This window comes from Arthrobacter rhombi (assembly GCF_039526245.1).
Lineage (GTDB): Bacteria > Actinomycetota > Actinomycetes > Actinomycetales > Micrococcaceae > Arthrobacter_H > Arthrobacter_H rhombi.
This window is the reverse complement of record NZ_BAAAIV010000003.1, coordinates 209,602-265,568: the sequence shown is the minus strand read 5'-3', so window position 1 is coordinate 265,568 and position 55,967 is coordinate 209,602. Positions and strand designations below refer to the sequence as shown.

The 55,967-nt window shown below is 66.9% G+C and carries 55 protein-coding genes and 3 tRNA genes (1 of these 58 running past the window's edge); 29 read left to right on the top strand and 29 right to left on the bottom strand.

The window, feature by feature from the left end:
* The 5 genes from ABD088_RS02280 to ABD088_RS02260 form a co-directional block, all read right to left on the bottom strand.
* Positions 1-1,088, bottom strand: partial view of an acetate/propionate family kinase gene (locus ABD088_RS02280; RefSeq protein WP_343899803.1) — the 5' portion only. The gene continues 43 nt to the left of window position 1, outside the view; only the first 1,088 of its 1,131 coding nucleotides appear in the window; its start codon is at positions 1,086-1,088; its stop codon lies beyond the left edge, outside the window.
* Between the two features lie 11 nt (positions 1,089-1,099).
* The gene (gene pta / locus ABD088_RS02275; protein WP_343899802.1) at positions 1,100-3,172 is read right to left on the bottom strand and encodes a phosphate acetyltransferase; all 2,073 of its coding nucleotides are present in this window, start codon (positions 3,170-3,172) and stop codon (positions 1,100-1,102) included.
* A 103-nt stretch (positions 3,173-3,275) separates the two neighbouring features.
* A complete protein-coding gene (locus ABD088_RS02270; RefSeq protein WP_343899800.1) occupies positions 3,276-4,010 on the bottom strand; it encodes an ABC transporter ATP-binding protein in 735 nt (244 codons plus the stop codon).
* A gap of 65 nt (positions 4,011-4,075) precedes the next feature.
* Positions 4,076-5,200 carry an ABC transporter permease gene (locus ABD088_RS02265; protein ID WP_343899799.1) on the bottom strand — a complete coding sequence of 375 codons (1,125 nt, stop codon included), beginning with the start codon at positions 5,198-5,200 and terminating at the stop codon, positions 4,076-4,078.
* 130 nt (positions 5,201-5,330) lie between these two features.
* Positions 5,331-6,749 (bottom strand): amino acid permease, encoded by a 1,419-nt coding sequence (locus ABD088_RS02260; RefSeq protein ID WP_343899797.1) that lies wholly within the window; start codon positions 6,747-6,749, stop codon positions 5,331-5,333.
* A gap of 130 nt (positions 6,750-6,879) precedes the next feature.
* Here ABD088_RS02260 and ABD088_RS02255 point away from each other — a divergent pair, with 130 nt between their 5' ends.
* Genes ABD088_RS02255 through ABD088_RS02240 form a run of 4 tightly spaced genes read left to right on the top strand, consistent with a single transcriptional unit; the run spans position 6,880 to position 9,296 of the window.
* On the top strand, positions 6,880-7,188 hold the full coding sequence (locus ABD088_RS02255; protein ID WP_343899796.1) for a thiamine-binding protein: 309 nt from the start codon (positions 6,880-6,882) through the stop codon (positions 7,186-7,188).
* 3 nt (positions 7,189-7,191) lie between these two features.
* Entirely contained in the window at positions 7,192-7,866 is a 675-nt protein-coding gene (locus ABD088_RS02250) for an O-methyltransferase (protein WP_343899795.1), read from the top strand.
* A 34-nt stretch (positions 7,867-7,900) separates the two neighbouring features.
* Positions 7,901-8,419, top strand: a complete 519-nt coding sequence (locus tag ABD088_RS02245) for a GNAT family N-acetyltransferase (protein WP_343899794.1) — start codon at positions 7,901-7,903, stop codon at positions 8,417-8,419.
* Positions 8,412-9,296, top strand: coding sequence for a spermidine synthase (locus tag ABD088_RS02240; RefSeq protein ID WP_343899793.1), 885 nt, complete (start codon positions 8,412-8,414; stop codon positions 9,294-9,296). Before ABD088_RS02245 ends, ABD088_RS02240 begins: the two co-directional genes overlap by 8 nt.
* Here the strand turns inward: ABD088_RS02240 and ABD088_RS02235 are convergent.
* On the bottom strand, positions 9,284-9,778 hold the full coding sequence (locus ABD088_RS02235; RefSeq protein ID WP_343899792.1) for an NUDIX domain-containing protein: 495 nt from the start codon (positions 9,776-9,778) through the stop codon (positions 9,284-9,286). The two genes, ABD088_RS02240 and ABD088_RS02235, sit on opposite strands and share 13 nt — an antisense overlap.
* Before the next feature lie 27 nt (positions 9,779-9,805).
* Positions 9,806-11,248, bottom strand: coding sequence for an NCS2 family permease (locus ABD088_RS02230; RefSeq protein WP_343899791.1), 1,443 nt, complete (start codon positions 11,246-11,248; stop codon positions 9,806-9,808).
* Between the two features lie 125 nt (positions 11,249-11,373).
* Between ABD088_RS02230 and ABD088_RS02225 the strand changes: the two genes are divergently transcribed.
* The gene (locus ABD088_RS02225) at positions 11,374-12,339 is read left to right on the top strand and encodes a universal stress protein (RefSeq protein WP_343899790.1); all 966 of its coding nucleotides are present in this window, start codon (positions 11,374-11,376) and stop codon (positions 12,337-12,339) included.
* A 91-nt stretch (positions 12,340-12,430) separates the two neighbouring features.
* On the opposite strand, the gene ABD088_RS02220 is transcribed toward ABD088_RS02225, so the two are convergent.
* Both ABD088_RS02220 and ABD088_RS02215 read right to left on the bottom strand, forming a co-directional pair.
* Entirely contained in the window at positions 12,431-14,161 is a 1,731-nt protein-coding gene (locus ABD088_RS02220) for a C40 family peptidase (protein ID WP_343899788.1), read from the bottom strand.
* 284 nt (positions 14,162-14,445) lie between these two features.
* A complete protein-coding gene (locus ABD088_RS02215) occupies positions 14,446-14,817 on the bottom strand; it encodes a metallopeptidase family protein (protein ID WP_343899786.1) in 372 nt (123 codons plus the stop codon).
* A 116-nt stretch (positions 14,818-14,933) separates the two neighbouring features.
* Between ABD088_RS02215 and ABD088_RS02210 the strand changes: the two genes are divergently transcribed.
* From ABD088_RS02210 to ABD088_RS02175, 8 genes are all read left to right on the top strand, one after another.
* A tRNA-Glu gene (locus ABD088_RS02210) sits at positions 14,934-15,006 on the top strand.
* Positions 15,007-15,087: 81 nt separating this feature from the next.
* Positions 15,088-15,161, top strand: a tRNA-Asp gene (locus ABD088_RS02205).
* Between the two features lie 52 nt (positions 15,162-15,213).
* Positions 15,214-15,289: transfer RNA gene (locus ABD088_RS02200), tRNA-Phe, on the top strand.
* Between the two features lie 105 nt (positions 15,290-15,394).
* On the top strand, positions 15,395-15,904 hold the full coding sequence (locus ABD088_RS02195) for an Asp23/Gls24 family envelope stress response protein (protein WP_343899785.1): 510 nt from the start codon (positions 15,395-15,397) through the stop codon (positions 15,902-15,904).
* Positions 15,901-16,092 carry a hypothetical protein gene (locus ABD088_RS02190; RefSeq protein ID WP_343899784.1) on the top strand — a complete coding sequence of 64 codons (192 nt, stop codon included), beginning with the start codon at positions 15,901-15,903 and terminating at the stop codon, positions 16,090-16,092. Before ABD088_RS02195 ends, ABD088_RS02190 begins: the two co-directional genes overlap by 4 nt.
* Positions 16,093-16,142: 50 nt before the next feature.
* Complete coding sequence (locus tag ABD088_RS02185; RefSeq protein WP_343899782.1) at positions 16,143-16,457, top strand: hypothetical protein; 315 nt, start codon at positions 16,143-16,145, stop codon at positions 16,455-16,457.
* The gene (locus ABD088_RS02180) at positions 16,454-17,032 is read left to right on the top strand and encodes an Asp23/Gls24 family envelope stress response protein (protein ID WP_343899780.1); all 579 of its coding nucleotides are present in this window, start codon (positions 16,454-16,456) and stop codon (positions 17,030-17,032) included. Before ABD088_RS02185 ends, ABD088_RS02180 begins: the two co-directional genes overlap by 4 nt.
* The gene (locus tag ABD088_RS02175; protein ID WP_343899779.1) at positions 17,029-17,643 is read left to right on the top strand and encodes a hypothetical protein; all 615 of its coding nucleotides are present in this window, start codon (positions 17,029-17,031) and stop codon (positions 17,641-17,643) included. Before ABD088_RS02180 ends, ABD088_RS02175 begins: the two co-directional genes overlap by 4 nt.
* A 1-nt stretch (position 17,644) precedes the next feature.
* Here ABD088_RS02175 and ABD088_RS02170 read toward each other — a convergent pair whose 3' ends face one another.
* From ABD088_RS02170 to ABD088_RS02140, 7 genes are all read right to left on the bottom strand, one after another.
* The gene (locus ABD088_RS02170; protein WP_343899778.1) at positions 17,645-19,354 is read right to left on the bottom strand and encodes a glycoside hydrolase family 13 protein; all 1,710 of its coding nucleotides are present in this window, start codon (positions 19,352-19,354) and stop codon (positions 17,645-17,647) included.
* Between the two features lie 183 nt (positions 19,355-19,537).
* Positions 19,538-20,890, bottom strand: coding sequence for a hypothetical protein (locus ABD088_RS02165; RefSeq protein ID WP_343899777.1), 1,353 nt, complete (start codon positions 20,888-20,890; stop codon positions 19,538-19,540).
* Positions 20,887-21,444 (bottom strand): hypothetical protein, encoded by a 558-nt coding sequence (locus ABD088_RS02160; RefSeq protein ID WP_343899776.1) that lies wholly within the window; start codon positions 21,442-21,444, stop codon positions 20,887-20,889. The genes ABD088_RS02165 and ABD088_RS02160 overlap by 4 nt, the downstream gene beginning before the upstream one ends.
* Positions 21,445-21,483: 39 nt before the next feature.
* Positions 21,484-23,094 (bottom strand): hypothetical protein, encoded by a 1,611-nt coding sequence (locus tag ABD088_RS02155; protein WP_343899775.1) that lies wholly within the window; start codon positions 23,092-23,094, stop codon positions 21,484-21,486.
* Positions 23,091-23,546, bottom strand: a complete 456-nt coding sequence (locus ABD088_RS02150; protein WP_343899774.1) for a hypothetical protein — start codon at positions 23,544-23,546, stop codon at positions 23,091-23,093. The genes ABD088_RS02155 and ABD088_RS02150 overlap by 4 nt, the downstream gene beginning before the upstream one ends.
* 86 nt (positions 23,547-23,632) lie before the next feature.
* Positions 23,633-24,484: a DUF8083 family protein gene (locus tag ABD088_RS02145; protein WP_343899773.1), complete on the bottom strand. Its 852-nt coding sequence runs from the start codon at positions 24,482-24,484 to the stop codon at positions 23,633-23,635.
* Positions 24,485-25,288, bottom strand: a complete 804-nt coding sequence (locus tag ABD088_RS02140; RefSeq protein ID WP_343899772.1) for an exodeoxyribonuclease III — start codon at positions 25,286-25,288, stop codon at positions 24,485-24,487.
* A gap of 111 nt (positions 25,289-25,399) precedes the next feature.
* Here ABD088_RS02140 and ABD088_RS02135 point away from each other — a divergent pair, with 111 nt between their 5' ends.
* The 5 genes from ABD088_RS02135 (at position 25,400) to mmsB (ending at position 29,746) form a co-directional block, all read left to right on the top strand.
* Entirely contained in the window at positions 25,400-25,768 is a 369-nt protein-coding gene (locus tag ABD088_RS02135) for a GntR family transcriptional regulator (RefSeq protein WP_343899770.1), read from the top strand.
* Between the two features lie 11 nt (positions 25,769-25,779).
* On the top strand, positions 25,780-26,721 hold the full coding sequence (locus ABD088_RS02130) for an ATP-binding cassette domain-containing protein (RefSeq protein WP_343899768.1): 942 nt from the start codon (positions 25,780-25,782) through the stop codon (positions 26,719-26,721).
* Positions 26,718-27,494 (top strand): hypothetical protein, encoded by a 777-nt coding sequence (locus ABD088_RS02125; RefSeq protein ID WP_343899767.1) that lies wholly within the window; start codon positions 26,718-26,720, stop codon positions 27,492-27,494. Before ABD088_RS02130 ends, ABD088_RS02125 begins: the two co-directional genes overlap by 4 nt.
* Positions 27,495-27,740: 246 nt before the next feature.
* Positions 27,741-28,832 carry an enoyl-CoA hydratase/isomerase family protein gene (locus ABD088_RS02120; protein ID WP_343899766.1) on the top strand — a complete coding sequence of 364 codons (1,092 nt, stop codon included), beginning with the start codon at positions 27,741-27,743 and terminating at the stop codon, positions 28,830-28,832.
* A complete protein-coding gene (mmsB, locus tag ABD088_RS02115) occupies positions 28,832-29,746 on the top strand; it encodes a 3-hydroxyisobutyrate dehydrogenase (RefSeq protein WP_343899764.1) in 915 nt (304 codons plus the stop codon). The genes ABD088_RS02120 and mmsB overlap by 1 nt, the downstream gene beginning before the upstream one ends.
* A gap of 21 nt (positions 29,747-29,767) precedes the next feature.
* On the opposite strand, the gene ABD088_RS02110 is transcribed toward mmsB, so the two are convergent.
* The 3 genes from ABD088_RS02110 to nadE all read right to left on the bottom strand — a co-directional run bounded on the left by ABD088_RS02110 (position 29,768) and on the right by nadE (position 32,953).
* The gene (locus ABD088_RS02110; RefSeq protein ID WP_343899762.1) at positions 29,768-30,286 is read right to left on the bottom strand and encodes a MarR family winged helix-turn-helix transcriptional regulator; all 519 of its coding nucleotides are present in this window, start codon (positions 30,284-30,286) and stop codon (positions 29,768-29,770) included.
* On the bottom strand, positions 30,283-32,019 hold the full coding sequence (locus tag ABD088_RS02105; RefSeq protein ID WP_343899761.1) for an AMP-binding protein: 1,737 nt from the start codon (positions 32,017-32,019) through the stop codon (positions 30,283-30,285). Before ABD088_RS02105 ends, ABD088_RS02110 begins: the two co-directional genes overlap by 4 nt.
* 100 nt (positions 32,020-32,119) lie before the next feature.
* Entirely contained in the window at positions 32,120-32,953 is an 834-nt protein-coding gene (nadE, locus tag ABD088_RS02100) for an ammonia-dependent NAD(+) synthetase (RefSeq protein ID WP_343899760.1), read from the bottom strand.
* 120 nt (positions 32,954-33,073) lie between these two features.
* Between nadE and ABD088_RS02095 the strand changes: the two genes are divergently transcribed.
* Positions 33,074-34,048, top strand: coding sequence for a phosphodiesterase (locus ABD088_RS02095; RefSeq protein WP_343899759.1), 975 nt, complete (start codon positions 33,074-33,076; stop codon positions 34,046-34,048).
* Here ABD088_RS02095 and ABD088_RS02090 read toward each other — a convergent pair.
* Positions 33,972-35,639, bottom strand: coding sequence for a stealth family protein (locus ABD088_RS02090; RefSeq protein ID WP_343899758.1), 1,668 nt, complete (start codon positions 35,637-35,639; stop codon positions 33,972-33,974). The genes ABD088_RS02095 and ABD088_RS02090 overlap by 77 nt on opposite strands.
* Complete coding sequence (locus tag ABD088_RS02085; protein WP_343899757.1) at positions 35,636-36,079, bottom strand: MarR family winged helix-turn-helix transcriptional regulator; 444 nt, start codon at positions 36,077-36,079, stop codon at positions 35,636-35,638. Before ABD088_RS02085 ends, ABD088_RS02090 begins: the two co-directional genes overlap by 4 nt.
* 85 nt (positions 36,080-36,164) lie before the next feature.
* Between ABD088_RS02085 and pyrE the strand changes: the two genes are divergently transcribed.
* Positions 36,165-36,725: an orotate phosphoribosyltransferase gene (gene pyrE, locus ABD088_RS02080; protein WP_343899755.1), complete on the top strand. Its 561-nt coding sequence runs from the start codon at positions 36,165-36,167 to the stop codon at positions 36,723-36,725.
* Here pyrE and ABD088_RS02075 read toward each other — a convergent pair.
* The 4 genes from ABD088_RS02075 to ABD088_RS02060 form a co-directional block, all read right to left on the bottom strand.
* Positions 36,722-37,756, bottom strand: coding sequence for a mechanosensitive ion channel family protein (locus ABD088_RS02075; protein WP_343899754.1), 1,035 nt, complete (start codon positions 37,754-37,756; stop codon positions 36,722-36,724). The two genes, pyrE and ABD088_RS02075, sit on opposite strands and share 4 nt — an antisense overlap.
* Before the next feature lie 150 nt (positions 37,757-37,906).
* Positions 37,907-39,196, bottom strand: coding sequence for a TRAP transporter large permease (locus ABD088_RS02070; RefSeq protein WP_343899753.1), 1,290 nt, complete (start codon positions 39,194-39,196; stop codon positions 37,907-37,909).
* A gap of 1 nt (position 39,197) precedes the next feature.
* Positions 39,198-39,704, bottom strand: coding sequence for a TRAP transporter small permease (locus ABD088_RS02065; protein ID WP_343899752.1), 507 nt, complete (start codon positions 39,702-39,704; stop codon positions 39,198-39,200).
* Positions 39,701-40,711, bottom strand: coding sequence for a TRAP transporter substrate-binding protein (locus ABD088_RS02060; protein ID WP_343899751.1), 1,011 nt, complete (start codon positions 40,709-40,711; stop codon positions 39,701-39,703). Before ABD088_RS02060 ends, ABD088_RS02065 begins: the two co-directional genes overlap by 4 nt.
* 179 nt (positions 40,712-40,890) lie before the next feature.
* Here ABD088_RS02060 and ABD088_RS02055 point away from each other — a divergent pair, with 179 nt between their 5' ends.
* From ABD088_RS02055 to ABD088_RS02035, 5 genes are read left to right on the top strand one after another with little or no spacing between them, the layout of a single operon-like run.
* On the top strand, positions 40,891-41,907 hold the full coding sequence (locus ABD088_RS02055; RefSeq protein WP_343899750.1) for a LacI family DNA-binding transcriptional regulator: 1,017 nt from the start codon (positions 40,891-40,893) through the stop codon (positions 41,905-41,907).
* A 54-nt stretch (positions 41,908-41,961) separates the two neighbouring features.
* The gene (gene uxaC / locus ABD088_RS02050) at positions 41,962-43,371 is read left to right on the top strand and encodes a glucuronate isomerase (protein ID WP_343899749.1); all 1,410 of its coding nucleotides are present in this window, start codon (positions 41,962-41,964) and stop codon (positions 43,369-43,371) included.
* The gene (locus ABD088_RS02045) at positions 43,368-44,816 is read left to right on the top strand and encodes a mannitol dehydrogenase family protein (protein WP_343899748.1); all 1,449 of its coding nucleotides are present in this window, start codon (positions 43,368-43,370) and stop codon (positions 44,814-44,816) included. Before uxaC ends, ABD088_RS02045 begins: the two co-directional genes overlap by 4 nt.
* A gap of 27 nt (positions 44,817-44,843) precedes the next feature.
* On the top strand, positions 44,844-46,073 hold the full coding sequence (gene manD / locus ABD088_RS02040) for a D-mannonate dehydratase ManD (protein WP_343899747.1): 1,230 nt from the start codon (positions 44,844-44,846) through the stop codon (positions 46,071-46,073).
* Positions 46,070-46,624 carry a gluconokinase gene (locus ABD088_RS02035; RefSeq protein WP_343899745.1) on the top strand — a complete coding sequence of 185 codons (555 nt, stop codon included), beginning with the start codon at positions 46,070-46,072 and terminating at the stop codon, positions 46,622-46,624. The genes manD and ABD088_RS02035 overlap by 4 nt, the downstream gene beginning before the upstream one ends.
* On the opposite strand, the gene ABD088_RS02030 is transcribed toward ABD088_RS02035, so the two are convergent.
* The 3 genes from ABD088_RS02030 to ABD088_RS02020 form a co-directional block, all read right to left on the bottom strand.
* The gene (locus ABD088_RS02030) at positions 46,615-47,406 is read right to left on the bottom strand and encodes an HAD-IIA family hydrolase (protein WP_343899743.1); all 792 of its coding nucleotides are present in this window, start codon (positions 47,404-47,406) and stop codon (positions 46,615-46,617) included. The genes ABD088_RS02035 and ABD088_RS02030 overlap by 10 nt on opposite strands.
* Positions 47,407-47,462: 56 nt before the next feature.
* Complete coding sequence (locus ABD088_RS02025; RefSeq protein ID WP_343899742.1) at positions 47,463-48,509, bottom strand: magnesium and cobalt transport protein CorA; 1,047 nt, start codon at positions 48,507-48,509, stop codon at positions 47,463-47,465.
* A gap of 66 nt (positions 48,510-48,575) precedes the next feature.
* Positions 48,576-49,769 (bottom strand): TerC family protein, encoded by a 1,194-nt coding sequence (locus ABD088_RS02020; RefSeq protein ID WP_343899741.1) that lies wholly within the window; start codon positions 49,767-49,769, stop codon positions 48,576-48,578.
* Between the two features lie 191 nt (positions 49,770-49,960).
* On the opposite strand from ABD088_RS02020, the gene ABD088_RS02015 reads away from it, so the two are divergent.
* Complete coding sequence (locus ABD088_RS02015; protein ID WP_372710722.1) at positions 49,961-50,653, top strand: TrmH family RNA methyltransferase; 693 nt, start codon at positions 49,961-49,963, stop codon at positions 50,651-50,653.
* 87 nt (positions 50,654-50,740) lie between these two features.
* Here ABD088_RS02015 and ABD088_RS02010 read toward each other — a convergent pair whose 3' ends face one another.
* A complete protein-coding gene (locus ABD088_RS02010; RefSeq protein WP_343899850.1) occupies positions 50,741-52,768 on the bottom strand; it encodes a PhoX family protein in 2,028 nt (675 codons plus the stop codon).
* A 266-nt stretch (positions 52,769-53,034) separates the two neighbouring features.
* On the opposite strand from ABD088_RS02010, the gene ABD088_RS02005 reads away from it, so the two are divergent.
* The 3 genes from ABD088_RS02005 to ABD088_RS01995 all read left to right on the top strand — a co-directional run bounded on the left by ABD088_RS02005 (position 53,035) and on the right by ABD088_RS01995 (position 55,933).
* Entirely contained in the window at positions 53,035-54,390 is a 1,356-nt protein-coding gene (locus ABD088_RS02005) for a lipase family protein (RefSeq protein ID WP_343899740.1), read from the top strand.
* Between the two features lie 95 nt (positions 54,391-54,485).
* Positions 54,486-55,508, top strand: coding sequence for a class II fructose-bisphosphate aldolase (fbaA, locus tag ABD088_RS02000; RefSeq protein ID WP_343899739.1), 1,023 nt, complete (start codon positions 54,486-54,488; stop codon positions 55,506-55,508).
* Between the two features lie 2 nt (positions 55,509-55,510).
* Positions 55,511-55,933, top strand: coding sequence for a DUF3151 domain-containing protein (locus tag ABD088_RS01995; protein WP_343899737.1), 423 nt, complete (start codon positions 55,511-55,513; stop codon positions 55,931-55,933).
* The last annotated feature ends 34 nt before the right edge of the window (positions 55,934-55,967 follow it).

The window sequence follows — 55,967 nt, the reverse complement described above, 5'->3', positions numbered from 1 at the left end:
GACTCCTCATCGGTCGGCACCACCAGGACGGGGATCGACGATTCCGGAGTCGAGATGATGCGGGGTTCCTTGCTGCGCTCGACGTTGGACATCTCATCGAGCGTGACGCCCAAGGCGCCGAGGCCGTCGACCACGCGCTTGCGGAACGGCCAGGAGTTCTCCCCGATGCCGGCGGTGAACACGATGGCCTGCGCCCCGCCGACGGCCACGTGGTAGCCGCCGATGTACTTCTGCAACCGGTAGGAGGCGACCTCCAAAGCCAGCTCGGCGCCGTCGTGCCCCTCGGCAGCAGCCTCGACGACCGAGCGCATGTCGTTGTCGCCGGAGAGGCCCTTCAGGCCCGAATCCTTGTTGAGGATGCGGTCCATCTCCTCGGCAGTGTATTCGCCGCGGATGACCAGCTGGGTGACGATCGAGGCGTCCAGATCCCCGGATCGGGTGCCCATGACCAGTCCCTCAAGCGGGGTGTAGCCCATGGAGGTGTCGACGCTCTTGCCGTCGCGGATGGCGGTGACCGAGGCGCCGTTGCCCAGGTGGGCGATGACCGCGCGGAAGCGGTCGCGCTCGATGCCCAGCAGTTCGGCCGCGCGGCCGGCGACGTGATCGTGGCTGGTGCCGTGGAACCCGTACCTGCGCACGCCGTGCTTCTTGTACAGGTCGTCCGGGACCGCGTAGCGCCAGGCGTATTCGGGCATGGTGCGGTGGAAGGCGGTGTCGAAGACGGCCACCTGGGGCAGCTTGGGCCACTTCTCCAGCAGGGCGCGGATGCCCAGGGCCGCCGCGGGGTTGTGCAGGGGCGCCAGCGGGGCGAGGCGTTCGATGGCGCGGACGATCTCGTGGGTGATCAGGACCGGGGTGGTGAAGCGCTCGCCACCGTGGACGACCCGGTGGCCGACCGCTTCGATCTGCCGGTCGCCCAGGACGCGGTGCAGGTGCCCTTCCACGGTTTCCAGGGCCGCCGCGTGGTCGGGGACCTCGGCCTCGCCGATCCGTTCGACCAGGCCGGAGAGCAGGACCTCCTCGGTGGTGGTCTCGCGGACCTGGTATTTCAGCGACGATGATCCCGAATTGATGACGAGTACGAGCATGCGGGGGACTCCTAGTCTTCCTGGGCCTGGATGGCGGTGATGGCGACGGTGTTGACGATGTCATCCACCGTGCAGCCGCGGGAGAGGTCGTTGACCGGCTTGTTCAGGCCCTGCAGCACGGGGCCGACGGCGACCGCGCCGGCGGATTGCTGGACTGCCTTGTAGGTGTTGTTGCCGGTGTTCAGGTCGGGGAAGATGAACACCGTCGCCTGCCCGGCGACCGAGGAGCCCGGCAGCTTGGAGGCGCCGATGGACGCGTCCACCGCGGCGTCGTACTGGATGGGTCCGTCCACTGCCAGTTCCGGGTCGCGTTCGCGCACCAGCTCGGTGGCGGCACGGACATCGTCGACCGAGCCGCCGGAGCCGGACGTGCCGGTCGAGTAGGAGAGCATCGCGACGCGGGGGGCGACGCCGAACTGCCGTGCCGTCTGGGCCGAGGCAACGGCGATGTCGGCGAGCTGGGCGGAATCCGGTTCCGGGTTCACCGCGCAGTCCCCGTAGACCAGCACGCGGTCCTCCATGAGCATCAGGAAGACCGAGGAGACGACGGCGACGCCGGGCCGGGTCTTGATGAACTCCAACGAGGGGCGGATGGTGTTCGCGGTGGTGTGGGCGGCGCCGGAGACCATGCCGTCGACGTGGCCCAGGTGCACCATCATGGTCGCGAAATAGGAGCGGTCCAGCAGGCGTTCCCGGGCGGCTTCGAGCGTGACGCCCTTGTGGGCGCGCAGCTTCGCGTATTCCGCGGCGAAGCCCTCCAGCAGGTCGCTGCGGGCTGGATCGGTGATGGGGATGCCGCCCAGGTCGATGCCGTGGGCAGCTGCCAGTTCGCGGACCTGATGGGTGTTGCCCAGGATGACCAGGTCGCAGATGTCGCGGCGGTTGATGATCTCGGCGGCCCGCAGGATGCGCAGGTCCTCGCCCTCCGGCAGCACGATCCGCTGCCGGGAGGACCGGGCCCGTTCGACGAGCTGGTGCAGGAAGCGCAGCGGCGTCATGGTTTCCGGTGCGGGCAGCGAGAGCCGGGCCAGCAGTTCGTCTTCGTCGACGTCGCGGTACCAGGCGCCCAACGCCGCCGCCGTCTTGCGCGGCTGCGTGGCGGTCAGCGTGCCGGAGACCTCCCAGACGCGGTGGGCGGTGGAGTAGGTGTCCTCCGGGACGGTGAAGACGGGGAAGGGGGCGGCGGCCAGCAGGGGCAGGACGGTGTCCTCGATGGGCCGGGGTCCGGTGAGCAGCAGGGCAGCGGTGGTGGGGAAGCCCGGCGTCCGGGAGGTGGCGACCGCGGTGGCCATGACATCGGAACGGTCCGCCGGGGCGATGACCAGCGAGTCGTCGCGGTAGCGCTCCAGCAGGTAGCCCACGTTCATGGCGGCCACCAGCACGTGCCGCACGTCGCGGTCCAACTCCGGGGCCCCGGCCACCAGTTGGGCTCCGAGCGCTGAACTGACCTCCCCCACGGTGGGCCGGACGATCTCGTCGATCTCCGGGAGCACGTACACCTTGCGGTGTTGCAGGCCGGGGCGGACGGATTCGCGGATCTGTTCGGCCAGATCCGGGTCCGCCCGGTTGACGATCATGGAGAGCAGGGAGACGTTTTCCTCGTAGTAGCCCTTGCGGGCCACGTCGACGGCGTCAACGGCCTCGCTGACGGCATGCCCGGCGGCGTTGACCACGCCGACCACATGGCAGCCGAGGTGGTTGGCCAACTGGGCGTTCAGTCCGAACTCCAGTGCTGCATCGTGGTCCGAGAGATCGGTGCCCTCGACGATGACCACGTCCACGTCCTGGGCGATCCGGCTGTAGGCCTCCAGGGAACGGGAGTGGATCTCGTCGATCCTGCCGGCCACGATCAGCTCACGCGACTGGGCGCGGGTCATGGCGACCCCCACGTGCGCATCGTCGAGCTTGAAGAGATCCCGGATCAGCGCAACGGCAGGGTCGGTATCCACATCGGGTCCATCGGTGATGGGGCGGAAGAACCCGATCCGGTCCGCGTGACGGTGCAGGAGGTCGGCCAGCCCCAGGGTGACCAGCGATTTGCCGCTGGCCGGGGTGGACGCACTGACGTAGATGCCGCGGGCCATGGATCTCCTTCGAAGCGGGACGCTGTTCCGCATCCATCCTGCCACGCAGGCAGGCGGGCCGCCGAGGATGCCTGTCACATCCTGGGCGGTCCGTACCAGGGGTTCACGCGTTGGCTGGCACCGGTGCCGTCAGGTGGCCATCGCGCATGGTGGCGACGGCGTCGGTCAACGGGACGAACTCGGTGTCGTGGGTGACCATGACGGTGCCGACCTGGAACTCGTCGGTGACCCGGCGCAGCAGCCGCACGATCGAATCGGAACGGTCGTGGTCCAGGGCGGCGGTGGGCTCGTCGACCAGCAGCACCGTGGGGTCCCCCATCAGGGCGCGGGCGATGTTCACGCGCTGGCGTTGGCCGCCGGAGAGCTGGTGCGGCCGCTTGCCGGCAGCGGAACCGAGGCCGACCATGTCCAGGAGTCCGTCGGCCTTGGTCCGCGCCTCCTTGAGGGACTTGCCGCGCAGGTGGTCCACGATGATGAGTTGCTCGGTGGCGGTCAACGAGGCCAGCAGGTTCGGCTGCTGGAAGATGATCCCGATCTTCTCGCGGCGCAGCGTGGTGAGGTCCTTGTCGGCCAGGCCGGTGGCATCGACGCCGTCGATCAGGACCACGCCGTGGGTGGGGCGCACCAGCGTGGCGGCGGTGGCCAGCAGGCTGGACTTGCCCGAACCCGAGGGGCCGACGAGGGAGACCATCTGGCCGGGCTCCACGGTGAGGTCGACGGAGTCCAGGGCCTTGACGATGCCGTCGCCATCCGGGTATTCGAGGGTCACGTTGACCAGGCTCAGCGCGGAGGCGTTGCGGGTGCCAGTGGAGGTGGTGGAGTTGGACGGGGTGGTCATGGTGGTGTCCTTCGTGCAGAGCAGGGGTGGGGGAGGCGTGCCGATGCGGGAAGCGGGCGGGCCCGTTAGTTCCCGCCGAGGGCGATCAGGGCGTCGACCTGGGTGGTGCGGCGGACGGCGACTGCGGATCCGGCCAGTCCCAGGACGATGATGCCGATGATGGGCAACAGCGTGGTTTGCAGGTTCACCAGGAACGGTGCCGCCTGCGAGGCGAAGAAACCGCCGACGATGCCGACCGCGCCGCCGACCCCGGCTCCGACGAGCAGGACGATGGCCGCCTGGGTGATGGCGTCGCGCAGGATGTAGCTTCCGGATCCGCCCAGCGCCTTCAACACGGCGATGTCGCGGGTGCGTTGGACGGTCCATACGGTGAGGAAGGCGACGATGACCAGCGCTGAGATGCCGTACAGGAAGGCCTGCATCATCAGCAGCGAACCGTTTTCGCTCTTGTAGGAGCCCAGGGCCTGGAAGGATCCGGTGCGTGAGGTGCTCACGGTGTGGGCTGCCTGGTTGGCTGCCGCCTCATCGACCGTGGCGCCGTCCTGGTAGGTGATCGCTGCGACGGTGCCGACCTGGTGGGGGTCGGAGAGGTGGGCGACCTGGGACCAGGTGGGAAGTGCTGTCCAGACGACGCTGGTGTGCGAGTACCACTGGTCGGCGACGATCTTCCCGACGGTCAGTTCGGTTCCGCCGAGGGTCACCGTGTCGCCGGTGCTGACGGACAGGTCCTCTGCCGCCGTCGTGCTCAGGACCACGGTCTTGTCGTCCACCGGGCCGGGGGCGAGCTGGCCGGCGGGGTCGACCCCGAAGACCGCCACATTGGTGGTGCCACCGGCGTGGTCGGCGTCCCCGGCCTGGAGGCGGGTCTGGCTGATGCCCAGGGCCTCGGCGCGCGCCACGCCGTCCTGCCGGGACCAGTCGCTGACCTGTCCGGCGGTGATGGAGCTTTCGGTGAAGGATTCCTTCGGGTCCGCCGTGCCGGTCGCGCCGAACGCGATGGTGTCCACGGGCTGGGTGGTGCCGTCCTCGTGGACGGCGCCCAGCTGGGAAATGGATGAGGTCGACTGGTCGCCCAGGCCGGCGGTCAGCCCGGAGAGCATGACCAGCAGCAGGGTGATCAGGGCGACGACGCCGCCCATGAGGGCAAACCTGCCCTGGGCGAAGCGGATATCTCGAATGGCAAGGAACACGGTGACTTCTTTCGGGTGAAAACACGAGCCGTTTGGCTCCTGTATCCACCTTCCCGCGATGCCGGATCCGCTCCATCAACCGATCGGTTGATCCTCGGGGTGGGGGCCGTCACGCCCGCCCCCACCGCCGTCAGGGCGTGTTGTTGGCTGTCTCCAGGTCGATCTTCCGGCGGCCGTCGGCGCCCACGAACTGGTAGGCGATGAGGAGCAGGACAATCCACACGATGCCGACGACGAGCGCGGTCCTCCCGGATTCGCTGAAACCGAGGATGACGACGATGAATGCCATGAAGGCCAGCCCCAGGTAGCTCAGCACCGGCCAGAAGGGCATCACGTACTTGCCCGGCTTCTGCCCGGCTGCCCGGAGTTCCAGGCGCATCCGGTGGTGGGCCAGCAGGATGACTCCCCAGGTGAACACCGTGGCGAACGTGGCGATGGACGCCACGATGAGGAACAGCTGGTCGGGGATCCAGAAGTAGAGGCCCAGGCCGACCAGCAGGCAGGTGGCGACGACCCCGACCGGCCAGATGGGGATCCCGTTGCGCGAGACCCGGCCGAAGGCGGCCGGTGCCTGGCCCTGCTCGGCGAGTCCGTACATGGTGCGGGTGGCGGCGTAGAAGATCGAGTTCATGGCAGACAACGCCGCGGTGAGGACCACCGCGTTGATGATGTGCTCTGCGGCGGGGATGCCCAGCCCGGCGAAGACCTGCACGAAGGGACTGCCCTCGGAGCCGATCTCGTTCCAGGGGAACATGCACAGCATGACGCCCAGCGAGAGCACGTAGAAGATCAGGATGCGCATCGGCACCGTGTTCACTGCCTTCGGGATGGCGGTGGCAGGGTCGCCGGTCTCCCCGGCCGTCATGCCCAGGGTCTCGATGCCACCAAAGGAGAAGACCACGATGCCCAGGCTCATGACGATCCCCCAGACGCCGAACGGCGCGAACCCGCCGTGGTCCACGAGGTTGTGGAATCCGGGCTGGTATCCGCCGACGGTGACGCCGAAGACGATGAGATACAGGCCACCGGCGATCATCGCGATGATGGTGACGATCTTGATGAGCGTGAACCAGAATTCGAGCTCGCCGAAGACGCTGACGCGCAGCAGGTTCAACCCGCCGATGAGCAGCATGGCCGCGAGCATCCAGATCCAACCGGGCGCGTTGGGGTACCACATGCCCATGTACTGGCCGACGGCGGTCATGTCGGCGATCGCCACGACGATCATCTCGAAGGCGAACGTCCAGCCGGCGAGGAACCCGACCCGCGGGTGGATGTAACGGTTGGCGTATTGGGCGAAGGAACCGGCAACCGGGTGCCGGACGGCCAGTTCGCCCAGGGCGCGCATGACCGTGAAGACCACGCAGCCGGCAACGATGTAGGCCAGCAGGACCGCGGGACCAGCAGCCTGGATCGTTTCGGCCGACCCGTAGAACAGTCCGGTGCCGATCGCTGATCCCAGCGCGATGAAGCGGATATGGCGCAGCGAGAGCTTGCGGTTGAGCGAGCCGTCGGTTTTCGGCGCTGTTTTCGTGGTCGTTGCGTTCATGGTCCTGCCTGGGTCGCGGCGTGTGGGATGGCCCACGGTGTCGGCGAGCCGCATCTACTCTGGCATAGCGTGTGCGATCCAACACAATTGCGGTGGTGACAAGCGCGGGTCCGGGTGGCACGCTGAAGGCATGATCGTTGCCTTCTCTGTTTCCACCAACATGCCCAACACCGATGGTTCCGTCCACGATGCCGTGGCCGCCGCCGTAAAGGTGGTCCGTGAATCCGGGCTGCCGAACAGCACCTCGTCCATGTTCACCGAGATCGAGGGCGACTGGGATGAGGTGATGGACGTGGTGAAGCGCGCCACCGAAGCCGTCGCCGCGTTCGGCAACCGCGTCTCGCTGGTCCTGAAGGCCGACATCCGGCCCGGACACACCGGCGAACTGACCGGCAAGGTCGACCGCCTGCAAAAGGCGCTGGAACGGCTGGGGGAGTAGGCCATGGGCGCCGAACCAGCCGACGTCGACGACTACCTGCGCGCGACGGTGGTCGACGAACCGCAGGCCTTCGCCGCGGGCCGTGAGGCAGCGCACGCCGCCGGCTTGCCGCAGATCGAGGTCAGCGCCGGCCAGGGGAAGCTGCTGAAGCTGCTCGTCGGCGTCTCCGGGGCCCGCCGCGTGCTGGAAATCGGCACGCTGGGCGGTTACAGCACCAGCTGGCTGGCCGACGGCGTCGGCCCCGACGGGCACGTGACCACCTGCGAATTCGAGCCACACCACGCCGACGTCGCCCGCAGGAACCTCGACGCAGCCGGCGTGGGGGACCGCGTGGACATCCGGATCGGGGCAGCCCGCGACACGCTCGCCGCCTTGCGCCAGGACGAGGTGGAACCCTTCGACCTGGTGTTCATCGACGCCGACAAGGAGAACAACCCCCACTACGTGCTCGAAGCGCTGGAACTGACCCACCCCGGCTCGATCATCATCGTGGACAACGTCGTGCGCGACGGGGCCGTCCTGCACACAGGAGACGCCTCCACCGTGGAGGGCCGGGCCACCAACGGGACCCGCGAGGTCCTGGACATCCTCGGCGGTGACCCCCGCCTCGACGCCACGGCACTGCAGACCACCGGCTCCAAGGGCTGGGACGGGTTCGCGCTCGCCGTCGTGCGCTGAGCGAACCGGTCCCACACCCCAGTACGCTGGTGGGGTGAGCACCACCGACTACACCATCCGCCAGGCGACCGCCGAGGACATCGACGCCACGCTGGCCATGAAACTGGCCGCCTGGCGCGAAGCCTACGGCGACCAGCGCCCCGCCTCCTTCTTCGAGCTGCAGGAATCACGCCACGAACGCCAGGTCGACTGGTGGACCCGCGGGCTCGCTGCCGGCGCGGAACTCTGGATCGCCACCGACCCGGACGGCCGGATCGTCGGCTGTGCCGGCGGCGCACCGGTCCTCGATGAGGACGCCGCCACCGGAGCCACCGCCGAACTGCAGATGCTCTACGTCCTCTCCGAGGCCTACGGCACCGGACTGGGCGAACGGCTGATGCGCGCCGCCATCGGCAACCTCCCGGCGGCCCTGTGGGTTCTCGAGCACAACCCCCGTGCCCAGGCGTTCTACCGCAAGCACGGCTTCGACTTCGACGGCACCCGCGAACTGCTGGCCGACGAGTGGGAGGGCCTGTACGAGCTGCGCATGGTCCGGCCGGGCCCCCGTGGCTAAATCCCGCTCCCGCACATCCGCCGCGCCGGCCGCCGCCACCGAGTCCGGGCCGGTGGTCGGGGATTATCCGATCGACACCGGCACCGCCACGCTCGAACGCGACCCCTATGACGACGACGGCTGGATCCTCAAGGTCAACGGCGTCCCCTCATCGCATGTGGACCTCGCCGACCCACGCCGTCTGGACTTCGAGTACATGCGCTGGATGGCCGCCCTGGTCACCGCGCGCTTTCCCCCCGGGCACGACGGCGCAGCCGGGCGCCTGCGCGCCCTGCACCTGGGCGGGGGAGCCTGCTCGATGGCCCGCTGGGCCACGGCCACCTACCCCGGTGCCCGCCAGGTCGTCGTCGAACTCGACGGCCGGTTGGCCGAACTGGTCAGGGGCTGGTTCGACCTGCCGCGCGCACCGCTGCTGCGCCTGCGCACCGGCGAGGCAGGAGAGGTCCTGCGCTCCCTGACCGACGACACCCGGGACCTGCTCATCCGGGACGTCTTCGCCGGGGACAAGACCCCCGCGGACCTGACCACCGTGGACTTCACCCGCGAGGCGGCCCGCGTCCTGGCCGGGGACGGGCTGTACATCGTGAACTGCGGGGACACCCCGAAACTGGAAACGGCACGCCGGGAGGCTGCCACCATCGGCACCGTCTTCGCCCACACGGCGATCGTGGCCGACCCGGCGATGCTCAAGGGCCGGCGCTACGGGAACATGGTCATCGCCGGCTCGAACGCCCCCATCCCGGCGGGACCGGGCATGCTGCGCGAGCTGCTCGGCGGTGCGGTGCCCGCCCAGCACTGGGACGACGCCCGCGTCCGTTCCTTCGCCGGAACCGCCTCGGTGATCGGGGACGGGCCGGCAACGCCTCAGCAGGCCTGAAAGCTGCCCGTGCGCACATACTCGCGGTAGAGCCCCAGCACCCGTGCCGCCGCGCGGCTCATCGGCTGTGGCGGATCATCGAGTCGGTGGAAGCCGAGCTCGGTGACCTCGGAGGCCTCGGCCTCCAGCGACCCGGCAGCGTGCGGCCAGACGAAGCACAGGGCGAAGGCATGCACCCGGTCCCCGTTGGGGTATTCCAACTCGTGGTCTACGGGATCGGACAGCGTCGCGAACGGGATGAGTGCGGACGGGGCGGCCGCCAGGCCCGTCTCCTCGGCCAGTTCGGCCACCGCCACCGCCCGGAAATCCTGGCCCGGTTCGGCCCCGCCGCCCGGGAATTCCCAGTCCCCGGTGTCGACCCGGCGCTGGAAGAGGGCCCGGCCGTCGTCGTCCAGGGCAATGACCTGGGCGCCGGGCAGCAGCAGCAGCTGCGGGCCCACGAGCTGGCGTAGCCGCCACAGATATGAACCAACATGTCCCATGCGGCCACTGTAGCCGCGTCGGCGGGGCTAGGCGCCGACGGCCTGCTCGATGATCCCGATGCCGAAGAACAGCACGAACGCCGCGGCAACGACCCACATCAGCGGGTGGATCTCCTTCGCCCGGCCCTGGACGGACCGCACGAAGACGTAGGCGACGAAGCCCGCGCCGATGCCGTTGGCGATCGAGTACGTGAAGGGCATGAGGATGAAGGTCAGGAAGGCCGGTAGGGCGACGCCCCAGTCGGTCCAGTCGATCTTGGTGATCTGGGTGATCATCATGAACCCGACCACCACCAGCGCCGGTGCGACGGCCTCGAACGGCACCAGGTGGATCAGCGGGGTGAGGAACATGGCGGCGATGAACAGCAGGCCGGTCACGATGGACGCCAGCCCGGTGCGCGCACCCTCGCCGATGCCCGCCCCCGATTCGACGTAGATCTGGCTGGAGGACGCCGAGGCGCCGCCGCCGGCGATGGCACCGAGCGAGTCGACCAGCAGGACCCGGTCGACGTCGTAGATGTTCCCGTTCTCGTCGACGTTTCCGGCTTCGTTGGCCAGCCCGACCATGGTGCCCATGGCGTCGAAGAAGATCGACAGGAGGATGACGAAGGCCAGCAGCAGTGCCGACGTCGTGCCCAGGTGCTGGAAGGGGCCCACCACGTTGGCCTGGCCGATCAGGGACAGGTCGGGGGCGGCCCAATCGGGCATCGACGGGACCACCAGGGACCAGCCCTGGGGGTGGGCCCCGGCGCCGTCGAAGGACGGGCCGATGTGGAAGACGGCCTCGAGGATGTTGGCCAGCACGGAGGCGACGACGATGCCGATGAGGATCGCGCCCTTCACCTTGCGGATCACCAGGCCCATCGTCAGCAGCAGGCCGACGACGAACACCAGGGTCGGCCAGCCGACCAGTTCGCCGTCGAAGCCGAGCCCGACGGGCACGGTGGTCCCGGCGGCGTCGGGGATCCGGCGCACGAACCCGGCGTTGACCAGGCCGATCAGGGCGATGAACATGCCGATGCCGACCACGATCGCGGTCTTCAGGCTCTGCGGCACGGCGTTGAACACCGCGGTCCGGAAACCGGTGAGCACCAGCACCAGCATGGTCACACCGGAAATGACCACCAGGCCCATGACATCGGGCCAGGTCAGGCCCGGGTTGGTGGCGACGGTGACGGCCACGAACGCGTTCACTCCCAGCCCAGTGGCCATGGCGAACGGGTGCTTCGCCCACGCTCCCATGAGGATGGTCAGCACGCCGGCAACCAGCGCTGTCGCCGCGGCCACGCGTGCCGCACCGAGTTCGCCGCCGGTGGAGTCGGCTCCGGAGAGGATCAGCGGGTTGAGCACCACGATGTAGCTCATGGCGAAGAAGGTGGCCAGGCCGCCCCGGATCTCCCGTGAGTAGGTGGAGCCACGTTCGGTGATCTTGAAGTAGCGGTCGAGGGTGCCGAGCCCGTTTTTAGCCATGGGCAGAATCCTAGTGGGCGCCGGTGGGTTCAAACGAGCCGGAAGTGGGTAGTGTGAGGAAGAAGACCACCACGGTGGGAACTAGCCGGAAGACACCACGCCCCGACTGCCAAGGAGTGACCGACATGAGCGAAGCCAGAGTTCCACAGGAGGCCACGGCGGCGGACGGCATCGTCGTCGGCGTCGACGGCTCGGATCCGGCGCTGTGTGCCCTGGATTGGGCAGCTGCCGAGGCACGACGACGGGGTGTCCCGTTGAACATCGTCACCTCCTACACGATCCCCGTCTTCGCCGCGTCCAGCATGGATGCCGGGTACGCCACCCTGGATGACCAGGTCATCCGCGACGGCGCCCAGGAGGTCCTCGACGCGGCCCGGGAGCGGATTGGCGACATCGGCGTGGACGTGCGCCTGCGCATCGAATCGGGCGACCCGTCCGGCGTGCTGATGGAACTCAGCGAGGAGGCCGACCTCGTCGTGGTCGGCACGCGTGGCCGCGGCGGCTTCGTGGGCCGGCTGCTCGGATCGGTCAGCAGCGCCCTGCCCGCCCATGCCAAGTGCCCCACCGTCGTCGTGCCCCTCTGTGTATCGAAGCGGGCCGCCGGGGATCCTGCCGTGCGCGACGTGGTCGTGGTCGGCGTCGACGGTTCCGACCGGGCGCGGCGTGCCGTGCTGGTGGCCGCCGAACAGGCCTCGGCGCGCGGTATCCCGCTGCGCATCGTCTGCGCACTTCCGCCGGTCAGCGGATCGCTGGCCTGGATGCCCGCCACCGTCGACCAGGAGGCGCTGACCATCGATGTCCGCCGCCAGCTCACGGTGGGCTCGCGCTGGCTGGCCAGCCACTTCCCCGATCTGGCCATCGAGACCGAGGTCATCGAGGGGGCACCGATCGAGGTCCTCATCGAGGAATCAGCCAAGGCCACCCTCATGGTCACCGGTTCGCGGGGGCGCGGCGGGTTCGCCGGCATGCTGTTGGGTTCGACCTCGCAGGGCGTCCTGCACCACTCCAAGGGGCCGGTGCTCGTGGTGCCGGACTCCCCGGACCCACGGTTGGATGACCGCTCCGATTTCGACGACGCCGACGGGGCCTGAGCCTCCTCCTGCGGCCGTCGCCGGAGGGCATCACCACGAAAAGGCCCCCTTCCTCGCGGAAGGGGGCCCTTTCAGCTGGTGGGCGTTGCGGCTAGTACCGGACGCCGTAGGAGTACATGTTGTTGACCCAGCTCAACGGGGTCGTGGAGATCCCTGCGCTCGGGTTGCGGGCCTGGACGACCTGCCCGTTCCCCAGGTAGAGGGCGACGTGGTAGAACGAGGATCCGCCGTTGCTGGTGGAGAACACCAGGTCGCCGCGCTGGAGCTGGCTCAGGGGCACCTTGGTTCCGGCGGCGAAGTACTGCTGGGACGAGGTCCGCGGCAGCGAGATGCCGCTCTGGGCAAAGGCCGCGCGCACGAAGCTGGAGCAGTCGTAGGCGTCGGGGCCGTTGCCGCCGTACACGTAGTAGTTGCTGTCATCGGCCGCCGTGGCCAGGGCCCAGGCGATCGCCGATTCCTTGGAGGAGCCGGCCGACGGGCGGGAGGCCTCCTCGGCTGCCTTCTTTTTGGCGGCTTCGGCTGCGGCTTCCTTGGCGCGTTGCCGCTGGGCGGCTGCCGCGGCGGCTCGTGCGTCGGCCCGCTGCTGGGCCGCTGCGTCTGCGCGCCGTTGTGCGGCGCGTTCGGCGGCTGCGTCCTGGTTCCGTTCCTCTGCTGCCCGGGCGGCTGCCGCGACGGCCTTCTTCTGTGCCGCGGCTTCCGCCCGTGCCTGCTCCCGGGCCCGGTCGGCGGAGTCGTCCGTGGTCGGCTTCGGGGCGGCTGCGGCTGCCGGCTGCACCTCGGCGGCGGGGGTTGGCCGGGCGCTCGGCGCCTTGGCTGCCACGATCGCCGGGCGTTCCTGCTGGGGCTTCGGCCGGCTGGCCGGGGCCAGTGAGGTGGAGGCCGCTACAGCCTCGGGGACGGCCGCCGGAGCGGCGGCAACGGGAGCCTTGTCCTTCGGCTTCTCCGCGGCCGGTTCGGCGGGCTGTGCCGCCAGCTCGGCCTTCAGGCGGTCCTCGCGCTGCTGGTTTTCCAGTGCGGCGACCCGCTTGGCCTCGGCCGCCCGCTGGGTGTCCTGCAGGTAGGCGAGCTGCCCGATGAGTTCGTCGCGGAGCTTCTTCTGCTCGTCGACCCGGGTCGCATAGGTGGAGCGGGTCTGCTGGGCCGCGGTGAGTGCGTTTTCGTTGGCGTCGGCCGCGTCCGTGGCGGCCGATTCGGCGTCGGCCGCGTAGTTCTGCCAGTCGGCCCACAGTGACGCCGCCTGCTGGGCAGTGGTCAGGGTGGCGGAGCGGTTGGCGGCCAGCGTTTGCATGGTGGCTGCCTTGTAGAGGACATCGTTGTGCTCGGAGGCATTGAGCATCGAGCTGACGCCCGGGTTGATGCCGCCATTGCGGTACAGGTCGCCAGCGAGCTGGCCGACCTGCTTCTTCACGGCGTCGTAGTACTGGGTGGCCTTGTCTGCTTCGGCCCGCGCGGTGGTGGCTGCGGCGTTGCGTTCGGCCAGGACGCCGGTGGTCGTCTCGTAGGCATCCTGGTCATTGAGGGCAGCGGCCTCGGCGGCAGCCAGGTCATCGTTGGAGTCCAGGATGAGTCCCTCGAGGGAGGACACCATGGACTTGAGGGCCGCCGGGTCCTTCTTCGCGGCAGTCACTTCGGCGCGCGTCGGCAGGCTGGGGGTAGCGGGGGCCGCGGGTACGGCCGCGGGGAACGGGGTGCCGAACGCGGTGGTCCCGATGGTCGAGTCGATGGTGGCCGGAGCGGCAGATGCCGCGGCTCCGGAAATAAGCGTTCCGCCGATTAATGCAAGTGTGCACGTCGCGACGCCTAGAAGTTGCCCCTTGGCCATACTGAGTCCTCACTGCGAATGATGAACCAAACCGGATCAGAAAAAGCCGGGGAAACCAGCGTGTCGGATCACGATTCAGTTACTGCTTCACATGAGAATAGACGACGATATGTAACAGTGGCAACACGCGTCACTCCCACATCGTGAATAACATCTGTGTCATTTTGGCGTGCTTTTTCCTGCGTTTCGGGCATCCAGCCGCGGGTTGGCGCGGTCCAGGGTTTCTGCCCAGGGGCCGCGTGGTGGTGCCGGCCGGGGGTTCAAAGATTTCGGAAGGGTGACGGTCACCCCCACCCCAGGCGGTGCAACGTGTCGTCGTCGATACCGAAATGATGCGCGATCTCGTGGACGACGGTGATCTGGACTTCGGCAATGACCTCTTCGCGTGAACCGCAGGCGGCCAGTGTGTCCTCCTGGAAGATGATGATGCGGTCCGGCAGCGCCCCGGCGCCCCACCCGTCGTCGCGTTCGGTGAGGGGCACCCCCTCATAGAGTCCGAGCAGTGAAGTGCGCGGGTCCTCGCCCGGCTGTGGTTCGTAGCGGTCCTCGATGAAGACCGCGACGTTGTCCATCATGTCCAGGAGTGGTGGGGGGATGTTTCCGAGCGCGTCGGAGACGGCGGCCTCGAACTCGTCGGGGGTCATGGTGTGGCTCATGAAGGGGACTCTATCCGGGCTCACTCCCCGGGCCCCGGACACGGTTTTGCGCAGGCCATCCGGTGCCTTATAGTTGATGAGGTCGCTGCGGGACACTTGTGTTCAGCAGCCGTCCGGCCCCCATCGTCTAGCGGCCTAGGACACCGCCCTTTCACGGCGGCGGCACGGGTTCGAATCCCGTTGGGGGTACTGCAGGTCCTGATTTCGCTGGAGCGAATATCTCTGGTAAAGTTTTGGACTTGTGAAGCGAGGGTAAAACCTTGTGAACTAGGCCCTGTAGCGCAGCTGGTTAGCGCGCCGCCCTGTCACGGCGGAGGTCGCGGGTTCAAGTCCCGTCAGGGTCGCTTTGGTTTTCCGTCGCACGGAAGATCACGGTGATCATCCTAGATGATGCCAGGCTCTGTAGCTCAGTTGGTAGAGCGTTCGACTGAAAATCGAAAGGTCACCGGATCGACGCCGGTCGGAGCCACCAGCTAAAACCCCTCGGTAATCCCGGGGGGTTTTCTGCATCTGTGGAGGTCAGCCACGGAGCGGTAGGGTGGATCACAGACCGCGCTCCCAAGGAAAGGCCCCCACCATGGACCAGTCAGGGCACACACCCGCGCAACCGGCAGTGACGCCGGCGACGGGGTCCACGTCGATTTCCGACACCGCTGTCGCCAAGGTCGCCGCAACCGCTGCGCGATCCGTGGCCGGAGTGCAGTTCCTGGGCGTTGGCTCCAGCCGCGCCTTGGGTGCGCTGCGCGGGGCCGTCGGAGCCGGCGAAGGGACATCGGGGGTCTCCGCGGAGGTCGGGCAGCGCGAGGTCGCCGTCGACATCGTCCTGACAGCGGCGTACGGCATGCCGCTGCAGCAGATCGCCGACGGAGTCCGTGCCGCCGTCTATACCGCGGTCGAACAGCTCACCGGTTTGGCAGTCATCGAAGTCAATGTCGAGATCGGCGACGTACACGTTCCCGAAGTACCCGCCGGCCCGGCTCAGGCCGCGCCGGCCCCGGCGCTGCCGGAACCGCCCCAGCGCGCGCCATCCCCTCCTTCCGCCGAGTCCGCTGGCGGGTCCACCCTCGATCACGCGGAGCAACCATGAACCCCACATTCCTCGGATTGGCCGTCGCCGCAGTACTCGGCTGGGCGGCCCTGTCGCACGGCTTCGGCGGCTTCCTGCTGATGGCCATCTTCCTCGCCGTTGGGGCCTGCGTGGGCCGGATCATGGACGGCCGGCTCGACCTGCGGACGGTCCGGGACGCCCTGACCGGCAGGCGTTCATCGTCGTGAGCGCACCGATCCACGAGCCCGGGCCACGAACCCTGGCAGGCCATACGCGCGTGAGCACCCAGGCATTGACGAGCTCGGCGCGGATCATCGCCGCCGAGGTCTTCGACGTGCAGCCGTCGGATATCCGGGTCTCGCTCAACGACGAGTACGGCGCCCTGGCGCTGGGATTGAGCCTGCCGATGCCGATTTCCGCGCTGGTTTACGGGCGTACCGAGGCCGTTGATCCGCGGGGATCGGTCCTGGCCCGCGCCCGCGACGCCCGATCGGATGTACGGGAACGCTTCATCACGTTGACCGGATCGCATATCAGCCGCGTCGATGTCCGGGTGACCGGTGTGGTCCTGCGCCGAAGGAGGATGGCATGAACGACGACGAACGCCGCAAGCTCCAGTCGCACGAATTGCACAGTGCCCGGTCCACGGCCTCGATCATCGCCGCCGTGCTGGTCACTGCCATCTGCCTCTACTTCATGTTCGAGGCGGCACTGAAGTCACTCGGGCAGGACGTCTGGATCCGCTCTCCCGGCCAGTGGGGCAATTGGCTGACCGGGTTGCCGGATACCGCCAATCCGCTGGTCCTGGCCGCAGGTTCACTGGTTCTGTTGGCGCTGGGCATCTTCTTCCTGCTCCACGGCATCCTCCCGGGGCGTCGCGCACGGCACGCCATCCCCAATGACCGGGCGATCGTCATCGTCGATGACGGGGTGCTGGCATCCACGCTGGCGCGCCGTGCGCGGACGGAGGCCGGGGTGTCCCCGGAACAGGTCGTGGTGATCGTCAGCCGCAACCACGTCGACGTGCAGCTGCGGCCCACCTCGGGCATCGGCATCGATGCCGCCGTCGTCCACGGGGCCATCGAGGACGAATTGCGGGTCAACCGGATCGAACCGGTGCCCGATGTACGGGTGCAGGTTTCCGAGACCGGGGTGGTTGGACAATGAACAGGACCCCTCGCGTCACGAACAGGATCGTCCTGACGGTCCTGGGACTCGTCCTGTCCGGGCTGGGGCTGCACGGGCTGCTGCTGGTCGCAGTTCCCGCGTACGCCCAAGGCTGGCGCGGGTTCGCCGATCAAGTGGGAACCGGGTTTGCCGATCTGCTCGACGCGACCACGCTGGAGGGCCAACGGGACTCGTGGTTGTGGATCGTCATCTCCGTGGTGATGATCGCGTTGATCCTGCTGATGATCTGGTGGGTTGCCGTCCAGGGGCAGGGCAAGACCGGCATCTTCGTCCGGGAGTTCCGCGAGGAGGACACCCGCGGAATCGTCGAGTTGTCTGCGGCCGTTCCCGAGCAGGCGTTCAAGGCAGCGCTGGCGGGACGAGCGGACCTGGTCACGGTGTCCGTCACGTCCTGGACCTCGCCGCAACAGGAGGCAGGGCTGCGGATCAAGGTGCAACCCCGACTGGGGGCTGCACCGCACCGCATCGCCGAGGACCTCGCCGATCTCGTCGTCGACATGGACGGGATGCTGGGCGCCGGCGGCCCGGTGGTCATCCACCTGGCCACCGGCGCCCGGACCCGCATGTCACGCGCCGAGCGCGTGCGCTGAACTAGGCGCGGGGCAGAAGCCAGAGCGCGGCATCCGGGGCCAGCAGGCCCTGGCTGGTGACCGCGTCGACGCTGCTGGGCTGGACGATCTCCAGATGGTCCGGGACCACCACCGGTTCGGTGCCCATGTTGGCCAGTATCTGCAGTTCCCCGTTGGTGTAGGCCAGCACGCCCTGCGCGGGGTCGTTCTGCGGCGCCCACTCCAGGCGCCCGCGTCCGAGCTCGCGTTCCGCGCGCAGCGCCAGCATCGAGCGGTAGAGCTCGAAAGCCGATCCGGCCACGCCCACTTGCTGGTCGGCCGCGTACCGCGAATAGCTTTCCGGCTGGGGCAACCAGGGGCTGGCGCCAGCGGTGGCCGGGGCATCGCCGTCGTCCACTGTTCGGGAGAATCCGAGTCCCGGGGTTCCGGCGGCCCACGGCAGGGGGATGCGGCAGCCGTCGCGGCCGCGCTCGACCCCGTTGGTCCGGAAGAAGCTCGGGTCCTGGCGGTACTCGTCCGGCAGGGTGGTGTGCTCGGGGAGCGTCAGCTCGTCGCCCTGGTAGATGTAGGAGGAACCCGGCAGGGCCAGCATGACCATGGCGGCGGCGCGGCCACGCGCGGCGCCGAGCGCCTCATCGGGCTGTTCGTCCTGTGCGGCGATGCCCTTGGGGAACGTCGTGGGGTCGGCGAGTCCGAAGCGCGAGCAGTGGCGGACGGTGTCGTGGTTGGAGAGCACCCACGTGGGAGGCGCGCCGACGGCGGCAGCTGCGGCCAGGGTCTCGGTGACGTTCTCGACGATGTTCTGCGCGTTCCAACCGGCCAACAGGAACCCGAAGTTGAAGGCCTGCTGCATTTCCCCGGCCCGGACATAGCGGAAGATGCGTTCCATGGGCTCGACCCACGCCTCGGCGACCATCATCCGGTCGCCGTCGTATTCGGCCAGTACCGCGTTCCACTCCTCGTAGATCGCGTGCACGCCCTCCTGGTCGAAGTAGGGCGGGGTTTCCTTGACGGCCGGCTGTTCGGTGCCCTGCACCATGCTGACCTTTTCCGACCAGTCCGGCAGGCCCTCGGCCTTGATCATGCCGTGGGCGACATCGACGCGGAACCCGTCGACCCCTCGATCGAGCCAGAAGCGCAGCACATCACGCATCTCGGCGTGGACGTCGTCGTTGTCCCAGTTCAGGTCCGGCTGCTTCACGTCGAAGAGATGCAGGTACCACTGGCCGGGAGTGCCGTCGGCGTTCACCGTGCGCGTCCAGGCCGGGCCGCCGAAGAGCGACTGCCAGTTGTTCGGCTCCTGGTCGCCGTTGGCGCCCTTCCCGTCGCGGAAGATGTACCGGTCGCGCTCGGCGGACTCGGGGGCAGCTGCGAGGGCTTCCTGGAACCACACGTGCTCATCCGAGGTGTGGTTGGGCACGAGGTCCACGATGATCCGGATGTCCTGCGCGTGGGCGCGGGCGAGCATGTCGTCGAAATCGTCGAGGGTGCCGAACAGGGGATCGATCTGCCGGTAGTCGGCGACGTCGTAGCCGGCATCGGCCTGCGGTGACTTGTAGAACGGCGAGAGCCAGACGGCGTCGACACCCAGGTTCTTCAGGTAGTCGAGTTTGGAGGCCACACCCCGCAGATCACCCATGCCGTCGGCGTCCGCGTCGGCGAACGAGCGCGGATACACCTGGTAGATGACAGCATCCTGCCACCAGGGGATGTGCTGGGCGTGCTGGGGCATGGGGACTCCTCGGGGGACGTGGAACGGGCCGTTGTCTCAGTGAGACATGATCGGCACCAGCCTAGTGCAAGCGTTTGCCCCCGAGGGCCGACAAGTCGAGCAGCGCGTCGTTCCGTCTGCGCGTCCCCGCCATCTGGGCCGCAGGACCTATTTCATGTGTCGAGTGGAAAGCCCGGACATGGCCTAGAGCATGACGGGATTCCGTCCGAAAACCGTGGCTTGGATGCGGTCCTCAATCTGCAGGAATACCGATATCGATGCTACTGGGGCGAAGAAAGCTGCCTCATCCTCGTGGAAGAGGCGTTGGTGCCCAGTCGACCCTCCGTTGAAATAGGTGATGTCCTCCGGCTCTGAATCGACGCCGGTGCTCGTCAGGGTCCACGAGAACCACGGCTCGGTCCACAGGCCACGCATCGCTTCGTTCGCCCCCTCTGGGGGAGTCTTGTCGCCGCGCCATCCGCGTGCCAGATCATCGAGGGGGAGCGGGTCGGGCTGTAGCTGGAGGTTCCACGCTGGTTGTAGGCCAACCCAACGCGACATCAGGGTCGAGAGCATGGTCAAGGGGACCAACTTGAGGTTGAAGTGTTCATTCGAGGGTCGCGGGATGGGTTCACCGTCTAGATGGCGGTGATATCCGGGCTCGACGAGTAGGAGTGCGGTGGGCCCATATGTCCAGGCTTGGAACCAGCAATCTCCGCCGGTGTCGAAGCCGGTGATGCGGTACGAGGACTGCGGATCGGTCAAATGGGCGCCAACTGTCTCGCCCACGTCGGTGAGTCTGGTTCCCTCGACGAGCTCGAGTTCCTCGAGCTCTTTGAGTTGCTCGGCGTGTTCCGACTTATTCAATGCTCCGAGGCGAAGGCCATCAGAGAGCGCGATAAGGGTGTCGATGGTCCGACCATGTACCCAGACGCCGTCGAATTCGAACGGTTGGGCGCCAGCGAGACCAGCTATTTTCTCGACGTCGTGCCCAAACGCTGCCGAAGCCACGGGGTCCAGTGCGCCCGACGGCATGGCGGCCGGCTCACTCGCACCGTGGTGTTCCAGCTCTTGCTGGTTCAACTGCACGGTGGCAGCAATGTGGCTGAGTAGTGGTCCAATGGTCTGCCAGTGGTTCACGGCGGAAGTCGCGGTCACCTGCACGGCAAGGCCTGCTTCGATGAACAAGAATTCCGTGCTCATCAAGCTCAGGCCGCGGCTGGGGGAAAGCTGCGTGTAGGCGACGGAACGTCCGCTCAAGGCCTCGGCAGAAGTCAGCTCCACTCCGGCCTCCAGCCCCGGGGTACGGGTCCATCCGCGGATGTCGACGAACTGTGGGGCCGCAGTTCCCTCGGTGACCCCATCGACGACTCGAGCCATGAAATCGGCGATGCTGCCGTCGAAGGGGTTCGTGGTGACCACGATGGTGGGGGCGAAGGATTCCCCGGGTGATGGCAGGTAGGCCAGCAACTCGTACTCGGATCGTTCCGGACCAACCGTCCACTCCGGGGGCAGATCCAGGCTGATGGTTCCTGTCCGACCTCTTGCGATGGTCATGCGTGACGATCCTCCTCGTGGTTGGAAGTGTCCGGGCTACTGGTTCCAGACTGACTGCTCAGGACGGCCGCGCACCGTTCGATGTCCTTGAGCTTCTTGGTTTTTGATTTCGAATCCCGTTGTTGGTCTACGGCGCTGATTTCACTCTCGGTCCACGGATTCGTCTGGCGCGTGCCACCGGCCTTTCCCCACCTGCGGTACCAGCGGGGGCTCAGCCATAAGGGCCACCAAAAGAAGGAGAGGATCACGAAAGCCCAAGGAACGAAGAAGAAGTCCCAAATCCTTTGGCGGAGTTCTTCCCATCCGAGTAGTTCGGCGGGCAAGGAGAGCGCAGCGATCCACAGGGAGACGGCGACGGCAGCGAACATGAATGGCCAGACGTTGCGCGCCGAGATCTGGAAAGGGATGCCGGGCGAGAGAACCCAACTGCGCCATCTTCCGTTGAGCGCCCTCCGTGCGATGGCCGTTGGCACCCAACAGAGCGAGAGGATGACAATGACGAAGACCCAGTAGAACGGGTCGTACAGCAAGTAAGCGTGGTTGTCGTCAAACATCGTCGATTCCTTCCGGTGCTAGATGTCCACTCGAGCCTACTAGCCCCATCCGAAGACTTTGCCCACTACACCCTTGACGACCGTCTTGCCAGCGTCGGCAACGCCAGCACCGACGTTCTTGCCAATATTCTTCACGGCGTCCTTCGTGTCCTCCAGCGCTTTGGTGGCACCGCCCTGGCGCCAGTCGTTCATGAATTCCCCGACGCCCTTGCCGATCTTTCCGCCGACCCATTCCCCGGCCAGCCCGCCGACGAATCCGCCTACGGCAGCACCGACGCCGGGGATGGGGATCAGCGCCTGCCCTGCGGCGGCGCCAATGGCGCGCCCCGCGACTCCGCCAGCGACCTTCCCGACGGTTTCTGCGGTGCCCTCCACGGCGGCCGATTTGCCGGCTTCCTTGCGAAGGTCAGCCATCGAGGCATCCGGATTAGCGCGCTGGGCTTCCTCGAGGTTGCGTGTATAGGAATCCACGTAGGTCGAACCCACGTCGATGATCCCCCCGGCGGGGCCTGCCAATTTGCCGATCTTGCTCTTGCCGAGCTTGTCCAGACCCTTTTTTGCTTTATCGAACTTCTTTAGGGTGTCATCGAGTTTCCCTGACTTGCGCCACCCTGTCAGGTAGCCGCTAACTTTCGTTTTCCCATGGCTATTGGAATCCCACCCGATACGGCGGTGGTTCTTGTTCTCGAAGCTGCGTCGGTTCTGGCCGATCGTGTTGGAGAGCTTATTTCGAACGCCTGCGGGCAGCATCATGAGCAGGCCGGGACGGGCGATGATATCTCCCCATGCCTTGGCATCATCGGTAAACTTGAGGTATTTGCTGTCCATCAAATTGACGAGTGCTTTTTTGTTCCGGTTGAAGAAGTTTTCAGCGTCCCCGCCGAGCTTCCCGTCAATGAGGAATTTCTTCAGCGTTGGATTGCCGTCGAAGGCGAACTCCGAGAGGGACTTTTCCTTGATATCCCAAGAGAACCCGATGCGCCCGCGCTTGTTGACGTCAAGGCTGGCCGCCCGGTCGACGTTCGTGTTGACCATGTTGTAGGAGTTCTTGAAAGCGCCAATCGTCTTGGCGGTCTTGTCTGCAGCGTTGGCGTATGGGTCCACCGCCACCGGGTTGGCTGCCTTGATTGCATCAACGCACGTTGTGACGTAGCCGTCGTAGTCGGTTTTGGCAGTTTTCAGCAACCCCATGAGGCGGTTGAATTCTGCTGTAGTTCGGGTGGTGGGGAGCGTCTCGCCATCGTCCTGCGCAGTGGCCTTCTGCTCATCGGAGTAGGTAGTCGCCGGTAGGGCGTTGAGGTTTTCGACATCCGTCTTGAGAGTTGAATAGCGGGTCTTGAACGACTCGAGGCTTTCCGCGAAAGCATCGGTTGCGGCCGTAACATCGTTGATGCCCAGCACTACGGCCTCGGCGAGTGGAAGGATTTCCTTGACGAAGGCGTTGTTCACGGTTGCATCGTGCGGGTAGGTCGCGGCCTCCGCGAGCTTGTTCCACTGGGTGGTCGTATGGGTATACGTCGTATCAATTTTGGTGCCCGTGGCCTTGAAGGTCTTCCCAGAGGAGCGGATCTCTTCTGCACTGGGCAGCTTTTCGGGCAGGTAATTCGTGAAGTTGATGAACGAGACTGTCACGCCTTCAGGTGTACTCACCAGTCATGCCCTCCGTCTTCTGAGTTGTTGCTGTTATTGCCGCCATGCGAGTTTTCCGCGGAGGTGGAAGAAGAGGAGGACGAGGGTACATTCGGGTCGTACGCCGGGGTGTCGTCAATTCGTTCAGTGGCCTTCGTGATGTTATCGCGTCTAGTCTTGTTGGCGGAATCTTCCATGTCACCGTCGGCTTCGACGAAGGTGGAGATGATCGTATCCGCAGCGTTCAACAAGTTCTTGCCGTGATTGATGAGAGTCGCGGTCCACGGCTTCAGGAACCCTGAGAAGTTCTCCTTGAGGGCGTCGTTGATCTTGCTTTCCTCCACGGCATCGGCAAGTCCCTCGCCGGCTTCTTCGATCAGCCCTTCGTGGCCGTATAGGTCGTCGAATTCACCGCGGGCACCGGAGACTGCGCCTCGGGCCGACGCGACATCAATATTGTATTTGGTCATCATCTACCTCCTCGATAAAAGAGCCTAGATGACCGCAAGAGTTCGCGCGATGGGGAGAACTCCCCATGGGCGCTTCGAAGGAGCTGCGATCAGTTCGCGCGCGCCAGCTGGCGAACTTTCAACCAGCGGGTTGTCAGGCGGCGGTAGGCAGCGGCTGCGCCGAGCATGTCCTGCTCGGCTAGTGACTCGATGCCGAGCTTGAGGTCCTGGGACGACTCGTCGGGCCAAACGCGTTCGGCCACGGGGCCGTAGTCCAGCTCGATGATTGAGTCTTCGTGGAAGAGGCCGATCCACTCGCCGAGTGAGGTGAGTTCGTCCAGGATGTCGAGCTCGGGGGCGTGGATGGCCAACGAGGCCGCCGCGAACCGGGCCCGTTCCATGACCTGTACCGCCGGTGCGCTCAATCTGACCGTGAGCAGGCGGGTTCCGTCCTCCTCGATCTCGCAATGGTCCTCCTCTGTCAGGAGGACGAACCATCCCATGGGGATGCCCCAGGTGGCGCTGCGCGTGTGCAGCGAGGCCACGGCCTCGGCGAAGGCCTCGTGCCCGATCCGTTCGGCGTTCGCACTCCGGGAGGCGTCGGGGACGAGCAGTTCGAGCAGCGCCGGGCGCATGGTGGAATCGAGCTGCTCGGCGGCCAGGGTCGAGCGCGTGGGCAGCTGGTCCGGGCAGTAATAGGGGGCGGTCAGGCCATCGGCGCCCGGGTAGTGCAGCTCACGGTAGCGTTCGGCCTGCTCGTGGGGGAAGGGGTCGGTGATGCCGCGGGTGAGGCGACCGAGGGTATCCTCCGCCGAGCGTTCCTCGAATTCCGTCCTGCCCATACCGCGCTGCGCGGAAATGGCCAGCTGGGCATCGTCGTCGTACGCGCGCAGCGGTTCGAAGACGCGCAGGTACGACGTCGGCGGTAGCCGGCGGCGTGCGCTGGTTCCGCGTGAGGCCATCTAGCCGAGCTCCACGACCACAGGCGCGTGGTCGGAGGCGCCCTTGCCCTTGCGTTCCTCGCGGTCGATCCACGCCGTCTCGACACGTGCGGCAAGCGCTGGCGAGGCCAGCGTGAAGTCGATGCGCATGCCCTCCTTCTTCGGGAAGCGCAATTGCGTGTAGTCCCAGTAGGTGTAGACGCCGGGGCCGGGGGTGTGGGGGCGGACGACGTCGGCGAACCCTGCGTCGACGAAATCCTGGAAGGCCGCACGCTCGGGAGCGGAGACGTGGGTCATCTCGTTTTCGACGAAGAAGTCGATGTCCCAGACATCCTCATCGCGGGGGGCGATGTTCCAATCGCCCATCAGGGCGATCTGCGCCGTGGGGTCTTCGGCGAGCCAGCCGGCGGCATTTTCGCGCAGCTGGTCCAGCCACTGGAGTTTGTAGGGCATGTGTTCGTCCTGCAGGCCGCGTCCATTGGGGACGTAGAGGCTCCAGATGCGTACTCCGCCGCAGGTGGCGCCGATGGCGCGGGCTTCCTGGACGGGATCCTTTCCGCCCTTGCCGAAGGCCGGCTGTTCGGCAAAGGTGCGCTCGACATCCTCGAGCCCGACGCGGGAGGCGATGGCGACGCCATTCCACTGGCTGAAGCCGAAGTGGGCGACCTCGTAGTCATTGTTCTCGAATAGTTCCCAGGGGAAGTTCTCGTCCTTGCACTTCGTCTCCTGGATCGCCAGGACGTCGACGTCGGTACGGCGCAGCCAGTCTTCCACGCGGTCGGCGCGGGCTCGGAGGGAGTTCACGTTCCAGGTTGCAATCTTCACGTCCCCAACCTATCAACCCGCGGGCGGCCGGTGGCGAGCCCTTGACGGGAGACCGCCAGGGTGCTCTAGTTAGTTACATGAGTAATGAACCAATGAAGGTCGGTGAAAGCCGTGGATGATTCGAAACCGATCTTCATTCAACTGGCAGAGGAGATCGAGGGGCGCATCCTCGATGGCACCTATCCGGAGGAAACGCAGGTTCCCTCGACGAATGAATTCGCGGCGTTCATGCGCATCAATCCGGCGACCGCCGGAAAGGGACTGAATCGGCTGGTCGATGCGGGAGTCCTGTACAAACGAAGGGGAATCGGGATGTTTGTTGCCACCGGCGCGCGCGCCACCCTCACAGCGACACGGCGTGAGGCCTTCGGAGACCAGTTTGTGAACCCGTTGCTGCATGAGGCGGACCGTCTCGGCATCGACGCCGACGAACTCATTGCGATGATTGGCCAACGCGCCGTCTTCGCTGGACAAGCTTGAGGCAGGACGAGATGAACTTCGCAATCGAAACCCGGTCGCTGACCAAGAAATACGGCACCACCACAGTGCTCGATGACCTCACGATCGGCATCGAGAAGAACACCATTTGCGGGCTGTTGGGCCGCAATGGCGCCGGCAAGACCACGCTGATGTCGATCCTGGCAGGGCAGGAACTCAAGACCTCTGGACAAGCCAGGGTCCTCGGGGACGATCCGTTCGAGAACGCGCAGGTGCTCGCGCAATTGAGCTTCGCGCGGGAGAACCAGAAGTACCCGGAGGAGTTCAAGGTCGCACACGTGCTGCGGGCCGCCGTCTGGTTCTATGCCGGTTGGGACGCCGATCTCGCCCGACGCCTGGTCGGTGAATTCCGCCTGCCCCTGAAGACGCCGATCAAGAAACTTTCGCGGGGACAACTCTCCGCCGTGGCGATTGTCGTCGGGCTCGCCTCCCGGGCGCCCGTGACCTTCTTCGACGAGCCGTACCTGGGCCTGGACGCCACTGCCCGCGGTATCTTCTATGACCTGCTGCTTGAGGACTACATGGAGCACCCGCGCACCATTCTCATGTCGACGCACCTCATCGACGAGGCCGCCAACCTGCTGGAGCACGTCGTCGTCCTCCAGGACGGGCGGAAGGTGCTGGATTCCTCTGTCGAGGAGGCCACAGGTTCCGCCTTCACGCTGTCCGGGACGGCCGGGGCCGTGGAAGCCGCCGTAGGTGATCGACACATCCTGCGCAGCCAGGCCCTGGGCGGTCTGCGGTCGGTCACCCTCGCCGGAGCTCCCGATGAGGCGACGCGCTCCACCGCGAAGGCAGCCGGTCTGGAAGTCGGCCCCGTCTCGCTCCAGGAACTCGTCGCCGCCTACGGACTGCTCGAGAGCGGCGAGGCATCCATTGCCGCCACCGGCTCCCCATCACAGACCCAGCACCAGGCCGAGGAGGCCCTCCGATGAGCACGAGCCAGCTATCCACGCCCCTTCCTGCCGATCGGCCCGAACATCGGCCAGCCGGGCCCCTGATGAAGGTCGTCCGCCTGCACTTTGCCGACCCCATGCGGTTGCTGGGTGTGCCGATGACGATCTTCGCCACGACCACCGCGGTCTGTGTGGCCATCATGCTCCTGGTCCGGGCCTTCGTCCCCGGGGATCCCACGGAGATCAGCGAGGGGTTCCGCTACAACCAAGCGCCCCTGTGGTGCTTCGGCGGGTATTTTGTCAGCGTCGGGGCCATGGCCTATGCGCGGACCATGCCGTTTGCGATGGGCATGGGGGCGACACGTCGCCAGTACTGGACCGGTACCGCCATCGCCCTGACCCTCGAGTCGGTCTACGTCGGGGCGGCCATGACCGTATTCCTCGCCCTGGAGAAGGTAACGGGCCATTGGTTCACCGGTACCCACATGTTCGACGTGTACGTCATGGGCAACGGCAGCTTCCCCGACATCTTCCTCATGGGCTTCGGGATCAGCATGCTGACCCTCTTCGTCGGAACGATGTTCGCCTCCGTGTTCGTGCGATGGAACCAGAAGGGGGTGCTTCTGGTGGTCTTCGGCATCGTCGCCGTGATGCTGCTGATCGCCTGGGCGTTGCTGAGCCTGGGAGTGGACGTGGTCTCGTTCTTCAGCGTCGATATTGTCGCCAGGATCGCCGTCGTCCTGATCGTGCTCGGCCTCCTGAGCGCCGCCGGCAGCTGGCTGGTCTTGCGCCGGTCCCCGGTGGGCCGGTAGCCGGAGACCCGGTGATCGGCAGTTCGGCTATTCCCCGCCGGTGATGTGGGCCGGGGAGCGCCGGGACGGGGCGGGTGTCGAGCTCGCACGAGGTGGCCGCCCCACGGGGGCGGCCGCGGTGGTCCACCGGCACCGGACCTCCCTAGAAATTCAAAGGGTGTCCGAGTAGCTTGGAGTTCGGGTGGCCTGGACCGCGGCCGGAGTGCCGGGTCCTGGCCAACGAACCGCCACCCGGAAGGACATTCCATGAACGACGCCCCCACCGAACCCGAGGTCCTGTTCGAGGTCCGCGGAACCCTGGGCATCATCACCCTGAACCGTCCCCGCTCCGTCAATGCCCTCACCCACGGCATGGTCGAGGCCATGTACACCCAGCTCAGGCGGTGGCAGGACGACGACGCAGTGGTGAGCGTCCTGTTGACCGGTGCCGGTGAGCGCGGGTTGTGCGCTGGCGGCGACATCGTCGCCATCTACCGTGACATCCCCGGCGGAGGAACGGCCACTGCCGCCTTCTGGCGGGCCGAGTACCGGCTCAACGCCCTGATCGCCAGCTATCCGAAACCGTACGTCGCCTTCATGGACGGATTGGTCCTCGGTGGCGGGGTCGGCGTCGCGGCCCACGGAAGCCACCGGATCGTCACCGAACGGACCCGCACCGGAATGCCCGAAACGACCATCGGATTCGTTCCCGACGTGGGCGGGCTCTACCTGCTGGCCCGTGCGCCGGGGGAATCTGGAACCCATGCCGCGTTGACCAGCGCGCACCTGGATGCCGCCGACGCCCTGCACCTCGGGCTGGCAGACACCTACGTGGATTCCGGCTCCCTGCCGGCATTGGCAACTGCCCTGGAAACGGCGGCCCACCCGGACGACGTTGAAGCCGCCATCACGCAGGTCGCCCTCCCGGCCCCCGTTTCCGGCCTGGCCGACGACTGCGGCGCCATGGGCAAGGACTACGCCGGGGATTCCATCGAACGGATCCTCGGCAGGTTGCGCACGCGCGGCGGGTCGGCAGCCGAGGCCGCGGAGACGATCGCCGCCAAATCCCCCACCGCGGTGAAGACCACCCTGGCTGCGCTGCGGCGGGCCGCGGATCTGGGCAGCCTGGAGGACGCGCTCGACCAGGACTATCGGGTGGGGGTGCGCATGCTCGCCTCCCATGATTTCCTCGAGGGCATCCGCGCCCAGGTCATCGACAAGGACCGCCGTCCGCGTTGGAGCCCGGCGACCCTGGACCAGATCAGTCCCCAGGTGATCCGCGACTACTTCGAACCGCTCGAGCCCGACGAACACGGTGGAGAACTCGGCCTGGCGGACGACGTCAAGGAGCGTGCCTGATGGACTCCGGAACCATCGCCTTCCTGGGCTTGGGCCACATGGGACTGCCGATGGCAGGAAACCTCGTCGCCGCCGGCTACTCAGTGCGTGGCTTCGACGTCGTCCCGGCGGCCGTCGAAGCAGCCCAAGCCGCGGGCATACCCACCGCCGCGTCAGCGCTTGAGGCGGTGAAAGGCGCCCACGTGGTGCTGACCATGTTCCCCGGCGGGCAGCAGCTGTTGGACGCCTACCGCGGTGTCGACGGTCCGGGTCTGCTCGACGTTGCCGGCCCGGGCACCATGTTCCTGGATTGCTCCACCATCAATGTCGACGAGGCCCGCGAAGCCGCAGGGCTGGTGGTGGAGGCAGGGCACCGCAGCGTCGATGCGCCGGTGTCCGGCGGCGTCGTCGGAGCCGAGGCCGGAACGCTGACGTTCATGATCGGCGCCCTGGCCGAGGACCTCGAGGCGGTCCGACCCCTGCTGGAGGTCATGGGCGGCAAACTCGTCCACTGCGGGGACCACGGCGCCGGCCAGGCGGCCAAGGTCTGCAACAACATGATCCTGGGCGTGAGCATGATCGCCGCTTCCGAGGCCTTCGTGCTCGGAGAGAAGCTGGGCCTGACCCATCAGGCCCTCTACGACGTGGTCTCCACTGCCTCCGGACAATGCTGGGCCGTGACCACCAATTGCCCCGTGCCCGGCCCCGTGCCGGCCAGCCCCGCGAACCGTGACTACCAACCCGGATTTGCCGGTGCGCTGATGGCCAAGGACCTGGGATTGGCGATGAACGCGATCGAAAGCACCGGCGTCGCCGCCGAATTGGGGCCGATGGCCGCCCGGATCTATGAACGATTCCGCGATGAGGGAGGTGCCGGTCGCGACTTCTCCGGCATCATCACCGATATCCGGGACCGCTCCGCGGGCGTCGACTGAAAGGTCCCCCTGCGGGGCGTGTCAGTCCGGTGGCTCGATCGTGAAATCCCCTGCCTGTTGGCGGAAACGGCCGAGGATCCCGATCAGTGCCGTGATGTCCTCCGCGGGGAAGCCCGGAGCCGAGAACACCGCGGAATTCAATTCCGCCGTGGACCGCTCGGCGACATCTCGGCCCCGGTCGGTGAGCGAGACGAGCGTGGTCCGCCCGTCCGTTGGGTGGGGGCTGCGCTGGACGAACCCCGCACGTTCGAGCCGGTCCACGGCATTCGTCACCGACGTCGGGTGGACCTGGAGCAGTGCGCTGACCTTGACCATCGGCAGCGAGCCGGTCCGCGAGAAGCCGAGCAGGGCCAACAACTCGTAGCGGGCGAACGTCAGCCCCAACGGCTTGACGACCGCCTCGCAGCGCTGCAGCAGGATCTGCTGGGCGCGCATGATCGCCGTGATCGCCGCCATGGGCGCCGCCTCGGCCGTCCACCCCTGGTCCTCCCAGTTGCGTTGGGCCGCGGCAATCGGGTCGAAGGGCAACGCCGTGCTCATCCGCGGCTCTTGAGGTTCGGGAAGTCGGTGTCCGCATACTCCACGCCCTGCCCTGCGGGCGGGGTGCCACCGTGGCGGTGCTCCTCGTTGCGCCGCAGCTCGACCCGGCGGATCTTGCCCGAAATCGTCTTGGGCAGCTCGGCGAACTCCAGCCGACGGATGCGCTTGAAGGCCGGCAGGTGCTCGCGGCAGTACCCCAGGATGTCCTCAGCGGTCGACGCGTCCGCGGCGTGGCCCGCGGCAAGAACGACATAGGCCTTGGGCACGTTGAGCTTCAGCGGCTCCGGTGAGGGCACGACGGCGGCCTCCGCCACCGAGGGATGCTCGATGAGCACCGACTCGAGTTCGAAGGGGCTCAGCCGGTAGTCGCTGGACTTGAACACGTCGTCGTCCCGGCCGACATAGGTGATGATCCCGCGTTCGTCCCGTTCGGCGACGTCGCCGGTGTGGTAGTAGCCGTCGCGGAAGGCGGTGGCCGTCTTCTCCGGGTCGCCATAGTAGGACTTCATCAGCCCCAGGGGACGTGGATCCAGACGCAGGCAGATCTCGCCGAGATCTCCCTCCTCGCCGGTGGCGGGATCGAGCAGCACGACGTCGTAGCCGGGCAGGGGGAGGCCCATGGCACCGATCTTCACGGGCTGGCCCGGGGTGTTGGCGATCTGCACGGTGGTTTCGGTCTGCCCGAACCCGTCGCGGATCTGCTGGCCCCAGGCCCGGTACACCTGGTCGATGACCTCGGCGTTGAGCGGCTCGCCCGCGGAGACCACCTTGGTGGGCGGGGTCTTCAACCGGGACAGGTCGGCCTGGATCAGCAGCCGCCACACGGTAGGAGGGGCGCAGAAGCTGGTGACCTTCTCCGCTTCCATCTGGTCCATCAGCGCGGCCGGGTCGAACCGGTCGTAGTTGTAGATGAACACGGTGGCCTCGGCGATCCACGGGGTGAACACGTTGGACCAGGCATGTTTGGCCCAGCCCGGTGAGGCGACGTTCAGGTGCACGTCCCCGGGGCCCAGCCCAATCCAGTACATGGTGGAGAGGTGTCCGACCGGGTAGGAGGTATGGGTGTGCTCGACGAGCTTGGCCTTCGAGGTGGTGCCCGAGGTGAAGTAGAGCAGCAGGGTCTCATCTCCGGGCGTCGGCCCGTCCGGGGTGAAGTCCGTGGCGGACGCGCCGGAAGCGGCATAGGAGAGCACCGCCGTCGTGCCCTGGACCAGGGCGGTGGGCGCATCGCCGACCGCGACGAGCCGGTAGTCGCCGGGGACGTCGGCGAATTTGGCCAGATCGCCGGTGCCGGCGATGGCCCAGGAGGCGCCGCCGCGCTCGACGCGGTCGGCCAGGTCGGCCGGGCCCATCTGTGTGGTGGTGGGGATCATGACGATGCCCAGCTTGATGCCGGCGAGCATGATCTCCCACAACTCGACCTGGTTGCCGAGCATGAGGATGGCCTTGTCGCCGCGGGCGAAGCCGGACTCGCGCATCCAGTTGGCCACCTGGTTGGAGCGGGCGGAGAGCTCGGCCCAGGTGCGGCGGGTGGATGACCCGTCTTGCTCGACGATGATCAGGGCAGGGGTGTCGGCCCGTTCGGGTGTGGCGGCCACGGCGTCGAACCAGTCCAGGCCGAAATTGAATTCCGTGAACACCGGCCAGCGGAATTCCTCGCGGGCCCGGGCATGGTCGCCCCTCAGGGAGACGAGATGGTCGCGGGCTGCGCGGAAGTCGTCGGTGACTGACATTTTTCACCTTTCATCGGGGCACCGGGCCGACCCCGGCGAGGTGTTTCCCCGAATATACGTGGACATCCTAGTGTTTGGAAGACCCGTTTCCTCCGTGACGTCAGCCGGCGGGGGTCCTCCACCACTCGTCCATCAGCGTCACCGGGGTGGCGCGCTTGTGGCGGCTGCGCAGGAACCGGGTCTCGATGGCCTCGGCAACGGCTTCCGGGACGGAGCGACCCTCGAGGTAGTCGTCGATGTCGTCGTACGCCAGGCCGAGCTCGTCCTCATCGGTGCGCAGCGGCGTGCCGTCCAGCAGGTCAGCGGTGGGCGGTTTGGACCACAGGCGTTGCGGTGCGCCGAGATGGCGCAGCAGCTGGCGGTTCTGCCGCTTGTCCAGCCCGTAGAGCGGCAGGATATCTGCCCCGCCATCGCCGAACTTCGTGAAGAAACCGGAGACCGATTCGGCAGCGTGGTCCGTGCCGATGACCAGGTGGTTGCGCTCGCCGGCCAGGGCGTACTGGGCGGTCATGCGCAGCCGGGCCTTGGTGTTGCCCTTGTTGAAGTCGCTGATCGCGGCCCCGGTGGTCCGCGAGTATTCGGTGGCCAGCGCGTCGACCGCCGGCTTGATGTCGTAGGTCCAGGAGGTCTTCGGTGCAATGAACTCCATGGCGGCGGCGGCATCGTCCTCGTCCGCCTGGACGCCGTAGGGCAGCCGGACGGCCACGAAGTCCACGTCGAGGCCGTCGGTGGCTGCCTCCTCGACGGTCAGCTGCGCCAGCCGCCCGGCCAGGGTCGAATCGAGCCCGCCGGAGATGCCCAGGACGAACCCGTTGGTGCCGGTCGCGGCCAGGTAATCGCGCAGGAAGGAGACACGACGTTCCACCTCCACTGCCGGGTTGATGGTCGGCTTCACGCCCATGTCGCTGATGATCCGTGCCTGCAATTCGCGCATCCCTCCACAGTAGTACCCGGCTCGACGGCACGCTGTGACGCGGTGCTGGTGCATTTCGGGGCCCCGATGGTGAATAGTAGGGGGCAGCAAGCAGGAATCACCTGGCGTGAGGAAGCGTTCATGGAGCCCATCCATCCGGAGCACCCCGCTCCGGACCATGTGCTGGTCCACCTCAGCGACACCCACCTACGGGGTGGTGGCGCGCTGCTGGCCGGATCATTGGACAGCATCGAGCGGCTGCGTGCCCTGGTGGCCCGGCTCGAGGCCTCGGGTGAACAACCCGACGCGCTGGTCATCACCGGCGACCTGGCGGACAAGGGGGAACCCGATGCCTATGCGACGCTGCGCTCGATCATCGAACCAGCCGCTGCACGCCTGAAGACACGGGTCATCTGGGCGGCCGGCAACCATGACGACCGGTCGACGCTGCGGACGGAGCTACTGGGGGAACCGGCCGGTACCGAACCCCTGGATCGCGTGACGTGGGTGGGTGGACTGCGGATCATCACCCTGGACACGACGGTCCCGGGAAGCCATCACGGCGAGGTCGACGCGGACCAGCTGCAGTGGCTCCGCGGCGAGCTGGCCACCCCGGCACCTGATGGGACGATCCTGGCCATGCACCATCCGCCGGTGGCCTGCATCCAACCGCTGGCGATCCTGGTGGAGTTACGCGGGCAAGCGGCGCTCGCCGAGGTGCTGCAGGGCACCGATGTGCGCACCATCCTGGCCGGACACCTGCACTACTCGACCTTCGGCACCTTCGTCGGCATCCCCGTATCGGTGGCCTCGGCCACCTGCTACACGCAGGATTTGGCGGCCGGCGTGGACCCCGGGCTCGGGATCCGCGGGACCCGGGGCCGCGACGACGCCCAGGCCTACAACCTGGTCCACGTCCTTCCCGGGAGCATCGTGCATTCCGTGGTCCCGGCAGCCGGTGGGGACAGCGTCGGCGAGGTGGTGGCGCCGGACCGGGTGGCGGCGATCCTCCGCCAGAACGGCATCGACCCGGCGGCCGTCAGTCGGCGTGGGGGCCGGCCGCTGGACGTTCCCACGGGGCGGCGATCGGGAAGTAACCCTGCAGGAACCCGGTGACCACTTCCTGCCGTTCCCGGGCCGGCACCTCCGGGAAGCTGCCGTCATTGAGGCAGAAGAAGTCCTGGTTGCGCTTCTTCAGCAGTTTGCGCAGTGAATCGAGGCCGTCATACATCGTGGTGTCCACGTACTTGACCTTGGCCTTCTCCTTGGTCACCGCGCGGCCGGTCAACAGCGCGTAGTAGTGGTACAGCGAGTTGGTGACCGAGATGTTGTCCTTCGCACGGAACCGGCTCGCCGCCGTGGCCGCGAACTCGGCGGGGAACACCTCCTCCAGCTCCCGCAGCACGCTGCGCCGCAGCGGTGCCGCGGTGTGTTCCAGGTGCCGTGTGGTGATCCGTCCGAACCGGTCGTTGAGCAGCCGGCGGTTCACGCGGGCGGAGTTCTCGAAGCCGGAGCGGTCCAGATGGTTGTCACCGAGGCCGATGCGGGTCCCCGCCTCGATGAACTTGGTGATCCCGCCGGGGGAGAAGAACATGTCTGGCCCCAGGGGGCGGCCGAAGAACATGTCATCGTTCGAGTACAGGAAGTGCTCGGACAAGCCATCGATGTGCTGGAGCTGGGACTCCACCGCCTGTGAGTTGAAGGTCGGCAGCACCGACGGGTCGCGGAAATGGTCCGGGGCCCGCACGACGCTGATCCGCTGATGGTCGGCATCCAGCCAGGCCGGGATGGGCGAATCGGTGGCGATGTAGATGTGGCGCACCCAGGGGGCGAACATGTAGACGCTGCGCAGGGCGTACTTCAGCTCATCGATCTGCCGGTAGCGGGCCTCGGCGTCGTCCCCTTCTCCGACCACGACGCCGTCCATGAACGATGCCCGGTAGCGCTGGTGCTCGATGTCGTTGCCGTCCACCCAGGAGAACACCATGTCGATCGGGAAGGAGATGTCCATGGCGTGTTCGGCGAACATGTTCTCGATGGTCGGCCACTCGCGACCGAACCGGTGCACGGTCCCGCGGACCGCCTCGCCGGCGGGTAGCGTCGCCCGCGTCAGTGAGTTCTCCATGGGCAGGTGGACCTGGCCGGTATCCGTCCACTGCCAGAGCTCGACCTGGACGCCGGTGGAGGCGCCGAATGCCAGGCCGCCGGCGGGTTCGATGCGTGGCCGGTAGAGCCTGAACATGCGCGCCTTGGAGCTGGCCGCTAGTTTTCCGTCGGCGACCAGCAGCGCCTTGTCCTTGCGGGTATCGACGGTCAGCGAATAGAAGGGCTCATTCTGGCAGGCGGCCACCAGGGCCTGGCGCAGGGCCTTGCGGTCGGTCCAGGGCACGGCGATGACCGGCCGTGCGTCGTTGCCGCGCACGAGCAGGTAACCCACACCCGCCGCGTCGAGGACGTCGCGGATGAACAACAGGTCGGTCACCATCGCCTCGTGGGGGGTGATGGAGCTGTTCACCAGCGCGTAGCGGCCCTCGGCGCGCACGACGTCGGCGCGCTCCTGGAGCCGGGCCATCGCCGCAGGCGAGGTGACTTCCCGGACCGGGGAGGCGGCGCCGTCGTCCTCGGGGGTGCCGTGGAAGACCTCGTCGGGGTGCGGGGCGGTGCGCGTTGCCTCGAGGGGATCGGTGCTCTGGTCGGGTGCGTTCATGCGCGTTCCGTGCCGGACCAGCCGAGATTGGTGGCCATGCGCTGCAGGGTGGCGATGGTGGTCTCGTACTGTTCGGCGGTGACGCCGGCGCTGGAGCGTTCGCGCATGCCCTCGACGATCTCCGTAAGCCGTTCCAGGCTGGTGCGGCCGCGGTCGGTCAGCACGTAGGAGTCCCCGTCCTGGGCGACCCAGCCGGACTCCAGGAGTTCGGTCAGGTGCTCGGCCGGCGATGCCGGTTCGCCCTCCGGGGAGACCTCGTCGAAGAACGGCGCCAGGGCAGCCATGAGTTCGTCCGAGGTGTGGGGATCCACCCCGAGCAGGTTCAGGAGTTGCCATTGTCGGCGCGTGACGCCGTGCTCCTCCAACGAGGCGGCGAACTGCTCCGAAATGAGCGAGTCCACCAGCTTGAGCCAGTATCCGATCGGTCGCTGAGCGTTCATGGTTTCACCCTAGCCCGGGACCGCCCCGCTGTCTTGCCACCCGCAGGAAAGGCACTGCGTGGGCGGGCCACCTAGAATAAGAAGCATGACCTCGAACAACGACGCCCGCACCCGCCTGCTCGAACTCATCCAGGAACTCGCCGTGGTCCGCGGCAAGGTCACGCTCTCCTCCGGCAAGGAAGCCGACTACTACGTGGACCTGCGCCGGATCACGCTGCACCACGAGGCCGCTCCGCTGGTGGGCTCCGTCATGCTGGACCTGCTCGATGAGGCAGGCATCGACTTCACGAACGCCGGCGGCCTGACCATGGGTGCCGATCCCGTCGGGACCGCCGTGATGCACGCCGCCGGATCCGCGGGACGCGCGATCGACGCGTTCGTGGTGCGCAAGGCGCAGAAGTCCTACGGGATGGGCCGCCAGGTCGAGGGCCCGGAGGTGGCCGGACGCAATGTCGTGGTCCTGGAGGACACCTCGACGACCGGTGGCTCCGCGCTCACCGCGGTGGAGGGTGTGCGCAACGCCGGGGGCAACGTGGTCGCCGTGGCCGTGATCGTGGACCGCGACACCGGTTCGAAGGAACGCATCGAAGCCGAAGCCGGGGTTCCCTACCTCTTCGCCTTCGGCAAGGACGAGCTCGGCCTCTAGGACTGCGCCGGGCCCGGCCGGCCGGCCGCCTCGGAGGGCCCGGCTTCCGAGTCCGCCTCGGGATCGGCATGGTCGGTGGTGAAGCCCGTCGGGTTCGCGGCACGGATCACGGTCTGCTGGACCAGCGGGATCCGCACGCCGGCTGCGTCCAGGTCCACCTTGAGCCGGGCCCGCATGGCCCGGGCCACGGCCCATTGCTGGAGCGGAGTGGTGCGGAAAACCAGGCGGATCGTCATGGACTCCCCGCTGAGGTCCTGCACACCCCAGACTTCCGGATCGTCCAGGATCTCCTTGGACCACTGGGGGTCCTTTTGCAGCTTCCGGGCGGAAGCCAGGATCATGTCGCTGACCTCCTCGACGTCGGTATCGTAGGGAACGGGGACGTCCAAGACGGCGCGGGCCCACCCCTGGGAGAAGTTGCCCACCCGCAGGATCTCGCCGTTGCGCACGTGCCAGAGGGTTCCATCGACGTCACGGACCTGCGTAATGCGCAGGCCGACGGCCTCGACCGTGCCTGCGGCTTCCCCGAGATCCACGTAGTCGCCGATGCCGAACTGGTCCTCGGCCACCAGGAAGATCCCTGACAGGTAGTCCTTGACCAGGGCCTGGGCGCCGAAACCGAGGGCGACACCGACAATGCCTGCGCTGGCCAGGATCGGTCCCATGTTGATCCCGATCTGGGACAGGACGGTCAACAGCACGACGGTGGTGATGACGATCGTGGTGACCGAGCGAAGCACCGATCCGACGGTTTGGGCTCGCTGGGTGCGCCGCGCGACGGCGATGGGCGACTCCTGCACCAGCCAGCGCCGTCCTGCCTTGTCAGTCTTCTTGCGCTCCTTGGACAGGGCGGCTGCTTCACCGGCGGCGATATGTTCCGTGGTCCGGCGGATGACCCGCCGGATGATGTAGTTGAGCATCACCGCGATGACGATGATGACCACGATCTTCAAGGGGCGGTCCAGCCAGAACGACCAGTTCAAGAAAGGGGAGGCCTCGTTGATCGTGGGCAAGGAAACGGGAAATGGCATGGTCCGAGGCTAGGGCGATCCGTGGATGCGAGGCAAGCCGGGTGGGATCCGGGGGTGCCGGCCGATCCGGGGCTCACCGCCAACGCAAGACCTCCGCAGGCGAGGGTGCCTGCGGAGGTCTCGGGTCGTGCTGCCGGGAAGCGGGCCCCGTTACGGTCCGGTCAGTCCCAGGAGCTCCGGAAGCCACATCGACAGCTGCGGAATGAACGCCACGATGAAGAGCATGACGATCAGCGCAATGAAGAACGGCACCAGCGACTTGATCACCGGTTCCACGCGCAGCTTGGCGATCTTCGCACCGACGAACAGCACGTTGCCGACCGGCGGGATGATCGTTCCCAAGCAGAGGTTGAACGTGACCATGATGCCGAAGTGGATCGGATCCACGCCGAACTCCGTGACGATCGGCAGGAAGATCGGCACGAAGATCAGGATGGCCGGCGTCGGATCCATGAACGTGCCGACGATCAGCAGGATGATCGACGGGTTGCCGGTCAGGCCCAGCAACGCATTGGAGATCGCCGCAGGGATGCCGGAGAAGGCCATGACCCACGCCATGATCGTCGAGACGCCCACCAGGAGCATCACGATCGACGTGGTGCGGGTTGCGTCCAGGACGATGGACGGCAGGTCCTTGACCTTCACGGCACGGTAGGCGAATCCGAGGATCAGGCAGTACACGACGGCGATGGCCGCCGACTCCGTCGGGGTGAAGATGCCGGCCAGGATGCCTCCGATCACCACGACGATCATGAGGATCGAGGGCACTGCGCGCCAGAGGGTGAGCAGGGCCAGCTTCAGCGGCACCCGCTCCGTGACGCCGACGCCCGGGTGGCGACGGACATACAGCCAGACGATGAACATGCAGGCCACCGCCCACAGGATGCCCGGGATGTAGCCGGCAACGAACAAGGTCGCGATCGAGGTGCTGGAGACCAGCGAGTACACGATGAGGGTGTTGCTCGGCGGGATCAGCATGCCCGACGGGGCCGAGGCGACGTTGACCGCCGCAGAGAAGTTCCGGTCGTACCCTTCCTTGGCCTGCCGCGGTCCGATCACGCCGCCGACCGCTGCTGCCGAGGCCACTGCGGCACCGGACACCGAGCCGAAGAGCGCGTTGGCCACGACGTTGGTCTGCGCCAGCGAACCGGGCATGCGCCCGACCAGGACCTTGGCGGCGTCGATCAGCCGACCGGCGATACCGCCGTTGTTCATCAGCACGCCGGCGAGGATGAAGAACGGAATCGCCAGCAGGGCAAACGAGTTCACCCCGGTGAACATGCGCTGGGCGGCGACGAACGAGGCCTTTTCCATGCCGATGACCGCAGCCACGGCAACGAAGGCGGAGAACCCAACGGCAACCGCGATCGGTACGCGGGCCAACAGCAGGACGGCGATGCCGACCACCAGGACTATTCCTGCAACAAGTGCTGCATCCATCTCAGACCGCCTCCCTGATTTCTTCGTCGTCGCTGGGCAGGCCGCGGCCATGGAAGGCCTCGACGATGTGGAAGATCGAGTAGAACGTCATGATCAGGCCCGAGATGGGCAACGCCAGGTACATGGTGCCGATGTTCACCGGCAGTCCGGAGACCTTCTGCGACCACGTCAGGTCGACGCCGCGGAGTCCGCCCCACACGAGGATCAACACGGCGAACGCGAGGATGACGACGTTGACCGTGATCTCCATGCCGCGGGTGCCGTTGACCCGGACCAGCCGGGTCAGGAAGTCGACGGCGATGTGCTCCTTTTCGGAGAACACCCAGGCCGATCCGAACAAGGCCAGCCAGACGAAGAGGTACTGGGCCACCGACGTGGTCCAGGTGGCCGGGGACTGGACGACTTGGCGGCTGAAGACCTGCCACACGACGACCAGGACGAGGGCCACGAAGAGGACGATGCACAGCCAGCGCAATGCCACATCGAGCGAATTCTTGATGGCGGTCACTGGTTGGCCTCCTGGATGGCGTCGTAGAGTTCGCGGTCGGCCGGGCTCTTCAGGGAGCCCTTGACCACGGGAGCGAGCGCCTTGTCGAAGGCGGCCTTGTCGACGTCGTTGAACTTGGTGCCCGAATCCTTGGCCTGCTGGATGGCCTCGGCCGTGTCCTTTTTCCACAATTTGGTGTGCTCGGTCATCGTCTTGGACCACTCGGCGTCGAAGATCTTGCGGTCTTCGGGGGTCATGCCGTTGTAGGTCTCGGAGTTGATGAGCATGTAGTCAAGGCCGACCAGGTGGCGGGTGCGTGCAACGTATTTGGCCACCTCGTTGTGGTGCTGGGTGACATAGGAGATCTCATTGTTCTCGGCGCCGTCGAGTACCCCGGACTGCAGCGCGGTGTAGACCTCGCCGTAGGACATCGGGGTGGCGGAACCGCCCATCGCGTTGACCATCTTGATGTGTACGTCCGATTCCTGGACGCGGATCTTCATGCCGTGCAGGTCGGCGGGCTTCTTGATGGGCCCGGTGACCGTGTAGAGGTTCCGGTCACCCTGGGTCAGACCGCCCAGGACCGTGAGGTGCTTGGACCCCTCGAGCGAGGTGAACAGGTCGCCGACGATCGACTTGTCCTTGATCACCGACATCTGGTGGTCGATGCTCTTGAACGTGGTCGGCAGATTCAGCACGCCGAAGTGCGGGTTGAGGTTCTCGAGTTGGGTCCCGGAGGCCACTGCCATGTCGACGGAACCGTCACTGACGAGCTGGATGACCTCCTGCTGGGCCCCGAGCGTCTCATTGGGATAGACCTTCACATCCCAGCGACCGCCAGTGGCGGCCTTGAGCCGTTCACCAAAATCCGTGAGGGCGATATAGGACGGGTGTGTTTCGGACTGGTTGAGCGAAAGCACCAGCGTCTTGCCGGTCTCGGCCTTGCCCGACACACCTGAACTGCAGGCGGTGGTAGCCAGCAACAAGGCCAGCCCCACGGCGCACAGACGCAGGAAGCGCATCTTCATTCGGATCACTACTTTCTGGCCGGTGGGCGCCGTGCGTCCACCTCCGCGCCCTGGACGCGGCGGACCGGCCTCATTGACGGTACATAAGCATGATGTCCGCCACATGGACGGGAAAGCGACTAGTTGCCATCAGTTGCCACGGGGTTCACGTCCCCGGGCGCATGCAGCAAGATAGTTGCATGGCCCCCACTCCGGATTCCCCGAAACCGGCGACAATCTACGATGTTGCGCGTCAGGCAGGGGTCGCCGCATCCACGGTCTCCCGTGCCTTCGCCCGTCCCGGGCGGGTCAGTTTTGCCACCGCCGAAAAGATCCGTGCCGTTGCCGCGGAGCTCGGCTACCGCTCCGTCGATGTCCGGCGGACCATGGCGGAGGGCCGGGAACGGCACGGCACCATTGCGCTGGTGATCGCCGATATCTCAAACCCCGTCTTTTTCGACATGATCCGCGGAGCCGAAGAGGAAGCCGCCAAGAACGGCTACACGATGCTCCTGGCACATACGCGGGAGTCCGGAGTCATCGAACGTGAGGCCATTGAACGCGTCATGGGCATTGTCGATGGGATCGTGCTCAGCAGTTCCCGGATGTCCGACGCCGCCATTCGCGCCATGGCCAAGCAAAAGCCCACCCTGGTGATGAACCGCGGCGTCAGCGGGGTCGCGAGCGTCGTGACCGATAACGCCCGGGGTATGCGTCGGGTCGTGGAACACCTGGGAGAACTCGGCCATCGCGACATCGCCTACCTCGCCGGTCCGGAGGCCTCCTGGGCGCATGGCATGCGCTGGCGCAGCCTCAAGGAAGGTGCCCTGGAGCTGGGTTTGCGGGTCAACCTCGTGGAATGCCCGGAACCAACTCGTGATGGGGGTGGGACCGTGGCGGAGCAGGTCCTGAGCAGCGGAGTGACCGCTGTGGTGGGATACAACGACCAGCTGGCCGTGGGGTTCATGCGGCGGGCACAGGCCACCGGTTTCGATGTCCCCGGGGACGTGAGTGTGATCGGCTTCGACAACTCGGTGGTCGCCGAACTGGCCCATCCCGGACTCACCACCGTGGCCGCACCCCTGCACGCCCTCGGTTCCGCGGCCGTGCGCAACCTCCTGGTCCTGTCCCAGGGAGGCGTCCATGTCCCAGCCCGGCCCGTGGTGTTGCCGACACGTCTGGTCGTGCGGGCCTCGACGGGGCACCCGCGCATGTGAGGCAATACATGGCAACTTGTTGCCAAGTGGGGGCGTGGATCCGACGATGGAATCATGCCTTCTTCCATAGCCAACCACCCCGACCGGTTGCTTCCGGCAGATCCCGGCGTGCGCGAAGTTGCCCGTCGTCTCCACAGCGTTGTGGAGTCGCTGCCCATCCTTTCCCCGCACGGTCATGTGGACGCCGCCGTCATCGCCGACGACCTGCCCTTCCCCGACCCGACGGCCATGCTGATCAGCCCCGATCACTACGTCACGCGGCTCATGCACGCTGCGGGGGTCCCGCTGGAAAACCAGCGGGTCGGTGGCAGTACCGGAGCCTCGCCGCGCGAAACCTGGCGGACGTTCTGCAGGAATTGGCCCCTGTATGACGGCACGGCGTCAGGATATTGGCTGCGCCAGGAATTCGTCGAAGTCTTCGGCATCGATGATCTGGACATCCGCGAAGAGACCGCCGACGCGGTCTACGACACGTTGCAGCAGAAGATCGACGACCCGGGGTTCCGGCCCCGCGCGCTGATGGACCAGTTCGGCATCGAGGTCATGGCCACCACCGATGACCCCCTGGCTGACCTGGCAGCCCACGACGCGTTGGCCGTCGACAGCACGTTCGCCCCCCGCGTCCTGCCGACGTTCCGGCCCGACGCCTACACGAAGTTCTGGGTCGACGGCTTCGCCGCCAGTGCCGACCGGCTCATCCAGGCCGCCGGTGACGGTGCGACCGGCTACGACGGCTACCTGGCCGCCGTGGCCAACCGCCGTCGCTACTTCGCCGAGCACGGCGCCGTGTCGTCGGACCACGGAACGCACAACGCCAACACGCTCAAGCTGGGCCGCGATGAAGCCGCCCACCTCTTCGATAAGGGCCTGGCTGGAACGGCCACCTTCGCCGAGGGCCTGGCCTTCGAGGCACACATGATGTACCAGCAGGCGGCCATGGCACTGGACGACGGCCTGGTCATGACCATGCATGCCGGCGTGCACCGCAACACCCATCCGGGGACCCTGGAGCGTTTCGGGCCCGACACCGGACATGACATCCCCTTCGCCGTCGATTTCTCCACCGGTCTGCAGCCGCTGCTGGCCGATTTCGGCACCGCCGAGGGGTTCCATTTCATCCCCTTCACCATTGATGAGACGGTCTTCTCCCGCGAAATCGCCCCGCTGGCCGGGTTCTTCCCCGCGGTCTTCGTTGGCGCCCCTTGGTGGTTCCTCGACGCCCCGGACGCCATGCTGCGCTTCCGCTCGGCGGTGACCGAAACCACTGGCTTCTCCCGCTCCTCAGGTTTCATCGACGACACCCGGGCGTTCTGCTCCATCCCTGCACGCCACGATGCCTCCCGCCGCACGGAAGCGGCCTTCCTGGCCCGCCTCGTGGCCGAGCACCGGCTCACCGAGGAACGCGCCGCAGAGGTCATCGTCGACCTGGTCGATGCCTCACCTCGACGGGCGTTCAAGCTGTGAGCGCCAGGGAATCGGCGACGCGTCCGCTGAACGCGACCACCTACGACGCCGGTGCACGCCCCACGGTACGCATCGTCCACCTTGGACTGGGCGCCTTCCACCGCGCCCACCAGGCCTGGTACACCGAACGGGCCGAAGACGGCTGGGGGATTGCCGCCTTCACCGGCCGCAGCCCCGAAGCGGCGCGGCAACTGGCCGCACAGGACGGGCTCTACACGCTGGTCGAACGTGCCGCCGATGACGACCGCCACGAGGTCATCGGCGCCGAGGTTCAGGCCCACGACGGTGCCGACCTCCAGACCCTCGCCGCCCTGCTGGCCCACCCCGATATCGCCATCGTGACGCTGACCGTCACCGAGGCCGGTTACCGCTTGGCGCCCGGCGCCGCGGGGCAGGGCCCCCGGCTGGACACCACCGACGCGTTCGTCGCCACCGACGTCACCGCCCTGCGTGCCAACTACGAGGGCTCGAACTTCACCCTGGGAACCGGCCGGCTCGACGGGCGCATCGTGCGGACCACCGCCGGACGCCTGCTCGTCGGCTTGGCGGCCCGCCGCGCCGCCGACGGATGGCCCATCGCCATCGTCTCCTGCGACAACCTGCCCGGCAACGGGGCAGCGGCCCGTGCCTCGGTTCTGGACCTGGCCGAACTGGTCGACCCCCTGCTCGCCGCGTGGATCTGCGCCAACGTCTCGTTCGTGGACAGCTCCATCGACAGGATCACCCCGCGGACCACCGACGCCGACCGCGCGTCCGTGGCCGAAGCCACCGGGTACGACGACGTGGCCCCGGTGGTCACCGAGCCCTTCTCCTCCTGGGTGCTCTCCGGCGATTTCCCCGCGGGACGCCCGGCCTGGGAGAACGCCGGTGCGGTGTTCGTCGAGGACCTCGAACCCTATGAGCGACGCAAGCTGTGGCTGCTCAACGGCGCGCATTCACTCATGGCCTATGCCGGCGCCCTGCGGGGCCACGCCACCGTGTCCGAGGCGCTGGCGGACGATCGGGTCTCGGCCTGGGTCGAGGAGTTCTGGGACGCCGCGGCCCGCCACCTGCAGGACCCGGAGCTGGACATCCCCGGCTATCGGGCCGCCCTGCGTGTGCGCTTCGCCAACCCACGGATCGCGCACCACCTGGCCCAGATCGGCATGGACGGCTCGCTGAAGCTGGCCGCCCGGGCCGTGCCGGTCTACCGCGCCGAGCGGGACGCGGGCCGCGACGGAACCGCAGCCCTGCGTCTGCTGGCCGCGTGGATGGACCGCGTCGACGCCCAGCTCGCCGCCGGCGAGGACATCCATGACCCCGCCGCCGGTTCCATGGCCGAGGCGGGGCATGCCACCGGCATCGACCAGACAGCAGCGCTGCTGGCCATCGTCGACGCGGCCCTGGCCTCCGACTCCGACGCCGTCTCCGCCGTCTGTGCCCTGCGCGGCACCTTCACCGACTGACCACGTTCCCCGAAAGGACCACACCCCATGAAGATCACCCAAGCCGAAGTGTTCGTGACCAGCCCGTCACGCAACTTCGTCACCCTGCGCGTCGAAACCGATGAAGGTTTCGTGGGCATCGGCGACGCCACGGTCAACGGCCGTGAACTCGCCGTGGCCAGCTACCTGAAGGACCACGTCGCCCAGCTGCTCATCGGCAAGGACCCGCATCGCATCGAGGACACCTGGCAGTTCCTCTACCGGTCCTCTTATTGGCGCCGCGGCCCGATCACCATGGCAGCCATCGCCGCCGTCGACATGGCCCTGTGGGACATCAAGGGCAAGGTCGCCAACCTGCCGGTCTACCAGCTGCTCGGCGGCGCATCCCGCCGCGGACTGCGCGCCTACGGCCACGCTTCCGGCACCGACATCCCGCAGCTCTTCGACTCCATCCGCGAGCACCTGGAGCTGGGCTACAAGTCCATCCGCGTCCAGACCGCGATCCCCGGCATCAAGGCCGTCTACGGTGTCGCCGCGCAGACCCAGGCCTCCGGCGAACGCTACGACTACGAGCCCGCCGGCCGCGGCGCGTTCCCGCAGGAAGAGGACTGGGACACCCGCGCCTACCTGCGCCACCTGCCCACCGTCTTCGAGGCCGTGCGGAACGAGTTCGGCCCCGAGATCCCGCTGCTGCACGACGGCCACCACCGCATGACGCCCATCCAGGCCGCCAAGCTGGGCAAGTCGTTGGAACCCTACGACCTCTTCTGGCTCGAGGACTGCACCCCTGCGGAAAACCAGGAGGGGCTGCGGCTGGTCCGCCAGCACACCACCACCCCGCTGGCCATCGGCGAGATCTTCAACACCGTGTGGGACTTCCAGCAGATCATCAAGGAACAGCTCATCGACTACGTGCGCGCCGCGTCCACCCACTTCGGCGGGATCTCCCCGCTCAAGAAGGTCATGGACTACGCCGCCCAGTACCAGATCAAGTCCGGCTTCCACGGCCCCACGGACATCTCCCCGATCGGCTTCGCCGCCCAGCTCCACGTCGGACTCGCGATCCACAACTACGGCATCCAGGAGTACATGCAGCACTCCGACGCCACCAACGAGGTCTTCCACCAGTCGATGACCTTCACCGACGGGTACCTGCACCCGGGTGACGCCCCCGGCATCGGTGTCGAGTTCGACGTCGAGGCAGCCGCCAAGTTCCCCTACCAGCAGGCCTACCTGCCCTACAATCGGCTCATTGACGGAACGGTCCACGACTGGTGAGCGAGGCGACGGTGGAACCAGTGGAACAGAGCACGACGGCGATGACCGGAGACCGCGTGGTCGTCATGGGGGTCTCGGGCAGCGGCAAGACAACGGTCGGGGAACTGCTGGCCGTGGAACTCGACGGCGTCTACGTCGACGGGGATGCCCTGCATCCGGCGGCCAACATCGAGAAGATGGCCGCCGGGACCCCGCTGGATGACGACGACCGAGAACCCTGGCTGCGCGAGATCGGCGCCGAGCTCGGCGAAGCCGCGGCCGCGGGCCGGACCCTGGTCATCGGCTGCTCCGCGCTGAAGCGCTCCTACCGGGATCTCATCCGTGCCGCGGCCCCGGATGCCCGGTTCGTGCACCTGCACGGCACCGAGGAGCTGTTGCGTGAGCGCATGCAGGTGCGGCCGGGCCATTTCATGCCGGCCAGCCTGCTGGATTCCCAGTTGGCCACGCTGGAGGACCTCGGTGACGACGAGGCCGGACGCGTTTTCGACATTGCCGACAGCCCGGAACAGCTGGCCGCCGCCGCGGCGGCCTGGCTGGGGTCCTACATCTGATCCAACAGTTCGGCCACCGACGGGTAGACGGCGTCGGGGCGGAAGGGGAAGCGCTGGATGTCGGCCGGCTGGGTGATGCCGGTGTGGACCAGGACCGTGTAGAGGCCCGCTTCCATGCCGGCGACGATGTCGGTGTCCATCCGGTCCCCGATCATCGCCGTCGTCTCCGAGTGGGCCTCGATGCGGTTCAGGGCCGAGCGGAACATCATCGGGTTCGGCTTGCCGACCACGTAGGGCTGCCGGTTCACCGCGGCGGTGATCAGGGCCGCCACCGACCCGGTGGCCGGCAGCAGGCCCTCGGGGGACGGGCCCGTGGCATCGGGGTTCGTGGTGATGAACCGCGCGCCGTTGGAGATCAGCCGGATCGCCTGGGTGATGGCCTCGAACGAGTAGGTGCGGGTTTCACCGAGCACCACGAAATCGGGGTTCCGCTCCGTGAGAATGAAACCGGCGTCGTGCAGGGCAGTGGTCAGGCCCGCTTCGCCGATCACGAACGCCTTGCCGCCCGGGGCCTGGCGCCGCAGGAATTCGGCGGTGGCCATGGCCGAGGTCCAGATGTTCTCCTCCGGGACGACCAGCCCGGAGGACTCCAACCGCGAACAGAGATCGCGCGGGGTGTAGATCGAGTTGTTGGTCAGCACCAGGAAGCGCTTGGAGGTGGCGACCCAGCGTTCGATCATCTCGGCGGCCCCGGGGATGGCGCGCTCCTCGTGCACCAGCACGCCGTCCATGTCGGTGAGCCAGCATTCGATGTCTGCGGGGGTACGTTCGTCGTGTTTCATCTCAGCCTCTTCTGCCGGGTGGCTCTGCTTGGTCCTGGGTTCACGCTATCGCGGTCCTACAACCATTTGTTGTGCTTGAACACCACATACAGTCCGACGCTCAGCCCGAGCATGAGGACCAGCGCCGCCGGGTACCCCCAGACGAAGGCGAGTTCCGGCATGTTGTGGAAGTTCATGCCGTAGATGCTGCCGATCAGGCTGGGGGCGAAGAGGATCGCTGCCCAGGAGGAGATCTTCTTCATCTGCTCGTTCTGCGAGACCCCGGCCTCGGCCGCCTGCTGGGAGACCAACGTGGAGCTCAGGGAGAGCGCGTTGGCCAGCAGGGACCGGAAGGAGGCGATGCGTTCGGAGACCCGGATGGCGTGGTCCTGGACGTCGACCATCCGGTGGTCCAGCTCCATGATCCCGGGGTCCTCCGTGCCCTGGCGGGCGGATCGTTCGATGCCCTCGATCGGCTGCCCTCCGCCCAGATCACGGCGCAGCACGGTCAGGATGCGCTCCAACGGCAACGTCGCGCGTTGCAGTTCGATGACCTCGCGGGAGAGTTCGTAGATGCGCCGCGAGACATTCGGGTTGCCGGAGAAGAGCTGGTCGTCGATCTCGTCGATGTCGTTGGACAGCCCGTCGACGACTGGCTCGTACTCGTCGACGACCTGGTCGACCACGGCGTAGAGCACCGCGCGGGGGCCCAGGGCCAGCAGCTCGGGTTCCTCCTGTTCCATCCGGTGCCTGACCTTGGAGAGATCGGGGGATTCGGCGTGCCTGACGGTGACGACGAAATCCTCACCGATGTAGACGTGCAGTTCGCCGAATTCGACCTTCTCCACGTCATCCAGGTACCGGGCCGGACGCAACACCAGCAGCGAGTGGTCGCCGTAGTGGTCCAACTTGGCGCGTTGGTGGCCCTTCAGGGTGTCCTCGACGGCCAGGGAATGCAGCCCCAGCTCGTCGGCCACGGCCTGCAGTTCCGCCTCGCTGGGACGGTACAGGCCCAGCCAGGCCATGCCGGAGTGCTCACGCATCCGCTGCACGGTGTGACCCAACTGTGCCGGATCCTGCACCCGGTGTCCGTTGACGTAGATCCCGTTATCGACAATGGCCATGACCACCTCCAGACGCACCAGTCTGCCACCACGGCGGCGAGTCGACGCCATGCCGGCGGCCCGGGGTCAGCGGGTCGCGGTCCCGAGCTCGTCGTGGCGTGCGTGCACCTCGGCGACCTGGGCCCGGATGGCCTCGACGTTCTTGGCCTTGTTCCGGTACTTCGGCTCCATCGCCTCGATTCCCTGTTCTTCCTCGAGGAGCAGCCGGTAGATCCGCTCGCGCTCCCCGGGATCCTCCGTGTAGCCGAGGTCCAGGTAGTTCTTCGCGTGGCGGCGGGCGTTGTTGATCGCGGTCTGGGCCTTGCCCGTGGGGGAGACCAGGGAGGCGATGACCGTGATGACCAGGATGCCGATGATGACCACCAGCGAGAAGCCCGTGGAAATCTCCACGACGCTGACGTGCCCGCCGTCGTTGATGAACGGCAGGTTGTTCTCATGCAGTGCGTGCAGGAACAGCTTGACGCCGATGAACGCCAGGATCCCGGCCAGCCCGATGGACAGGTAGATCAGCCGGTCCAGCAGCCCGTCCAGCAGGAAGTACAGCTGGCGCAAGCCCATCAGCGAGAACGCCGTGGCGGTGAAGACGATGTAGACGTTCTGGGTCAGCCCGTAGATGGCCGGGATCGAGTCGAGAGCGAACAGGATGTCGGTCCCGCCGATGGCGACCATGACCAGCAGCATGGGGGTCAGCGCCTTCTTGCCGTTGACCACGGTGAAGAGCTTGTCGCCGTCGTAGTCATCGGAGGTGTGCAGGAAGCGCTGGGCGATGCGGATGATGAAGTTGTTCGCCTGGTCGTCCTCGTGGCCGCCGGGTTTGAGCAGGTTCCCGGCGGTGAGCAGCAGGATCAGCCCGAAGATGTAGAAGATCCACGACCAGGCGTTGATCAGTGCGGCCCCGGCAAAGATGAAGCCCGTCCGGGCGATGAGCGCGAAGATGATGCCGAACAGCAGCACCTTCTGCTGGTCCTCGCGGGGGACCTTGAAGCTGGCGATGATCACCAGGAACACGAAGAGGTTGTCCACCGACAAGGCCTTTTCCGTGATGTAGCCGGCAAAGTACTCACCGCCCATGGTCCCGCCGCCGAACACCAGCACCGCGATGCCGAAGAGCACGGCGATGCCGACGTAGATGGAGGACCAGATGGCAGCTTCCTTCAGCTGCGGCACATGGGCCTTGCGGATGTGGAAGAAGTAGTCGAAGGCCAGCAGGCCGAGGATGACGGCGATGGTCGCCAGCCAAATCCAGAGGGGAACGGTCACGGGTGGTCCTTTGCATGATGCAGTCGGGCCGCGAGTCTCTCCACCGGCTCCACCTGGAAGCCGTCCGCCTCGGCCGGCGGGGTTGCGGAACCCTGCGTGTTGACGACCTCGGCGCGGGGGGATACTCCCTCACGTTTTCTCCCAGTCTACCGAACCGCACGCCGACGGCGCCAGCAGACTACGCTGGCACGGTGGACGAACCAGCACCCCGGCCCGAGGCCGCAGCACCCGAGGCACCCCTTCCCGACCGCGCGGCCCCCGAGGCCACTGTCCCCGAAGTGGGCCTGGGCCCCTGGGAGGGCGAATGGCCCGCGGGGGACCAGTGGGATCCGGTGCTGCTGCGCGACGGGGACCGCCGCAATGTCGCCGACAAATACCGCTACTGGCTGCACGAGGCCATCGTCGCCGATCTGGACACGCGCCGCCACGACTTCCACATCGCCATCGAGAACTGGCAGCACGACATGAACATCGGCACCGTGGTGCGCACCGCCAACGCCTTCTTGGCCAAGGAGGTCCACATCATCGGACGCCGGCGCTGGAACCGCCGGGGGGCGATGGTCACCGACCGCTACCAGCATGTGCGCCACCACCCGACCGTCGCTGACTTCACCGCCTGGGCGACGGGGGAGGGGCTGGAGATCATCGGGATCGACATCTTCCCCGACTCCGAGCAGCTGGAGACCTACGACCTGCCGCGCAACTGCGTGCTGGTCTTCGGCCAGGAGGGCCCCGGGTTGAGCGATGAGGTGCATGCTGCGGCGAAGACCACGTTGAGCATCGAGCAGTTCGGCTCCACCCGGTCCATCAACGCAGCGTCCGCCGCGGCCATCGCCATGCACGCCTGGATCCGCCGGCACGTCTTCTCCCAGCCTGCCGGCTGACGACTGACTGGACCAAGTACGACGCCGGTGCCTCCTGTGGTTCACAGGAGGCACCGGCGTCGTTTTCGGTTCTAGTGGGGAGCGGGCCTACTTCGTGGCGTAGACCTGCACGATGGCTGGGCGCGGGGCCCTGACCTCGCCGGCTGCCGGGCGTGCCTCGGAGGGCACGTAGTCCGGGAAGTACGAGTGGATCTCGGTGAACGACCCTTCCTCGCCCGGGTGCTGGACGGCGACGAACACCATCGACTCGTCGTCGTGGATGACCGGACCGCAGGTCTCCGCGTCACGCGGCACCGAGAGGAACTGCTCGACCTTGCCGCGGTTCTTGCCGTCGACGGTGACCTTGAACAGGCCATCGTTGTAGCCGATGCCGTCCGGGGCGCCGTCGGTGGAGATCCACAGGTTGCCCTCGCTGTCGAAGGCGACGTTGTCCGGGCAGGAGATCGGGGAGACCTGGTCGGCGGGGAAGCCGCTGAAGTAGGTCGCGTCGCCCTGCGCCGCATCGCCACAGAGCATCAGCAGGTCCCAGTTGAAGCGGGTGGAGGTGTGGTCCCCGCGGCGCTCGGTGATCTCCACGATGTGCCCGTCGCGGTTTTCGGTGCGCGGGTTGGCCTCGTCGGCCTTCGCGTTGGCGCCCACGCCGCGGTTGGAGTTGTTGGTGCAGGCCACGTAGATCTTGCCGGACTTCAGGCTCGGCTCCACGTCCTCACAACGGTCCATCTTCGTGGCGCCGACCTCGTCGGCGGCCAGGCGGGTGAAGACGAGGACCTGCTCGACGCTCATGCCCTTCACGCGTGACTTGCCGTCTTCCACCAGCGGGATCCACTGGCCCGAGCCGTCGAACTTCCCGTCCGAGGGGACATCGCCCGAGCCGTCGATCTCGGCCTCCGAGGTACCCGCGAAGCGGGCGACGAACAGGTCGCCCTCGGTCAGCAGGGTCATGTTGTGGCGGCGGTCGTGCTTGCGGTACTTGCGCTTGGACACGAACTTGTAGAGGTAGTCGAACCGCTCGTCATCGCCCATGTAGGCCACCACGTGCCCGTTGTCGGCGACGATGACATTGGCGCCCTCGTGCTTGAACCGGCCCAGGCTGGTGTGCTTGACCGGCGTGGAGTTCGGGTTTTCCGGGTCGATCTCCACGATGTAGCCGAAGCGGTGCGGCTCGTTGGCGAAGTCCTGGCCGCGGGCGTCGAAGCGCGGGTCCTCGCGCTCCCAGCCCATGGCCGTCGCCTTGTTCTCCAGGCCGTAGCGCTTGTCCTCGGTCGAGGTGCCTGCCGTGCGGAAGAACCCGTTGAAGTTCTCCTCGCCGGAGAGGATCGTGCCCCACGGGGTGGTGCCACCGGAGCAGTTGCCCAGCGTGCCTTCGACGAAGCGGCCGCGGCGGTCACGCTTGGTCTTGAGCAGGTCCGAGCCCATGGCCGGGCCGGTCAGCTCGAACTCGGTGTCCAGCGTGATCCTGCGGTTTTTGTGGGCGCCGCGGACGTAGTCCCAGGGCTGGCCGCGGTCCTTGCGCTTCAGCTCCACGACACTCAGGCCGACCGCGCTGCGGAAGATGTTGCGTCGCTGGCGTTCCTCGGCGGCGTTGGCCGGCGCGGCGGGGAACATGATCTCCGGGTTCACGTACTCGTGGTTGCACACGAGGACGCCCTTCTTGCCGTTCTTGGACCGGATGATGTCGGTGTAGTCGTTGTTGTAGCCGAACTGCAGGGCCTGGGCCTTGGGCGTCTGGTGATCGAAGTCGAACTCCGGGGACCGGTTGAACAGGGGGTCGCCCCAACGCAGCAACGGCGCCCATTCGAAGCCCTCGGGAACGTCGAAGACGTCGACCTTGGCGTCGACCGGCTTGATGGCGTCGAAGGCCAGCTTGCCGGGCCGGTGCTTCTTGGCCGGAACGCCTGCGGCTGCTGCCGGATCCGCACCGCCGACGGCGACGACCGCGGCGGCCAACGCTCCGGCGGCACCCACTCCGAGTGCGGAACGACGGGAGAACTCCGCCGAGGCGATGTCACGGAAGTAGCTGTTCGACGAAGTGTTGCAGACGGCCTTGGAGCAGGCGTTGTCACACTTCAGCGCGCAGGTCACGGGGCTGCGCTTGCCGCGCGTATGTCCGAGCATGGGCAGGAATGTCTGGGTATCGGCGTTCACGAGGGGCCTTCCATCGGTGGTGCGGGATCGGGACCACCCTGTCAGGCCCGGCTGAATCCCCGGGGCCACGGAGTTTAACGCCCCGTGAACGGATGGAGTTCGACCAGGGGTTCCCCTGGGCCGGTTTGTGACTTATCGTGTGATGCGGATCACTTGTTACTGGGTGGTAATAACTGGATCGGGTGAGGGCGCCTTCGGGTGGCGCCGGACCGCGATCCCCTCGCAAAGGAGCGAACATGACCCCTCCCCGCCACGTCCAGACCCCGGTGCGCCGACGGCTTCGAATGGCATTGTCCTGTGTGGCCGCCTCCACGCTGCTGCTCTCCGGGACCGGCGTGGCCGTCGCGGCGCCGGCCGGATCATCCGGCGCCGATCTTTCCTCCCTCGAGAATTCGGATGCAGCCAGCAGTGGTGATGTCCAACGGCAGGAGGCCCTGGGCAAGTTGGCCCAAACGGTCGACACCGATTTCTACCTCCCGCCGGCCACGCTTCCCGCGGGCAACGGAACGCCAGTGCGCAGTGAACCGGCCGACTTCTTCCTCGACCCGATCAAGCTCATCCGCCCGAACGCGACCGCCACGCGCATCATGTACAAGTCCACCGACGTGCACAACCAACCGATGGCAGTGACCGGTACGGTCCTGGTGCCGCAGAAGGCCTGGAGTGGCACGGGACCCCGACCAGTCATCGGCTACGCCGTGGGGACGCAAGGCGTGGCAGATAAATGCGCTCCGTCGCGCCAGATGGGTGTCGGCCAGGAATACGAAGGTCCGGTGATGTCCGCGTTGCTGGATGCAGGCTATGCGCTGTCCATCACCGACTATGAGGGGTTGGGAACCCCCGGCAAGCACACCTACATGGGGCGCGTTTCCCAGGGGCACGCGGTGATCGACTCGGTGCGCGCGGCGCAGCAGCTGGGTGTGGAGGGCATCGACGCCAAGAACCCCGTCGCCTTCGTCGGGTACTCGCAGGGTGGCGGAGCCAGCGCATCGGCCGCTGAACTGGCTGCGGACTATGCGCCGTCGCTGAACCTCAAGGGCGCCTACGCCGGTGCCGTTCCCGCTGATCTGGTCGACGTCGCCAAGAACCTCGACCGGGGTCTCTACACCACCTTCCTGATGTACGCGGCTTCGGGCCTCGGCGCCACCGATGCCGCCCTCGATCCGTCCGCCTACCTCAATGCCCAGGGGATGAAGGAGCTCGAGGGGGCCGAGGGTGACTGCACCCTGCAGGCGCTGGGAAAGCACGCGTTCCTGAACACGGCGGACCTGACGAAATCCGGGGAGCCCCTGGAATCCGTCCTGGGTGAGGGCAAGCTCAAGGCAGTGGTCGACGACCAGAAGATCGGCAACGGCCGCAAGCCGTCAGTTCCCGTGCTGCTCTCCCACAGCCTGCTCGACGACGTGATCCCCTACAAGACCGGACGCAATCTGGCCAAGCGCTGGTGCGATCAGGGCACCAACGTCTCGTGGGATGCGACAGCAGGTCCGACCCACATCGGTGGCTACGTGGCCGCGTTGCCCGCAACCATGTTCTTCCTGAAGCAGCGGTTTGCCGGGAAGAGCCAGCTGTCCAGCTGCTGGCGGATCTAAGGGCGTCATCTGCGGGTGTGGCGTTGATCGCATGTCGGTAGGATGGGCCGTAGCCAACGATGTCTACTCCCTGCCCAACTCATGAAGGAGTCAGCATGCCTCTTGCAACCCCCGAGAAGTACAACGCCATGATCGACGCGGCGAAGGCGGACGGCTACGCCTTCCCCGCGGTGAACGTGACGTCCTCGCAGACCCTGAACGCCGCCATCCGTGGCTTCGCCGAGGCCGAGTCCGACGGCATCATCCAGGTCTCGACCGGAGGCGCGGCCTACTGGTCGGGTTCCTCGGTCAAGGACATGGTGGTCGGCTCGCTGGGCTTCGCCGCCTTCGCGAAGGAAGTGGCCAAGAGCTACGGCGTTAACATCGCCCTGCACACCGACCACTGCCCGGCGGACAAGCTCGAGGGTTTCGTGCTGCCGCTGCTGGCCGCTTCCGAGGCCGAGGTGAAGGCCGGGCGCGACCCGATCTTCAACTCCCACATGTGGGACGGCTCGGCCGAAACCCTCGAGGAGAACCTGCGGATCGCCGCCGAGCTGCTGCCGCGCTCGGCAGCGGCCAAGCAGATCCTCGAGGTGGAGATCGGAACCGTCGGTGGTGAAGAGGACGGCGTGGAGAACGCCATCAACGACAAGCTCTACACCACCGTCGGCGACGCGATGGCGACCATCGACGCACTCGGTGCCGGTGAGAACGGCCGGTACATCACGGCGCTGACCTTCGGCAACGTGCACGGTGTCTACAAGCCCGGTGGGGTGAAGCTGCGCCCGGAGATCCTCAAGGACATCCAGGCCCAGGTCGGCGCGAAGCTGGGCAAGGACAAGCCCTTCGACCTGGTCTTCCATGGTGGATCCGGTTCCTCCGAGCAGGAGATCGCCGACGCCGTCTCCTATGGCGTGATCAAGATGAACATCGACACGGACACGCAGTACGCGTTCACCCGTCCGGTGGCCGGACACATGCTCGCCAACTACGACGGCGTGTTGAAGATCGACGGCGAAGTGGGCAACAAGAAGACCTATGACCCGCGGGTCTGGGGTGCTTCCGCTGAGACCGGCATGGCGGCTCGCATCGTCGAAGCCGCCCAGCGTCTGGGCTCCGCCGGAAGGAGCCTGAAGTAACCATGAGCGACGCACTCGGACGCAACCTCCTCGGCATTCCCGAGACCCTGCTGACCCCGGACGAAGAGGTCGACACACGCCTTGCCGCCGGTGACGAACCGGTCGATGTCGTGGCCCAGTACCCGGCCTCGTCACTGGCCTGGTCGCTTCTGGCCGACGAGGCCTACGACGACGGCCGCACGGTGGAGTCCTACGCCTATGCACGCGTGGGCTACCACCGCGGACTGGACGCCCTGCGCCACGCCGGATGGCGCGGCCAGGGCCCGGTGCCGTACTCGCACGAACCCAACCGTGGCTTCCTGCGCTCGCTGTACGCGTTGCAGCGGGCCGCAGCCGCCATCGGCGAGGCCAGCGAGGTCGACCGGATCGGCAAGTTCCTCAACGACTCGGATCCGACGGCAGCGGAGCAAATCGCCGCAGGATAGTAGTTCCGGCCGCCCACGCCGTGCGCGTGGATGG

Bases quoted from the DNA above. Each gene is read 5' to 3' on its own strand.
- pta (WP_343899802.1), bottom strand. From the start codon at position 3,172: ATGGCCCGCGGCATCTACGTCAGTGCGTCCACCCCGGCCAGCGGCAAA.
- ABD088_RS02270 (WP_343899800.1), bottom strand. From the start codon at position 4,010: ATGACCACCCCGTCCAACTCCACCACCTCCACTGGCACCCGCAACGCC.
- ABD088_RS02260 (WP_343899797.1), bottom strand. From the start codon at position 6,749: ATGAACGCAACGACCACGAAAACAGCGCCGAAAACCGACGGCTCGCTC.
- ABD088_RS02255 (WP_343899796.1), top strand. From the start codon at position 6,880: ATGATCGTTGCCTTCTCTGTTTCCACCAACATGCCCAACACCGATGGT.
- ABD088_RS02250 (WP_343899795.1), top strand. From the start codon at position 7,192: ATGGGCGCCGAACCAGCCGACGTCGACGACTACCTGCGCGCGACGGTG.
- ABD088_RS02235 (WP_343899792.1), bottom strand. From the start codon at position 9,778: ATGGGACATGTTGGTTCATATCTGTGGCGGCTACGCCAGCTCGTGGGC.
- ABD088_RS02230 (WP_343899791.1), bottom strand. From the start codon at position 11,248: ATGGCTAAAAACGGGCTCGGCACCCTCGACCGCTACTTCAAGATCACC.
- ABD088_RS02225 (WP_343899790.1), top strand. From the start codon at position 11,374: ATGAGCGAAGCCAGAGTTCCACAGGAGGCCACGGCGGCGGACGGCATC.
- ABD088_RS02220 (WP_343899788.1), bottom strand. From the start codon at position 14,161: ATGGCCAAGGGGCAACTTCTAGGCGTCGCGACGTGCACACTTGCATTA.
- ABD088_RS02215 (WP_343899786.1), bottom strand. From the start codon at position 14,817: ATGAGCCACACCATGACCCCCGACGAGTTCGAGGCCGCCGTCTCCGAC.
- ABD088_RS02195 (WP_343899785.1), top strand. From the start codon at position 15,395: ATGGACCAGTCAGGGCACACACCCGCGCAACCGGCAGTGACGCCGGCG.
- ABD088_RS02190 (WP_343899784.1), top strand. From the start codon at position 15,901: ATGAACCCCACATTCCTCGGATTGGCCGTCGCCGCAGTACTCGGCTGG.
- ABD088_RS02180 (WP_343899780.1), top strand. From the start codon at position 16,454: ATGAACGACGACGAACGCCGCAAGCTCCAGTCGCACGAATTGCACAGT.
- ABD088_RS02175 (WP_343899779.1), top strand. From the start codon at position 17,029: ATGAACAGGACCCCTCGCGTCACGAACAGGATCGTCCTGACGGTCCTG.
- ABD088_RS02170 (WP_343899778.1), bottom strand. From the start codon at position 19,354: ATGCCCCAGCACGCCCAGCACATCCCCTGGTGGCAGGATGCTGTCATC.
- ABD088_RS02165 (WP_343899777.1), bottom strand. From the start codon at position 20,890: ATGACCATCGCAAGAGGTCGGACAGGAACCATCAGCCTGGATCTGCCC.
- ABD088_RS02160 (WP_343899776.1), bottom strand. From the start codon at position 21,444: ATGTTTGACGACAACCACGCTTACTTGCTGTACGACCCGTTCTACTGG.
- ABD088_RS02150 (WP_343899774.1), bottom strand. From the start codon at position 23,546: ATGATGACCAAATACAATATTGATGTCGCGTCGGCCCGAGGCGCAGTC.
- ABD088_RS02145 (WP_343899773.1), bottom strand. From the start codon at position 24,484: ATGGCCTCACGCGGAACCAGCGCACGCCGCCGGCTACCGCCGACGTCG.
- ABD088_RS02130 (WP_343899768.1), top strand. From the start codon at position 25,780: ATGAACTTCGCAATCGAAACCCGGTCGCTGACCAAGAAATACGGCACC.
- ABD088_RS02125 (WP_343899767.1), top strand. From the start codon at position 26,718: ATGAGCACGAGCCAGCTATCCACGCCCCTTCCTGCCGATCGGCCCGAA.
- ABD088_RS02120 (WP_343899766.1), top strand. From the start codon at position 27,741: ATGAACGACGCCCCCACCGAACCCGAGGTCCTGTTCGAGGTCCGCGGA.
- mmsB (WP_343899764.1), top strand. From the start codon at position 28,832: ATGGACTCCGGAACCATCGCCTTCCTGGGCTTGGGCCACATGGGACTG.
- ABD088_RS02110 (WP_343899762.1), bottom strand. From the start codon at position 30,286: ATGAGCACGGCGTTGCCCTTCGACCCGATTGCCGCGGCCCAACGCAAC.
- ABD088_RS02105 (WP_343899761.1), bottom strand. From the start codon at position 32,019: ATGTCAGTCACCGACGACTTCCGCGCAGCCCGCGACCATCTCGTCTCC.
- nadE (WP_343899760.1), bottom strand. From the start codon at position 32,953: ATGCGCGAATTGCAGGCACGGATCATCAGCGACATGGGCGTGAAGCCG.
- ABD088_RS02095 (WP_343899759.1), top strand. From the start codon at position 33,074: ATGGAGCCCATCCATCCGGAGCACCCCGCTCCGGACCATGTGCTGGTC.
- ABD088_RS02090 (WP_343899758.1), bottom strand. From the start codon at position 35,639: ATGAACGCACCCGACCAGAGCACCGATCCCCTCGAGGCAACGCGCACC.
- ABD088_RS02085 (WP_343899757.1), bottom strand. From the start codon at position 36,079: ATGAACGCTCAGCGACCGATCGGATACTGGCTCAAGCTGGTGGACTCG.
- pyrE (WP_343899755.1), top strand. From the start codon at position 36,165: ATGACCTCGAACAACGACGCCCGCACCCGCCTGCTCGAACTCATCCAG.
- ABD088_RS02075 (WP_343899754.1), bottom strand. From the start codon at position 37,756: ATGCCATTTCCCGTTTCCTTGCCCACGATCAACGAGGCCTCCCCTTTC.
- ABD088_RS02070 (WP_343899753.1), bottom strand. From the start codon at position 39,196: ATGGATGCAGCACTTGTTGCAGGAATAGTCCTGGTGGTCGGCATCGCC.
- ABD088_RS02060 (WP_343899751.1), bottom strand. From the start codon at position 40,711: ATGAAGATGCGCTTCCTGCGTCTGTGCGCCGTGGGGCTGGCCTTGTTG.
- ABD088_RS02055 (WP_343899750.1), top strand. From the start codon at position 40,891: ATGGCCCCCACTCCGGATTCCCCGAAACCGGCGACAATCTACGATGTT.
- uxaC (WP_343899749.1), top strand. From the start codon at position 41,962: ATGCCTTCTTCCATAGCCAACCACCCCGACCGGTTGCTTCCGGCAGAT.
- manD (WP_343899747.1), top strand. From the start codon at position 44,844: ATGAAGATCACCCAAGCCGAAGTGTTCGTGACCAGCCCGTCACGCAAC.
- ABD088_RS02030 (WP_343899743.1), bottom strand. From the start codon at position 47,406: ATGAAACACGACGAACGTACCCCCGCAGACATCGAATGCTGGCTCACC.
- ABD088_RS02025 (WP_343899742.1), bottom strand. From the start codon at position 48,509: ATGGCCATTGTCGATAACGGGATCTACGTCAACGGACACCGGGTGCAG.
- ABD088_RS02010 (WP_343899850.1), bottom strand. From the start codon at position 52,768: ATGCTCGGACATACGCGCGGCAAGCGCAGCCCCGTGACCTGCGCGCTG.
- ABD088_RS02005 (WP_343899740.1), top strand. From the start codon at position 53,035: ATGACCCCTCCCCGCCACGTCCAGACCCCGGTGCGCCGACGGCTTCGA.
- fbaA (WP_343899739.1), top strand. From the start codon at position 54,486: ATGCCTCTTGCAACCCCCGAGAAGTACAACGCCATGATCGACGCGGCG.
- ABD088_RS01995 (WP_343899737.1), top strand. From the start codon at position 55,511: ATGAGCGACGCACTCGGACGCAACCTCCTCGGCATTCCCGAGACCCTG.